Source organism: Cellulomonas sp. NPDC055163 (genome assembly GCF_053607065.1).
Window position 1 is genome coordinate 252,982 of the sequence record NZ_JBSGSU010000006.1, and the last position, 55,751, is coordinate 308,732.

The 55,751-nt window shown below is 74.8% G+C and carries 48 protein-coding genes and 3 tRNA genes (1 of these 51 running past the window's edge); 25 read left to right on the plus strand and 26 right to left on the minus strand.

The window, feature by feature from the left end:
- The first annotated feature begins 83 nt into the window (after positions 1-83).
- From ACWFNE_RS13715 to ACWFNE_RS13725, 3 genes are all read left to right on the plus strand, one after another.
- Positions 84-1,094, plus strand: a complete 1,011-nt coding sequence (locus tag ACWFNE_RS13715) for a carbohydrate ABC transporter permease (RefSeq protein ID WP_452123123.1) — start codon at positions 84-86, stop codon at positions 1,092-1,094.
- Positions 1,091-2,041 carry a carbohydrate ABC transporter permease gene (locus tag ACWFNE_RS13720; protein ID WP_452122989.1) on the plus strand — a complete coding sequence of 317 codons (951 nt, stop codon included), beginning with the start codon at positions 1,091-1,093 and terminating at the stop codon, positions 2,039-2,041. Before ACWFNE_RS13715 ends, ACWFNE_RS13720 begins: the two co-directional genes overlap by 4 nt.
- 202 nt (positions 2,042-2,243) lie before the next feature.
- Positions 2,244-3,137: an EamA family transporter gene (locus tag ACWFNE_RS13725; protein WP_452122990.1), complete on the plus strand. Its 894-nt coding sequence runs from the start codon at positions 2,244-2,246 to the stop codon at positions 3,135-3,137.
- Positions 3,138-3,148: 11 nt separating this feature from the next.
- Here ACWFNE_RS13725 and ACWFNE_RS13730 read toward each other — a convergent pair whose 3' ends face one another.
- Complete coding sequence (locus ACWFNE_RS13730) at positions 3,149-3,853, minus strand: bacterial proteasome activator family protein (RefSeq protein WP_452122991.1); 705 nt, start codon at positions 3,851-3,853, stop codon at positions 3,149-3,151.
- 64 nt (positions 3,854-3,917) lie between these two features.
- On the opposite strand from ACWFNE_RS13730, the gene ACWFNE_RS13735 reads away from it, so the two are divergent.
- Positions 3,918-5,153, plus strand: a complete 1,236-nt coding sequence (locus tag ACWFNE_RS13735; protein WP_452122992.1) for an AGE family epimerase/isomerase — start codon at positions 3,918-3,920, stop codon at positions 5,151-5,153.
- Positions 5,154-5,186: 33 nt separating this feature from the next.
- Here the strand turns inward: ACWFNE_RS13735 and ACWFNE_RS13740 are convergent, their stop codons facing one another.
- The gene (locus ACWFNE_RS13740; protein WP_452122993.1) at positions 5,187-6,179 is read right to left on the minus strand and encodes an NAD(P)H-quinone oxidoreductase; all 993 of its coding nucleotides are present in this window, start codon (positions 6,177-6,179) and stop codon (positions 5,187-5,189) included.
- 181 nt (positions 6,180-6,360) lie between these two features.
- Between ACWFNE_RS13740 and ACWFNE_RS13745 the strand changes: the two genes are divergently transcribed.
- The 6 genes from ACWFNE_RS13745 to ACWFNE_RS13770 all read left to right on the plus strand — a co-directional run bounded on the left by ACWFNE_RS13745 (position 6,361) and on the right by ACWFNE_RS13770 (position 13,217).
- Complete coding sequence (locus ACWFNE_RS13745; protein ID WP_452122994.1) at positions 6,361-10,938, plus strand: nitrate- and nitrite sensing domain-containing protein; 4,578 nt, start codon at positions 6,361-6,363, stop codon at positions 10,936-10,938.
- 46 nt (positions 10,939-10,984) lie between these two features.
- Positions 10,985-11,434 carry a roadblock/LC7 domain-containing protein gene (locus tag ACWFNE_RS13750; RefSeq protein ID WP_034628326.1) on the plus strand — a complete coding sequence of 150 codons (450 nt, stop codon included), beginning with the start codon at positions 10,985-10,987 and terminating at the stop codon, positions 11,432-11,434.
- A 7-nt stretch (positions 11,435-11,441) separates the two neighbouring features.
- Positions 11,442-11,819, plus strand: a complete 378-nt coding sequence (locus ACWFNE_RS13755) for a DUF742 domain-containing protein (protein WP_034628329.1) — start codon at positions 11,442-11,444, stop codon at positions 11,817-11,819.
- A complete protein-coding gene (locus ACWFNE_RS13760; protein WP_034628332.1) occupies positions 11,800-12,411 on the plus strand; it encodes a GTP-binding protein in 612 nt (203 codons plus the stop codon). The genes ACWFNE_RS13755 and ACWFNE_RS13760 overlap by 20 nt, the downstream gene beginning before the upstream one ends.
- Before the next feature lie 217 nt (positions 12,412-12,628).
- On the plus strand, positions 12,629-13,048 hold the full coding sequence (locus ACWFNE_RS13765; RefSeq protein ID WP_183297309.1) for a PIN domain-containing protein: 420 nt from the start codon (positions 12,629-12,631) through the stop codon (positions 13,046-13,048).
- Positions 13,049-13,127: 79 nt separating this feature from the next.
- Positions 13,128-13,217: transfer RNA gene (locus ACWFNE_RS13770), tRNA-Ser, on the plus strand.
- 117 nt (positions 13,218-13,334) lie between these two features.
- Here the strand turns inward: ACWFNE_RS13770 and ACWFNE_RS13775 are convergent.
- The 3 genes from ACWFNE_RS13775 to ACWFNE_RS13785 all read right to left on the minus strand — a co-directional run bounded on the left by ACWFNE_RS13775 (position 13,335) and on the right by ACWFNE_RS13785 (position 16,669).
- Positions 13,335-13,937, minus strand: a complete 603-nt coding sequence (locus ACWFNE_RS13775; RefSeq protein WP_452122995.1) for a YdeI/OmpD-associated family protein — start codon at positions 13,935-13,937, stop codon at positions 13,335-13,337.
- A 129-nt stretch (positions 13,938-14,066) separates the two neighbouring features.
- The gene (locus tag ACWFNE_RS13780) at positions 14,067-14,951 is read right to left on the minus strand and encodes a phytanoyl-CoA dioxygenase family protein (protein WP_452122996.1); all 885 of its coding nucleotides are present in this window, start codon (positions 14,949-14,951) and stop codon (positions 14,067-14,069) included.
- A gap of 80 nt (positions 14,952-15,031) precedes the next feature.
- Positions 15,032-16,669, minus strand: a complete 1,638-nt coding sequence (locus ACWFNE_RS13785) for a diguanylate cyclase (RefSeq protein WP_452122997.1) — start codon at positions 16,667-16,669, stop codon at positions 15,032-15,034.
- A 213-nt stretch (positions 16,670-16,882) separates the two neighbouring features.
- On the opposite strand from ACWFNE_RS13785, the gene sigK reads away from it, so the two are divergent.
- Together sigK and ACWFNE_RS13795 are read left to right on the plus strand one after the other, a co-directional pair.
- Positions 16,883-17,485: an ECF RNA polymerase sigma factor SigK gene (sigK, locus tag ACWFNE_RS13790; RefSeq protein ID WP_452122998.1), complete on the plus strand. Its 603-nt coding sequence runs from the start codon at positions 16,883-16,885 to the stop codon at positions 17,483-17,485.
- Entirely contained in the window at positions 17,482-18,402 is a 921-nt protein-coding gene (locus ACWFNE_RS13795; protein WP_452122999.1) for an anti-sigma factor, read from the plus strand. Before sigK ends, ACWFNE_RS13795 begins: the two co-directional genes overlap by 4 nt.
- Before the next feature lie 15 nt (positions 18,403-18,417).
- Here ACWFNE_RS13795 and ACWFNE_RS13800 read toward each other — a convergent pair whose 3' ends face one another.
- From ACWFNE_RS13800 to ACWFNE_RS13810, 3 genes are all read right to left on the minus strand, one after another.
- Positions 18,418-19,104: a GOLPH3/VPS74 family protein gene (locus ACWFNE_RS13800; protein ID WP_452123000.1), complete on the minus strand. Its 687-nt coding sequence runs from the start codon at positions 19,102-19,104 to the stop codon at positions 18,418-18,420.
- Between the two features lie 209 nt (positions 19,105-19,313).
- A complete protein-coding gene (locus ACWFNE_RS13805) occupies positions 19,314-19,988 on the minus strand; it encodes a fasciclin domain-containing protein (protein WP_452123001.1) in 675 nt (224 codons plus the stop codon).
- A gap of 131 nt (positions 19,989-20,119) precedes the next feature.
- Positions 20,120-21,250: a helix-turn-helix domain-containing protein gene (locus tag ACWFNE_RS13810; RefSeq protein ID WP_452123002.1), complete on the minus strand. Its 1,131-nt coding sequence runs from the start codon at positions 21,248-21,250 to the stop codon at positions 20,120-20,122.
- A gap of 256 nt (positions 21,251-21,506) precedes the next feature.
- Between ACWFNE_RS13810 and ACWFNE_RS13815 the strand changes: the two genes are divergently transcribed.
- Positions 21,507-23,465 carry a cytochrome c biogenesis protein DipZ gene (locus ACWFNE_RS13815; RefSeq protein WP_452123003.1) on the plus strand — a complete coding sequence of 653 codons (1,959 nt, stop codon included), beginning with the start codon at positions 21,507-21,509 and terminating at the stop codon, positions 23,463-23,465.
- A 143-nt stretch (positions 23,466-23,608) separates the two neighbouring features.
- Here ACWFNE_RS13815 and ACWFNE_RS13820 read toward each other — a convergent pair whose 3' ends face one another.
- Positions 23,609-23,890 (minus strand): DUF427 domain-containing protein, encoded by a 282-nt coding sequence (locus ACWFNE_RS13820; protein ID WP_452123004.1) that lies wholly within the window; start codon positions 23,888-23,890, stop codon positions 23,609-23,611.
- A gap of 135 nt (positions 23,891-24,025) precedes the next feature.
- Between ACWFNE_RS13820 and ACWFNE_RS13825 the strand changes: the two genes are divergently transcribed.
- Entirely contained in the window at positions 24,026-25,303 is a 1,278-nt protein-coding gene (locus tag ACWFNE_RS13825; RefSeq protein ID WP_452123005.1) for a threonine/serine ThrE exporter family protein, read from the plus strand.
- A gap of 117 nt (positions 25,304-25,420) precedes the next feature.
- Positions 25,421-25,509, plus strand: a tRNA-Ser gene (locus ACWFNE_RS13830).
- A 122-nt stretch (positions 25,510-25,631) separates the two neighbouring features.
- Here the strand turns inward: ACWFNE_RS13830 and ACWFNE_RS13835 are convergent.
- The gene (locus ACWFNE_RS13835) at positions 25,632-26,000 is read right to left on the minus strand and encodes a winged helix-turn-helix transcriptional regulator (RefSeq protein ID WP_452123006.1); all 369 of its coding nucleotides are present in this window, start codon (positions 25,998-26,000) and stop codon (positions 25,632-25,634) included.
- Positions 26,001-26,089: 89 nt separating this feature from the next.
- On the opposite strand from ACWFNE_RS13835, the gene ACWFNE_RS13840 reads away from it, so the two are divergent.
- Positions 26,090-26,500, plus strand: coding sequence for a RidA family protein (locus ACWFNE_RS13840; protein WP_452123007.1), 411 nt, complete (start codon positions 26,090-26,092; stop codon positions 26,498-26,500).
- Positions 26,501-26,580: 80 nt separating this feature from the next.
- Here ACWFNE_RS13840 and ACWFNE_RS13845 read toward each other — a convergent pair whose 3' ends face one another.
- Entirely contained in the window at positions 26,581-28,020 is a 1,440-nt protein-coding gene (locus tag ACWFNE_RS13845; protein WP_452123008.1) for a PepSY-associated TM helix domain-containing protein, read from the minus strand.
- A 196-nt stretch (positions 28,021-28,216) separates the two neighbouring features.
- Entirely contained in the window at positions 28,217-28,942 is a 726-nt protein-coding gene (locus ACWFNE_RS13850; protein WP_452123009.1) for a hypothetical protein, read from the minus strand.
- A 175-nt stretch (positions 28,943-29,117) separates the two neighbouring features.
- Between ACWFNE_RS13850 and ACWFNE_RS13855 the strand changes: the two genes are divergently transcribed.
- Positions 29,118-29,190 (plus strand) — tRNA-Arg (locus tag ACWFNE_RS13855).
- Positions 29,191-29,274: 84 nt separating this feature from the next.
- On the opposite strand, the gene ACWFNE_RS13860 is transcribed toward ACWFNE_RS13855, so the two are convergent.
- Together ACWFNE_RS13860 and ACWFNE_RS13865 are read right to left on the minus strand one after the other, a co-directional pair.
- Positions 29,275-30,243: an aldo/keto reductase gene (locus ACWFNE_RS13860; RefSeq protein ID WP_452123010.1), complete on the minus strand. Its 969-nt coding sequence runs from the start codon at positions 30,241-30,243 to the stop codon at positions 29,275-29,277.
- 67 nt (positions 30,244-30,310) lie between these two features.
- Positions 30,311-30,574, minus strand: a complete 264-nt coding sequence (locus ACWFNE_RS13865; RefSeq protein WP_452123011.1) for a hypothetical protein — start codon at positions 30,572-30,574, stop codon at positions 30,311-30,313.
- Positions 30,575-30,652: 78 nt separating this feature from the next.
- Between ACWFNE_RS13865 and ACWFNE_RS13870 the strand changes: the two genes are divergently transcribed.
- Positions 30,653-31,216 carry a YqgE/AlgH family protein gene (locus tag ACWFNE_RS13870; RefSeq protein WP_452123012.1) on the plus strand — a complete coding sequence of 188 codons (564 nt, stop codon included), beginning with the start codon at positions 30,653-30,655 and terminating at the stop codon, positions 31,214-31,216.
- A gap of 93 nt (positions 31,217-31,309) precedes the next feature.
- Here the strand turns inward: ACWFNE_RS13870 and ACWFNE_RS13875 are convergent, their stop codons facing one another.
- Positions 31,310-32,431 carry an alkene reductase gene (locus tag ACWFNE_RS13875; protein ID WP_452123013.1) on the minus strand — a complete coding sequence of 374 codons (1,122 nt, stop codon included), beginning with the start codon at positions 32,429-32,431 and terminating at the stop codon, positions 31,310-31,312.
- A 157-nt stretch (positions 32,432-32,588) separates the two neighbouring features.
- On the opposite strand from ACWFNE_RS13875, the gene ACWFNE_RS13880 reads away from it, so the two are divergent.
- Positions 32,589-33,179 (plus strand): MarR family winged helix-turn-helix transcriptional regulator, encoded by a 591-nt coding sequence (locus ACWFNE_RS13880; protein ID WP_452123014.1) that lies wholly within the window; start codon positions 32,589-32,591, stop codon positions 33,177-33,179.
- A gap of 517 nt (positions 33,180-33,696) precedes the next feature.
- Here ACWFNE_RS13880 and ACWFNE_RS13885 read toward each other — a convergent pair.
- Positions 33,697-34,305 (minus strand): TetR/AcrR family transcriptional regulator, encoded by a 609-nt coding sequence (locus ACWFNE_RS13885; protein ID WP_452123015.1) that lies wholly within the window; start codon positions 34,303-34,305, stop codon positions 33,697-33,699.
- A gap of 155 nt (positions 34,306-34,460) precedes the next feature.
- Between ACWFNE_RS13885 and ACWFNE_RS13890 the strand changes: the two genes are divergently transcribed.
- Complete coding sequence (locus tag ACWFNE_RS13890; protein ID WP_452123016.1) at positions 34,461-34,883, plus strand: organic hydroperoxide resistance protein; 423 nt, start codon at positions 34,461-34,463, stop codon at positions 34,881-34,883.
- A gap of 95 nt (positions 34,884-34,978) precedes the next feature.
- Here the strand turns inward: ACWFNE_RS13890 and ACWFNE_RS13895 are convergent, their stop codons facing one another.
- Positions 34,979-35,932 (minus strand): LysR substrate-binding domain-containing protein, encoded by a 954-nt coding sequence (locus tag ACWFNE_RS13895; protein WP_452123017.1) that lies wholly within the window; start codon positions 35,930-35,932, stop codon positions 34,979-34,981.
- A gap of 187 nt (positions 35,933-36,119) precedes the next feature.
- Between ACWFNE_RS13895 and ACWFNE_RS13900 the strand changes: the two genes are divergently transcribed.
- Positions 36,120-36,566, plus strand: a complete 447-nt coding sequence (locus ACWFNE_RS13900) for a DUF5997 family protein (RefSeq protein ID WP_452123018.1) — start codon at positions 36,120-36,122, stop codon at positions 36,564-36,566.
- Between the two features lie 170 nt (positions 36,567-36,736).
- Here the strand turns inward: ACWFNE_RS13900 and ACWFNE_RS13905 are convergent, their stop codons facing one another.
- The 3 genes from ACWFNE_RS13905 to ACWFNE_RS13915 form a co-directional block, all read right to left on the minus strand.
- Positions 36,737-38,950, minus strand: coding sequence for a hypothetical protein (locus ACWFNE_RS13905; RefSeq protein WP_452123019.1), 2,214 nt, complete (start codon positions 38,948-38,950; stop codon positions 36,737-36,739).
- Positions 38,951-39,109: 159 nt separating this feature from the next.
- Complete coding sequence (gene trmB / locus ACWFNE_RS13910) at positions 39,110-39,853, minus strand: tRNA (guanosine(46)-N7)-methyltransferase TrmB (protein ID WP_452123020.1); 744 nt, start codon at positions 39,851-39,853, stop codon at positions 39,110-39,112.
- A gap of 157 nt (positions 39,854-40,010) precedes the next feature.
- On the minus strand, positions 40,011-40,571 hold the full coding sequence (locus ACWFNE_RS13915; protein WP_452123021.1) for a hypothetical protein: 561 nt from the start codon (positions 40,569-40,571) through the stop codon (positions 40,011-40,013).
- A 123-nt stretch (positions 40,572-40,694) separates the two neighbouring features.
- Here ACWFNE_RS13915 and ACWFNE_RS13920 point away from each other — a divergent pair, with 123 nt between their 5' ends.
- The 3 genes from ACWFNE_RS13920 (at position 40,695) to ACWFNE_RS13930 (ending at position 43,335) form a co-directional block, all read left to right on the plus strand.
- Positions 40,695-41,375 carry a response regulator transcription factor gene (locus ACWFNE_RS13920; RefSeq protein ID WP_452123022.1) on the plus strand — a complete coding sequence of 227 codons (681 nt, stop codon included), beginning with the start codon at positions 40,695-40,697 and terminating at the stop codon, positions 41,373-41,375.
- Positions 41,372-42,637: a HAMP domain-containing sensor histidine kinase gene (locus ACWFNE_RS13925; RefSeq protein ID WP_452123023.1), complete on the plus strand. Its 1,266-nt coding sequence runs from the start codon at positions 41,372-41,374 to the stop codon at positions 42,635-42,637. Before ACWFNE_RS13920 ends, ACWFNE_RS13925 begins: the two co-directional genes overlap by 4 nt.
- A 128-nt stretch (positions 42,638-42,765) precedes the next feature.
- Positions 42,766-43,335, plus strand: a complete 570-nt coding sequence (locus ACWFNE_RS13930; RefSeq protein WP_452123024.1) for a hypothetical protein — start codon at positions 42,766-42,768, stop codon at positions 43,333-43,335.
- 69 nt (positions 43,336-43,404) lie between these two features.
- Here ACWFNE_RS13930 and ACWFNE_RS13935 read toward each other — a convergent pair whose 3' ends face one another.
- The 5 genes from ACWFNE_RS13935 to ACWFNE_RS13955 form a co-directional block, all read right to left on the minus strand.
- Positions 43,405-44,196 (minus strand): VOC family protein, encoded by a 792-nt coding sequence (locus ACWFNE_RS13935; protein WP_452123025.1) that lies wholly within the window; start codon positions 44,194-44,196, stop codon positions 43,405-43,407.
- 469 nt (positions 44,197-44,665) lie between these two features.
- The gene (locus tag ACWFNE_RS13940) at positions 44,666-45,985 is read right to left on the minus strand and encodes a UDP-glucose dehydrogenase family protein (RefSeq protein ID WP_452123124.1); all 1,320 of its coding nucleotides are present in this window, start codon (positions 45,983-45,985) and stop codon (positions 44,666-44,668) included.
- A gap of 59 nt (positions 45,986-46,044) precedes the next feature.
- Positions 46,045-47,703, minus strand: coding sequence for a glycosyl hydrolase (locus ACWFNE_RS13945; RefSeq protein WP_452123026.1), 1,659 nt, complete (start codon positions 47,701-47,703; stop codon positions 46,045-46,047).
- Positions 47,696-49,288 carry a glycosyltransferase family 2 protein gene (locus ACWFNE_RS13950; RefSeq protein WP_452123027.1) on the minus strand — a complete coding sequence of 531 codons (1,593 nt, stop codon included), beginning with the start codon at positions 49,286-49,288 and terminating at the stop codon, positions 47,696-47,698. Before ACWFNE_RS13950 ends, ACWFNE_RS13945 begins: the two co-directional genes overlap by 8 nt.
- Before the next feature lie 427 nt (positions 49,289-49,715).
- Complete coding sequence (locus ACWFNE_RS13955; protein ID WP_452123028.1) at positions 49,716-50,798, minus strand: alpha/beta hydrolase; 1,083 nt, start codon at positions 50,796-50,798, stop codon at positions 49,716-49,718.
- Between the two features lie 305 nt (positions 50,799-51,103).
- On the opposite strand from ACWFNE_RS13955, the gene clpB reads away from it, so the two are divergent.
- Positions 51,104-53,749 (plus strand): ATP-dependent chaperone ClpB, encoded by a 2,646-nt coding sequence (clpB, locus tag ACWFNE_RS13960; RefSeq protein ID WP_452123029.1) that lies wholly within the window; start codon positions 51,104-51,106, stop codon positions 53,747-53,749.
- 9 nt (positions 53,750-53,758) lie between these two features.
- Here clpB and ACWFNE_RS13965 read toward each other — a convergent pair whose 3' ends face one another.
- Positions 53,759-55,751, minus strand: partial view of a SpoIIE family protein phosphatase gene (locus tag ACWFNE_RS13965; protein WP_452123030.1) — the 3' portion only. It continues 137 nt past the right edge of the window; the window shows 1,993 of its 2,130 coding nt (coding positions 138-2,130); its start codon lies off the right edge, out of view; its stop codon occupies positions 53,759-53,761.

The window sequence follows — 55,751 nt, forward strand, 5'->3', positions numbered from 1 at the left end:
CCCTCCAGGGGCGCCCGCCGCGGCCCGTCACGTACCCGGTGGCGCCGCCGCCGGTGGTCGGTCAGAAGTCGTGGAGGTGGAGCATGGTGCAGTTCTCGCCCGTCACCGAGTGGTTGACGCAGGCGGACGACGTCGGGCACAAGTTCGCCCTGATGTTCGTCGCGATCGCGCTGTTCGTGATCGTGATGGGGGCGATCCTCCTCGCGGTCGACCGGCCCAAGCGGGTGCCGCCGTGGGTCGTGCCCGTGGCGTTCCTCGGCCCGACGGTCCTCGGGCTCGCGTTCGGTCTCGTGTACCCCGGGATCCGGACCATCTGGGCCTCGCTCTTCGACCGCACGGGCCAGAACTTCGTCGGGCTCGAGAACTACGCGACGGCGTTCGGCGAGGAGGCGTTCCAGAACGTCCTGCGCAACACGCTCATGTGGGTCGTCCTGGTCCCGATCGTCGCGACGTTCGTCGGGCTCGTCTACGCGGTGCTCGTCGACCGCACCCGGTTCGAGTACCTCGCGAAGACCCTCGTGTTCCTGCCCATGGCGATCTCCATGGTCGGCGCGTCGATCATCTGGAAGTTCGTCTACGAGTACCGGCCCGACCAGCCGAACGTGAACCAGATCGGGCTGCTCAACCAGCTCCTCGTGTGGGTCGGGCTCGAGCCGCAGCAGTTCCTGCTCAACCCGCCCGTGAACACGCTGTTCCTCATCGCGGTCATGATCTGGATCCAGGCCGGGTTCGCGATGACCGTCCTGTCGGCCGCGATCAAGGCCATCCCCGACGACATCGTCGAGGCCGCGCGGCTCGACGGCCTGCACGGCATCGGCATGTTCCGGTACATCACCGTCCCGAGCATCCGGCCCGCGCTCGTCGTCGTCGTGACGACGATCGCGATGGGCACGCTCAAGGTCTTCGACATCGTCCGGACGATGACGGGCGGCAACTTCGGCACGTCCGTCGTCGCCAACGAGTTCTACACCCAGAGCTTCCGCATCCGTGAGGTCGGGCTCGGTGCCGCGCTCGCGGTCATCCTCTTCGTGCTCGTCATCCCGCTCGTCGTCTACAACGTCCGCCAGCTCCGACTCTCCGAGGACATCCGATGAGCACAGGGATCCCGAGCATCGAGCTCGTCGACGGCGCACAGCAGGCCGCGAAGGGGCGCCGGGAACCGGGCCGGCTGTCGCGGCTCGAGAAGCGTGCCGCCGCCGCGAAGGGGAAGATCAGCTCGCCGTGGGCGTCGGCCCTCGCCGTCATCATCGCCATCGCGTGGACCATCCCGACGTTCGGGCTGCTGCTCACCTCGTTCCGGCCGCGCCTCGAGATCCGCCGCACCGGCTGGTGGACGTTCCTCTCGAACCCCGGGGTCACGCTCGAGAACTACACGGACGTGCTGTTCGGCAGCTCGACGGCGTTCTCGACGTTCTTCGTGAACTCGCTCGTCATCACCATCCCCGCGGTCATCATCCCGATCTCGCTCGCGCTGCTCGCGGCGTACGCGTTCGCGTGGATCGACTTCAAGGGCCGCAACCTCCTGTTCGTCGCGGTGTTCGCGCTCCAGGTCATCCCGATCCAGGTCACGCTCATCCCGCTGCTCACGCAGTACGTGGACTGGGGCCTCGCGGGCTCGTTCTGGACGATCTGGCTCTCGCACTCGATCTTCGCGCTGCCGCTCGCGATCTTCCTGCTGCACAACTTCATGAAGGACATCCCGCCGTCGCTGGTCGAGGCCGCGCGCGTCGACGGTGCCGGGCACGTGAAGATCTTCTTCCAGGTGCTCATGCCGCTTCTCACCCCGGCGATCGCGTCGTTCGCGATCTTCCAGTTCCTGTGGGTGTGGAACGACCTGCTCGTCGCCCTGACCTTCGCGGGCGGCTCGACCAACGTCGCGCCGCTCACGGTCCGCGTCGCCGAGCTCGCCGGCACGCGCGGCGCGCAGTGGCACATCCTCTCGGCCGGCGCGTTCGTGTCGATGATCGTGCCGCTCGTCGTGTTCCTCGCGCTGCAGCGGTTCTTCGTGCGCGGCCTGCTCGCGGGGTCCGTCAAGGGCTGACCCCACCCGCACCACGCGCCGGCACCGACCGCCCGTCCCGTTCCTCGGGGCGGGCGGTCCGTGCGTCCGGCCTCGTGCCGGGCTCCCGGGCTCCCGGGCTGCCCGGCTGCTCCCCGCTGCGTGCCCCTACGCCGGCTGCTCGTACGCTCGTCGGGGCGCGCGCACCCCGCCGGCTGCCCGTCCGACGACCCGGGGGAGACGCATGACCGCCGACGTGCGCGCCGCCCGCGGCGTCCCGGCGCCGGTGCTGTTCCTCGGTTCCGGGCTCACGCAGTACCTGGGCGCCGCCCTCGCCGTCGGGCTCTTCGCGGTGCTCACCGCCCCGAGCGTCGCCTGGCTGCGCATCGCGGTGTCGGCGCTCGTGCTCCTCGCGTGGCGGCGGCCGTGGCGCTTCCGGTGGACCCGCGCCGACCTGCTCGCGTCCGCGCTGTTCGGCACGGTGCTCGCCGCGATGAACGTCGCCTTCTACGTCGCGATCGAGGTGCTGCCGCTCGGCACCGCCGTCGCGGTCGAGTTCGCCGGGCCCGTGGCCGTCGCCGCCCTGACCGGGCGGACCGTGCGCGAGCGCGTCGCGATCGCCGTCGCCGCCTCCGGCGTGGTGCTGCTCGCCGGGGTCAGCCTCGACGCCGGGCCGGACGCGGCGCGCGGGCTCGTCGCGATCGGCGTCTCGGCGGTGTGCTGGGCGGGCTACATCCTGCTCGGACGGCGCGTCGCGCACGGGCGCACCGAGGGGGACGCGGCCGCCGCGGCCGCACGGCCCGACGGTGTCTCGTCGCTCGCCGTGGCGATGACCGTGGGGGCGCTCGTCTTCGCGCCGTTCCTCGCGTCGCCCGCCGCGCCCGTGCTGCGCGACCCGCACCTGCTCCTGCTCGTCGTCGGCATCGCGGTGTTCTCGTCGGTCGTGCCCTACGCGATCGAGCAGGTCGTGCTGCGCCGCGTGACCGCCGCGACGTTCGCGGTGCTGCTCGCGATGCTCCCCGCGACGGCAGCCGTGACCGGCGTGGTCGTCCTGCGCCAGATGCCGAGCTGGGGCGAGGTCGCCGGGCTCGCGCTCGTCTCCGTCGCGATCGTGCTCACGGCCCGCCGCACCGGCTGACGCGCACCCCTCTACAGGTACTGACCGGGTCGCTGCCGCGGGTCGGCCTGCTCGCCGCCGGGCCCGCCGTGCGCCGGGCCGCCGAGCCCGCCCGGCACCCCGGCCCCGGGCGGCAGCGCGCGGCGCATCTGCGTGAGCTGCGCCTGCGCCGCCATCTGCTGCGCGACGAGCGCCGTCTGGATCCCGTGGAACAGGCCCTCGAGCCACCCGACGAGCTGCGCCTGCGCGATCCGCAGCTCGGCGTCGCTCGGCGCGCGGTCCTCCGAGAACGGCAGCGTGATCCGGTGCAGCTCGTCGAGCAGCTCGGGGGACAGGCCCTCTTCGAGCTCGCGCAGCGACCGCTCGTGCACCTCGGCGAGCCGCGCGCGGGCGGCGTCGTCCAGCGGCGCGCTGCGGACCTCGTCGAGCAGCTGCTTGATCATCGTCCCGATCCGCATGACCTTCGCGGGCTGCCCGACCATCGTCGCCGGGTCCTCGCCGTCCGGGCCGTCCGCGTCCGCACCGTCGGCGGGCGGCTCGGCGTCCGCGCGGTGCTCCGCCGGGGCGACGGGACGGCCGTCCGGCCCGACCACGACGACGCGGGGGCCGTGCCGCCCGTCCACCGGCAGCGCGTGCGCGGTCGGCTCGTCGGCGCCCGGGGTGCCGGCGCCGGGCTCGTCGGGCGTCCGCGCGGCGGGGGAGGCGGGGGCGTGCTCGTCGTCCGTGTGCTCGCTCATCGGGGCATTCTCGTCGCATCGGGCCCGCTCCGCAGGCGGTCGGGGCGTCGATAGGCTGACGCGCATGACGTGGCTCGCGACCCCTGCCCATGCCCGCTGGCTCGAGCAGGAGACGGACCGCCTGCTGGCCTTCGGCGGACCGTCCGCGGTCCCGGGGCACGGGTTCGCGCGGCTCGACGAGCAGGGGGCGCCGGTCGACGGCCCCGCCGAGCTGTGGATCACGTGCCGCATGACCCACGTGTACGCGCTCGGCGCGCTGCTGGGCCGCCCAGGCTCCGGCGCGCTCGTCGACCACGGGCTCGCGGCGCTCGACGGGCTGTTCCGCGACCGGGAGCACGGCGGCTGGTTCGCCGAGGTCGGCCCCGACGGCCCGGTCGACGCGGACAAGGCCGCCTACCCGCACGCGTTCGTGGTGCTCGCGGCCTCGAGCGCGACCGCCGCGGGACGGCCCGGCGCCCGGGCGCTGCTCGACGAGGCGCTCGCCGTCTCGGAGCAGCACTTCTGGGACGACGAGGCGGGCATGGCCGTCGAGAGCTGGGACCGCACGTTCACCGAGCTCGACGCGTACCGCGGCGTCAACGCCAACATGCACACCGTCGAGGCGTACCTCGCCGCGGCCGACGTGACCGGGCACCGGGTGTGGCTCGACCGGGCCGTGCGGGTCGTCGAGCGCGTCGTGCACGGCTACGCGCGCGAGAACCACTGGCGGATCCCCGAGCACTTCGACTCCGCGTGGCAGCCCGACCTCGAGTACAACGCCGACACCCCGGCGCACCCGTTCCGCCCGTACGGCGCGACGATCGGTCACTGGCTCGAGTGGGCGCGCCTCACGCTGCACGCGCGCGCGGCGCTCACGGCCCGCGGCGACGTCGCGCCGGACTGGATGCTCGACGACGCGGTCGCGCTGTTCGACGCGTCGGTCGCCGAGGGCTGGGACGTGGACGGCGCGCCGGGCTTCGTCTACACCGTCGACTGGGCCGGCGCCCCCGTCGTGCGCGAGCGCATGCACTGGGTCGTCGCCGAGGGCATCGCCGCCGCGGCCGCGCTGCACGCCGCGACGGGCGACGAGCGGTTCGACACCTGGTACCGGACCTGGTGGGACTACGCGGCCCTGTTCCTGCTCGACCGCGAGGGCGGGTCGTGGTGGCACGAGCTCGGGACCGACAACCGGGTCTCGCGCACGGTGTGGGAGGGCAAGGCCGACCTCTACCACGCGGTGCAGGCCACGCTGATCCCGCGCCTGCCGCTCACCCCGGTGCTGGCCCCGGCGCTCGCGGCCGGTGCGCTCGACCTGACCTGAGGCGCACCCGCCGGTGGCCGGGCGGTCCGGACCTCAGGTCGTGAGCAGGACCTTCCCGAAGACCTCGCCCGAGTCGAGCAGCCGGTGCGCGTCCGCGGCGCGCTCGAGCGGGAGCCGGGCGTGCACGACCGGCCGGACGCGCCCGTCGGCGAGCATCGGCCACACGTGCTCCCGCACCGCGGCGACGAGCGCCGTCTTCTCGGCCGGCGGGCGCGAGCGCAGCGTCGTCCCGGCGACGCTGAGCCGCTTCGTCAGCAGCATCCCGAGGTCGATCTCGGCCCGCCGGCCGCGCTGCAACCCGATGACGACGAGCCGCCCGTCGGTCGCAAGCACCTCCAGGTTGTCCGCGAGAGCTCCCGCGCCGAGCACGTCGAGCACCAGATCGACCCCTCGACCCGCCGTCGCGCCGTGCACGGCCCGGGTGAAAGAGCCGGCCCGGTGGTCGATCCCGAGGGCGGCACCGAGCTCCTCGCACCGCGCGGCGCGCTCCGGACCCCCGGCGGTCGCCAGGACCCGGGCCCCGAGCGCCGCGGCGAGCTGCACCGCGACGGACCCGACACCGCCGGAGCCGCCCTGCACGAGGACGACCTCACCCGCCCGGAGCCGCCCGACGTCGACGAGGTTGGACCACGCGGTGCACACGGCCTCCGGCAGGCCCGCCGCGTCGACCAGGTCGGTGCCGTCGGGCACCGGAAGCACGTGACCTGCGGGAACGGTCACGCGCGACGCGTAGCCGCCGCCCGGGAGCAGCGCCGCGACGCGGTCACCGACCGCCCAGCCGCCGTCCCGCGGGCCCCCGACGCCGTCCCCGAGCGCCGCCACGACACCCGAGATCTCGAGGCCCGGCCAGTCCGGCGCCCCGGCCGGCGGGGGGTAGCTGCCGGCGCGCTGCAGGAGGTCCGCCCGGTTCACGCCCGCAGCGACGACGTCGACGAGCAGCTCGCCGGGCCCCGGGACGGGATCGGGCATCTCATGACACACCAGGACATCCGGCCCGCCCGCGCGGGCGGCGACGACGGCTCGCATGACCGCCACGTTAGGGGGACACGGGGCGTACCGCTGCGGGTGAGGTCGTGGCAAACTCTGCGCGGGGCTAATGGTCCACTGTCCACTAGCCGATGAGAAGCGTGCGGCAACCTCTCCACAGAGCGGTTCCGTCGGGCGTCGTCGGTGCGACGCCCGCGTCGGGTGAAGGAAAGAGGTCGACATGCTGCGCAGGCTTGGCATCCGCGCCAAGGTTCTGGCTGTCCTCGCCGTGCCCATGATCGTGCTGCTCATCGCTGGTGGATACATCTCGTACGGGGCTTTCCGCTCGGCGAAGACCGCTGCCGCTGCTGCCACCGTCGTGGAGGTCCTGGACGCGTACGCCCCCCTCGGGGCGAACCTCCAGACCGAGCGCGCACTCTCGCTGTCCCTCGTGAGGGACCAGGCCCAGCTGGACGCGGCCCGTGCCGCGACGGACAAGACGCTCTCCGAGCTGAAGCCGCTGACGGCACGCATCGACCGGGACGAGTTCCCGGACAGCGTGCTCGCGGCGTTCGACGAGTCCCAGCTCGCGCACAACGAGATGCTCCCCGCGGTCCGCCGGTCGGTCGACACCGACTCCCAGGCCGCGATCATCAAGCGCAACTACGACCAGATCATCAACGGGCAGATCCAGCTCGTCGGTCAGGTCGCGGAGACGATGGACAACCGCGAGGTCGCGCAGTTCGTCACGGCGTACCACGGTCTCGTGACCCTCGCCGAGAGCCTCGCGAACGAGCTCACGCAGGGTACGGGGCTCATCCTCACGCAGGCGTCGTCGCCCGCGGCGGTCCGGAACTTCGACACGCAGACCACGTCGACGGAGCTGGCCCGTGCCAACGCCCGCGTCGCGCTGTCCGCACTCGGCAACACGGACATCCGCCTCCCGAGCGAGGACCCGACGTCCGACTTCACGCGCAAGCGGAACCTCCTCACGACCGGTAACGCCGGCTCCGTGACGGCGGTCGACCCCGTCGCGTGGACCGAGGACATCCAGAAGCAGCTCGTCAGCATCAACGACGTGCGTATCGAGATGCTCGCCGAGGGCAAGGCCGAGGCCGACGTCGCCGCCCAGGCGGAGCGCACCGCGGCGATCGTCACGATCGTGATCTCGCTGCTCGCCGCCGCCGCGTCCTTCGCCTTCGCGATCGTCGTCGCCCGAGGCATCACCGTCCCGCTGCGACGCCTCACGGCCGCTGCCGGTGACGTCCGCGAGCAGCTCCCGAAGCTCGTCGAGCAGGTCGCCGTCCCCGGTGAGGGGCCCGGTCTCGAGCTCGTGCAGATCCCCGTCGAGTCGTCCGACGAGGTCGGCCAGCTGGCCGCCGCGTTCAACTCCGTCAACGCGACGACCCTCCAGGTCGCGCAGGAGCAGGCCGCCCTGCGTGGCTCGATCGCGGAGATGTTCATCAACGTCGCCCGTCGTGACCAGGTCCTCCTCAACCGCCAGCTGTCGTTCATCGACTCGCTCGAGCGCTCCGAGGAAGACCCGAACACCCTGGCGAACCTGTTCCGCCTCGACCACCTCGCGACGCGAATGCGACGCAACGCGGAGTCGCTCCTCGTCCTGGCCGGCATCGACTCGGGCCGCCGTGTCCGCGACGCCATGCCGCTCTCGGACGTCATCCGCACCGCCTCGTCGGAGATCGAGCAGTACGACCGCGTGGAGCTCGACCTCACGGTCGACCCGCAGATGCTCGGCTTCAACGCCCTGAGCGCGGCCCACCTGCTCGCCGAGCTCCTCGAGAACGCGACGATCTTCTCCGAGCCGGAGACGCCCGTCGAGGTCAAGACGGGTGTCGTGGGCGAGTTCGTGATCGTCCAGGTCCTCGACCACGGCCTCGGGATGTCCGACGCCGAGCTCGAGTCGGCGAACGAGAAGATCCGCTCGACGTCGGCCAGCGACTCCCTCGGCGCCCAGCGCCTGGGCCTGTTCGTCGTCGGCCGCATCGCCCACCGCCTGGGTGCGGAGGTCACGCTCGCGAAGAGCCCGCGCGGCACCGGCACGGTCACGACCGTCCGGTTCCCCGTCACGCTGTTCACGACGAACGAGAGCCCCGTCTTCGGCTCGATGCCCCCGCAGCAGGCCCTGACGCAGGCCCCCGAGCGCCGGATCCCGGTCGCCGAGGAGGCGCCCGTCGTCGAGGCGGTCGACCTGCAGGCGCTGACCGACGGCGAGACGTCGCTCGGTCTGCCCCGCCGGCGCCTGCGCGGCGACGAGGACTCCGCGGAGATCCCCCTCCCGCAGAACCCGGTGCTCCCGCAGCGTTCGCACAAGACGTTCGACGAGAGCAAGATCGTCCTCCCGCAGGCCCAGGCGACGACCCTGTCGCCCGAGCTCTCCGGGGACACCTCCGGCTGGACCCCCGCGGTCCAGGCCGCCCCGGTCAAGTCCGGCCTGCCGACCCGTGCTCGTGCGGCGACATCCGCCTGGGCGCAGCCGGAGGAGGAGGCCACGCCGGCCCCCGCCGCACCTGCCGCTCCCGAGGCGCGCGTCGGACTGTTCTCCGGCTTCCGCACCCGTGGCGACCTGCCCGCGCCGGCTCCGGCCGACCTCCCGGGCGCACCGCAGCGCGACGCGCAGCCGGACGCTCCGCAGCGTCCCGCGCAGGGCTTCGTCGTCCCGGGTCTCGTGCCCGACGAGGACGAGTCCTCCTCCGGCTCGTGGAGCCAGGGATGGGACGAGCAGCCTGCCGCGCCGACGCCGGCGGCACCCGTCGCCGACGAGACCGAGTCGTGGTCCCCCGCGCAGAGCTGGGACGCCCCGGCCGAGCAGCCCGCCGCGCCCGCAACCGAGGAGTGGGCCCCGGCCGCCTCCTGGGAGCAGGCACCCGACCGCACCGAGGAGCCCGCGCCGTGGGCCGCGACGTCCACCTGGGAGCAGGCTCCCGAGCCGGCACCGCAGGAGGAGGCGTGGTCCCCGACCCCCGCGTGGGAGGACTCGGCGCCGCTGTCGGGCTCGCCCCGCGTCGAGGTTGCCCCGGCCGCGCACGCCACGGTCGAGCACGTCGAGCAGTCCACCGCCGCTGAGGCGTGGGAGCCGACGCCGGCCGCCGAGCGCCCGCACGAGCCGCGCCACGAGGTCTCGCCCCCGACGGGCGCCTACCCGGAGTTCACCGCGTACAGCGGCTACTCGGGCTGGGCGACGCCGGTCGAGTCCGACCAGCCGGCCCCGCGCTACACCTCGCCCTACACGGCCTCGTACGTCCGGGACGGCTTCGCGCCGATCCTCGACGAGTCGCGGGCGTGGAACGGCGACACCGCCGCTCACGACGCCCCGGCCCCGGCCGAGGAGAGCTGGCAGCCCGAGGCCGCGCAGCAGTCGTGGGACGCGCAGCCTGCTGCTGAGCAGTCGTGGGACGCGCAGCCTGCTGCTGAGCAGTCGTGGGACGCGCAGCCTGTCGCTGAGCAGTCGTGGGACGCGCAGCCCGTCGCCGAGCAGGCGTGGGAGAGCCCGGAGCCCGCGGCCGCCGACCACGGCTGGACCGCCCCCGCGGCGTACGAGGAGCCCGCAGAGGTCGACTCGCCGTCGTGGGCGCAGCCCGCGTCGCACATCGCCGAGACCGAGCAGTGGACCGTCCCGGCGCTCGAGGAGGACCCGGCCGTCGAGTCGTGGGCCGCCGCCGAGCCCGAGCCCGAGCCGCTCGCCCAGCGCCGCCCGCGTGGGTCGTCCTTCGTGGACGCCCAGGCCCAGACGGAGCTGTTCACCCCGGTCGAGGCGGAGCTCCTCGCGGAGTCGCACGCCCAGGCCGAGGCACCCGTCGCCGCACCGGCGCCGGTCGCAGCTCCCGCTCCCGAGCGCGCCGCGACCCCGTCGTGGGCCGCGACGCGCCCCGCCGAGCAGGCGCCGGCGTTCACGGACCTGGTCAACGGCGACGCCGGCGACGAGTCCAAGAAGGGTCGCCGCTGGGGACTCTTCGGTCGCAAGAAGGACGACGCGCCGACCCCGAGCGCCGGGACCCCGGCCACGCCGTCGCCGTTCGCGGGCGGCTTCCAGCCGACGTCGGAGCCCGCCCCCGCGGCGGGTCTGCGGACCTCGGCCTGGGCCGAGCCCGCCCCGGCGCAGCCTCAGCCGGCCCCGGTCTCGACGTTCACGGCGCCCGCCCCGCAGGCACCGCCGTCGGCGCCGTTCCCGCAGCGCGAGAGCACGCGTCCCACGGAGGGCGGCTGGCAGCCCCCGGCGAGCCCGGCTCCTGAGCCGGCGAACCCGGGCTCCGGCGCCCCGCAGCCGCTGTCGGCCTTCTTCCGGCCGCCGACGGCTGACCGTCCCGCCCAGGCGGCGCCCCCGGCGTCCTGGGCCCCGCCGGAGTGGGCTGCCCGCCCGTCCGGCACCGCGAGCGGCCCCGAGTCCTCGCGCTCCGTTCCCCCGCCGTCAGCGGCACCGCGCATCGGTGCCCTGGACGACGAGGTCGCTGCAATGCTGGCGCTCCGCTCCGACATCCAGGAGCAGGCTCTCTCCGAGCTGAGCCAGCTGTCCGCGTACCGGCCGGCCGCGATGAACGGCTCGACCGGAAGTGCGTCGCTCACCAAGCGCGTACCGAACGCGATCCCGGCTGCTCCGCCTCTCGCGGCGCCGGAGTCCGACCGTGGGAACCCCCGGGATGCCGACCAGCTGCGTTCGCGGCTGTCGAGCTTCCAGCAGGGGACCTCACGCGGTCGCCGTGCCGCGGAGGCGCCGGACGATGCATCGGCCGCCTCCACGAGCTCCGAACCGCTGATCGGCTCCGCCGACCAGCACAGCACCCCGCCGTCGCCGACATGGTGACGACACAGCACGCAGTCAACTCCGGCTGCCACCGCAAGGAGGAAGTGTGACAGCGCTCAGCACCGAGGCAGCCAACTTCGGCTGGCTCCTGGACAACTTCGTCCGGACCGTGCCCGGCACCCGGCACACGCTGGTCGTGTCCGCCGACGGTCTTCTCATGGCCATGTCCGACCAGCTCGACCGCACCAGCGGCGACCAGCTCGGGGCGATCGTCTCGGGCATGTCGAGCCTCACCCGGGGCGCGGCCCGCCAGCTGCGCGCGGGGGAGGTGCGGCAGGCCATCATCGAGATGGACAACATGTTCCTCTTCCTGATGAGCGTCTCCAACGGCTCCGTCCTGTCGGTCGTCGCCGAGGCGAGCTGCGACGTCGGCCTCATCGGCTACGAGATGGCGATGCTCGTCTCGCGGACCGAGGCGACCCTGACCCCGCAGCTCATCAGCGAGATGCGGGGCCAGCTGCCCGTCGACGGCGCCACCCGGACCCCGGTGGCGTGAGGACGCGATGAGCGACCACATCGAGTACGAGGCCAGGACGGTCCGGCCCTACGCCGTGACCGGTGGCCGCGTGCGCTCGGCACGCTCCGACCTGCCTCTCGAGGCCCTGGTCGAGGTCATGCCCGGTGCCGTCACGAGCCAGGGGCTGCCCCCCGAGAAGCGGGCGATCCTGCAGCACGCTGCACACAACTACATCTCGGTCGCCGAGCTGTCGGCCCTCCTGCACCTGCCGCTCGGCGTGGTGCGGGTCCTGGTCTCCGACCTCGCGGACGCGAAGTACATCCGTGTGCACACGTCCCAGCCGGTTGAGGTCCACACCGGTCAGTCCCCCGCCCTGTCCCTGAGCGTGCTGGAGAGTGTTCTCAATGGCATTTCCGCCCTCTGACGCCGCAGTGGCCGCCCCGGCGGGCACTCCAGGCAGCGTCGCGCCCACTGTCGTCAAGATCGTCGTCGCCGGCGGGTTCGCCGTCGGCAAGACGACCTTCATCGGGTCCATCTCCGACATCGAGCCCCTGAACACCGAGGCCGCGATGACGGAGCACTCGGTCGGCGTCGACGACGCCGGCGGGGTCTCCGACCGTAAGACCACCACGACGGTCGCGATGGACTTCGGTCGCATCGCCCTGCCGGGTGCGCTGTGGCTCTACCTGTTCGGCACGCCGGGCCAGGACCGCTTCCTCTTCATGTGGGACGACCTGGTGCGGGGCGCGATCGGCGCGGTCGTCCTCGTGGACACCGACCGCCTCGACCAGTGCTTCCCGGCCGTCGACTACTTCGAGAGCCGGGGCATCCCGTTCGTCGTGGGCGTCAACTGCTTCGACGGCGTCGCCAAGCACCAGCTCGACGACGTCCGCGAGGCGCTCGCCATCCCGGCGCACGTCCCGGTCCTCTACACGGACGCCCGCTCGCGCGCGGCGACCAAGCAGGCGCTCATCGCGCTCGTGCAGCTCGCCATGGAGCGGCTGCGCGGCGCCTGACACCCGCGTTCGACCTCACCACCGGCCGGTCCTCCCTCGTGGGGGCCGGCCGGTGGCGTGTCCGGGGTGCCCGGCGCGCGTGCCGGAGAACCGAGGGCGCGCGCCGGACACGAACCGGCGCGGGTGGCGGCCCGGCCCGGCCCCGGTGCCTGGCCCGAGCTGGCGCGCGGTGTCCGGTTCGTCCGGAAGCGTCCCCGTGGTCGGTAGGCTCGCGCAGATGGGTGTGTATGTCGACGGGTCAGCACTGAGCAGGTACCTCATCGACGCCACGAGCACCGGCGACTGGTGTGCGTGGGCGGCGGTCTGGGAGGCCGAGCTCCTCACCACCACGCTCGGGGTCAACGAGCTGCGGCGTGCGGCGGCGTGGAAGGGCTCGGCGGACCGGGCGGTCGCGCACGGCGTGACCGAGCGGCTGCGGGTCGTGCCGTTCTCCGACCAGGCGTTCGGCGCCGCGGTGACCCGGGCGAAGGGCCTGACGCCGTTCCAGGCGCTGCACCTCGGGGTCGCCCTGACCGAGCCCGACGTCGACCGCATCGCGACGTACGACGGGAAGCTCGCGCGCACCGCGGCCAAGGAGGGCCTCCAGGTCGTCTCGCCCGGGCGGCGGCCCGGGTGGTGGACGCAGAGCGACAGCTGATCCCTGGTGGGTGCGCCCGGGCTGGGGTGGCCGCGCGACTGGCACAATGGGCGCGCGCCGTGCGGTCCCGGCGGCGCGGGGAGGGCTGGCTGAGCGGCCGAAAGCGACGGTCTTGAAAACCGTTAGGGTGATGAACTCATCCTCAAGGGTTCGAATCCCTTGCCCTCCGCACCGCATCGTTCCCGCAGGTCAGCGCGGCTGCCGGTTCCGACGGCGGCCGTCCCGCACGCAGGCGTGCGCAGTCCGCGGAGCTGTGCCGCTCGCCGGCGACGCGCTGGCGCGTGCGTCAGGCGGTCCCCTCCGGGCGGCGCTTCTGCGGGTAGGGGGTCTCGCCGCGGCTCAGGCGGTCGACGGTCTCGGCGATCTTGCGGGCGCGGGTGTCGGCGCGCTTGACGCCGGTGATCCGGAGGATGCACGCGAACCGGTTCGCCGAGGTCAGCACGTCCCACCACGCCTGGGCTGCGGGCTCGGCGGCGAGCGCCTCCGCGAGGTCGTCGGGCACGACCGTGTTCTTGGGGCCCTCGTACGCGGCCTCCCACCGGCCGTCGGCCTGGGCCGCGCGGACCTGCGCCCGCCCGGCCTCCTGCATCTTCCCCTCGGCCTCGAGCCGCGCGACGTGCCCCACGTTGCGGGCCGACCACCGGCTGCGGGCCCGGCGGGGCGTCATCCGCTGGTAGGAGGACTCGGCGTCACGTGAGCGGCCCTGGCCGTCGATCCAGCCGTAGCAGAGGGCCTCGTCGAGCGCGGTCGCGTACGTGATCTCCGTGACCGTGCCGCCCTTCTTGTGCAGCACGAGCCACACACCGTCGGACGTCGCGTGGTTCTCGTGGAGCCACGCCCGCCACGCGTCGGCGTCGGGCAGGAGCAGCTCGGGCAGGTCGGCGGCCATGCGCCCATCGTGCCGTGCCAGTCCCACACGCGGGGCCGGTCCCACACGCGGGCCCGGTCCCGCACGTGGGTCCCGCGCGCGGGTGCCCCACGGTCACGCAGGGACCGCAGCCTGTCCGGCGGGCGGGCGTCAGGACTTGCGCTGGTCCATCTTGAGCCCCTCGAACGAGTGCTCGGTGCGGTACGGCGGGAGCTCGGCGCCGGTGTCGGCGACGATCTCGTGGCTCAGGTGCGCGCGCAGCGCGGGGTCGACGCGCTCGCACGCCTCCGCGGAGAGCCGGATGCGCGGCGGGTGCGGGTCGGCGGGGTCCTTGAGCCGGTCGACGACCGCGCGGTCCTCGGGCGAGACGATGCCGAGGATCATGACCTGACGCATCCGGGAGCCGTTGCCCATGGCCGAGCCCCGGTGCAGCATGAGCCCGGACCGCACCGAGAAGTTGCCGCCCTTCGCGTAGAACGCCTGCAGCCGCGCGTCGAGCTCGGGGGTGCGCTCGTCCGGCGGGAACATCGCGCCCTCGAAGTCCTCGCCGACGTCGAGGTGCGTGCCGAGGACCCCCTGGAAGGGGCCGTCGACCACGTCGACGGCGGAGGCGTTGACGGCGATCGACGTCAGCCGGTGCTCGTCGCGCGTCGCGGCCGGCATCGGGAAGTCGCGGTGCCACGGCTGGTTCTCGGCGCCGGGCAGCGGCACGTCGCAGCCCAGCTCCACGATCTGCCAGTCGGGCCCGAACATGTGCTCGGCGAGCGCCGTGACGACGGGGTGCGCGGCGAGGTCCCAGAAGCCGCGGACCCGCTCCGCGTACGGCTCGAAGTAGAACCGGTTCCAGCCGCGCGGCGCGACGCCGCCCGGGGTGCGCAGGGCCTCCATGAGCTCGCGCGCGAGGTCGACGTCCAGGTCGCGGGCCCACTCCGGCGGGAAGGCGCCCCGGACGACCGTGATGCCCTGCTCGTGCAGCTCACGGCTGAGGTCCTCGGCGCGGTAGCCCGCCGCGCCCTGCTGTGCTGTCGTCGTCATGCCCGACCCCCCGGTCGACCCGTACCCGCGCGCCGGTGCGCGGGCTCCCGGGTCAGCGTAGGCACGGCGGCGCGCGGTCGTCAGTCGGACGGGTCGGTCGAGACCTGGTTGCGGCCCGCGTGCTTCGCGGCGTACAGCAGCGTGTCCGCACGCGCGAGCAGGGTGCGCTGGGTGTCGTCGGGGTGGCTCGCGGCCAGCCCGATGCTCACCGTCACCGGCACGTCCTGCGTCAGCGGGGACCAGTCGTGGTCCGCGACGGCGCGGCGCAGGCCCTCGAGGTACGTCACGACGGAGTCGCCCGTCGCCGACTGCACGACGAGCAGGAACTCCTCGCCGCCGAGCCGGGCGGCGAACGCCGAGCCGGGCATCGGGACGGCGTCCGCGACGTCGTCGAGCAGCCGCGCGACCTGCACGAGGACCTCGTCGCCGACCGCGTGGGAGAACGTGTCGTTGACCCGCTTGAAGTGGTCGAGGTCGATCAGCGCGACCGCGAGGTGCAGGCCCTGCGCGCGGCTGTCGACGAGCAGCCCGGGGAGCGTCTGGTCGACGTGGCGGCGGTTGAGCAGCTGCGTGAGCGGGTCGCGCAGGGACTCGTGCCGGAACCGGGCGGCGGCCTGCCGCGCCTCGGACGTCTCGAACATCGCCTGCTGGAGCCGGGCCTGCGCCTCCCGCTCCTCGGAGACGAGGGCCTTCTCGAGCGCGTGGAACCGCTTGTACGCGTGGAACGCGCGCTCGTGGTCGCCGCGCGCCGCGTGGATCTCGGCCTGCTCCTCCTCGACCTGCGCGGTGCGGTAGCGCAGGCCGTGCGCGTCGCTGAGCGCGCGGCACCGGTCGAGGGTCTCCTGCGCGGCGTCGTGGTCCCCGAGGAGCCGCAGCGCGGTCGCGAGCGTCAGCAGGAACTCGGCGTCGGCCGTGACCTCGCGCGTCGCGAGGTTCCCGTTCTCGTCGAGCGCCCGGCGCGCGCTCGCGACGGCCCCCGCGTGGTCGCCGCGCCCCATCTGCACGCGCGCGAGCGTGTCCCACACGTGCGACTGCAGCCGCATCCCGTGCCGCGCGTAGACGTCGAGCATGCGGTCGATCGTCTCCTGCGCGTCCTCGAAGTCCCCGGCGGCGTACTCCCCGTACGCGCGGTTGTTGAGGCACCGCAGGCGGCGCACGACGTCGTCCGCCTCGACCGCGAGCTGCTCGGCCTGGGTGTAGCGCGCCCGCGCCTCCTCGATCGACCCGGACTCGTCGAGCGCGTCGGCGAGGCGCATCACGTAGTGCGCGCGCACCGACGGCGGCGCGTCGTCGTCGAGCGCGTCGAGGGCCTTGACGGAGTGCTCGAGGTACGAGGCGTGGTCCCCGATGTCGCGGAACGCCCAGGACAGCCCGAGGTGGCTGCGCGCGAGCAGGCGCGCACGGCCGTGGTCCGTCGCGTGGTCGTGCACCTGCCACATGATGCGCGTGGCCTCGGCGAGCCGGCCCTGGCGCTCGAAGACGTCGGCACGGACGAGGCGGGCACGCCACACGAGCTCGACGTCGCCGATCGCGCGGGCTGCCCGCTCGAGCTCCTCGGCGCGCGCGAGCATCGCGACCAGGTCGTTGCCGCGCTGGTCGTCGAGCACGTCGAGGGCGAGGGAGATCTCCGCGGCGCCGGCCGTGCCGGGTGCGGCGGGCACGACGACGAGGGCGCCGGTGTCCCCGGTCACCTCGTCCGCACTCTCGACGCACGTCATGCCACAGGATCGGCACGGACGGGTCCGCGGTGAGCGTTCCGACACTCCTGGACGGCTGTCAGGTTCGTCACGTGCCCGGGACCATCCGCGGGCCGCTCCGCTCCGAACACTGCTCAGAAGACCCCCCGAGGAGGAGCCCACCCGATGTCCCCGACCCGAGCACCGGCAGCGCGGCCGGGCCGTGCACCGCGGCCGTGGGGCACACTGTCGCTCGTGACCACGACTTCCGGCGAGCCCGTGCCGCCGGTCCGCGAGCCCGTGGCCGACGAGCCCGAGGGCACCGACGAGCTGCTCGTCCGCGCCGCCGCCGGTGACGAGGCCGCGTTCGCGCTCGTGTACGACGCGCTCTCGGCGGCGGTGTTCGGGACGTGCCTCGCGGTGCTGCGCGACCGGGACCACGCCGCCGAGGTGCTCCAGGAGGTCATGGTCGAGGTGTGGCGCACCGCCTCCCGGTTCGACCCCGAGCGCGGCTCGGCCCGTGCGTGGGCGCTGACGCTCGCGCACCGCCGGGCCGTCGACCGGGTGCGCGCCGTGCAGGCGCAGCGCAACCGGGACCAGCGCGCGCTCGACGAGCAGGTCGAGCGGCCGTTCGACGTCGTCGCGGAGGAGGTCGAGGAGAGCATGGACCGTGCCCGCGTGCGGCACTGCCTCGAGGGGCTCACGCCCACGCAGCACGAGGCCGTCGTGCTCGCCTACTACGGCGGTCGCACGTACCGCGAGGTCGCCGACGAGCTCGCCGCTCCGCTGGCGACCGTGAAGTCCCGCATCCGCGACGGTCTGCTCCGGCTGCGCGACTGCCTGGGGGTGGCCGCATGAGCACGACCGACGGCCACGGCCGCGACGAGACCCCCGACGTGCGGGACCTGCTGGGCGCGTACGCGCTCGACGCGGTCGACGACGTCGAGCGCCGTGCCGTCGAGCGGCTCGTCGCTCGCGACCCCGACGCGGCGCGCGAGCTCGCCGGGCTGACCGCGACGGCGGCGCTGCTCGGCTCGGCGGTGCAGGCGCCGGCGCCCCCGGACGTGCGGGCCTCGGTGCTCGACGCGATCCGCTCGACCCCGCAGGTCGGCGCGCGGGGTGTGCACGACGACGCAGCGCGGGCCGGCTCCGGTGCCGCCGCGCCGGCGACCACGGTCCGGGACGTCCCGTCGATCGCCGACCGTGCGCCCGCCGCCGACGTCCCGTCGATCGCCGACCGTGCGCCCGCCGCCGACGCGCCGTCCGCCGCCGACGGCTCCGCACCGCGCGTGACCGAGCTCGCCGCTCGCCGGCGCCCGCCTCGCCGCAGCACGACATGGCTCGCCGTCGCCGCGACCGCCCTCGCCGCCGCCGCGGTGCCGAGCGTCGTGGCGTGGCAGCAGCACCAGGACGCGCAGCAGGCCGGCGAGCAGGCGCGCCTCATGGCCGAGATGCTCGCCGAGCCCGGCACCCAGGTGGTCCGCGCCGACGTCGAGGGCGGCGGGACCGCGGTGGGCGTGCTGGGGGACGGCCACGCGATGTTCACCGCGACGGGCCTCGGCGACCCGGGCGACGGCAAGGAGTACCAGCTCTGGGTCATCCGCGACGGCGTCCCGCTGCCGGACGCCGTGATGCCCGACGACGCCGGTGCGCTGCACGCGATGGCCGAGGACTTCGTGCCCGGCGACGCGCTCGCCGTCACGGTCGAGCCGGCCGGTGGGTCCGCGGAGCCGACGACCGACCCGGTCGTGGTGCTGGCCCCGACGCAGGCCTGACGGGCCCTCGCGGGCTCAGCTCCCGGAGGCGCTCGTCGCGGCGACCGTCGCGGCCATGATCCCCGCCATCACGGCGGCGTTCACGGCCTCGACGGCCCCCTTGACGGCGGCGTCGGCGAACCCGCCCTGCGCGACCGCCTTCGCGCGGCTGCGCAGCTCGCGCTTGGGGACCCCGACGTCGCCGAGCACGCGCGGCACCTGGTCGACGGCCTGCAGCATCGAGATCAGCGCGGCCTCGCGGGGCGTCGGGGTGCGGCCGACGACGAGCACGTCGTGCAGGGCGCGGCGGAGGCCGTCCTCGTAGGCGGTCTCGACGGCGGGCCACGCCGACGTCGGGAAGATGCCGAGCACCTTGCCCTCCTGGAGCCGCAGCACGCCGCGCTCGACGAGCCGCGCGAGGAGCTCGGGGCGCAGCTTCTTCGCGAGCTCGGGCACGACCGAGGCCGGCTTCCGGGGACCCTTCGCGGCGATCCGGCGCAGGCCCTCGTCGAGGACGCCGTCGCCGGTCGGCCGGGGGTCGCGCACCACGACGCGGCCCGGCTTGACCGGCTCGCCGGGCCCGCTCACGTCGACGCGTCCGGCGGTCGCGAGGTCGAGCAGCACCGCGCCCGCGAGGGCCAGGTCGAGCCGTGTGGTGTCGACGACGGGCCTGCCGGTGACGTCGTCGGTCAGGAGCAGGAGCACGTCGTCCGCGAGGATCATGCCCTCACGCTAGGACGTGCGCGGGTGCCCGGCCAGGGCGCACGCACGGGCCCCACCTGCGGGGACGGCTCCGCGCCGGTGGTACGTCCGGCGGCGGCGACCGCCTCGGTGCCCAACCCCGGGGCGCACGAGGGCGAGGCCCCCGCTCCGTACCCTGAGCGGGGGCCTCGCCGGTCCGTGGTGCCCGTCGCCGGGCGGTCAGGCAGGTGTCACATGGTGGGCATGAGCACCGAGTCGATGAGGTAGACCGTGGCGTTCGCGGTCTGCACGCCGCCGCAGATGACGTTGGCGCCGTTGACCATGAGCGAGTCGCCCGAGCCGGTCACGTCGACCATGCCGCCCTGCACGGTGGTCTGCTCACCGACGACCATGTCGGGCGAGAGCTGCCCCGGCACGACGTGGTAGGTCAGGATGCTCGAGAGCAGCGCCGTGTCGGTCTTGAGGGTCTCGATCGTCGCGGCGTCGATCTTCGCGAACGCCTCGTCGACCGGCGCGAACACGGTGAACTCGTCGCCGTTGAGCGTGTCGACCAGGTCGACCCCGGGGTTGAGCTGGCCGGACACCGCCGAGACGAGGGTCGTCAGGAGCGGGTTGTTCGACGCGGCGACCGCGACCGGGTCCTGCGACATGCCGACGACCGAGCCGGGGCCGTCGGGCACCGTCTCCGCGTAGCCCGCACAGCCGGGGCCGACGAGGTTCGCGGCCGGGTCGGCCATCATCGCGTCCTCGGTCTCCATGGGCTCGGGGCTCATGGTCTCCTCGGACGTCATCGCCGGGTCGGCCGTGCTCTCGGCGCCGGAGTCGGAGCTGCAGGCCGACAGGCCGAGCGTGGCGACCGCCAGGAAACCGAGGGCGGCGAACTGGGTGCGCTTGGTGCTGATCATCGGACTCTCCCTCTCGAGGTCCGGTGCGGGTGCCCCCACCGGATGCTTCTTCCGTCCCGCCGGGAGCGGGACCTTCGAGGGGGATTCGGAGCGGGCGGGGGAGCGGATGGGTCGGACGTGCAGAAGTTTTTCTACCGGTCGGCGCCCGCGGGGACGCGGTGTGCCAGCAGCGGGAGCGCGCCGGTCTCCTGCGACACCTCGACCGCGGCGCCGAGCACGCGCGCGACCGTCGACTTCGACACCCCGACGCGCGCGGCGATGCTGCGCTGGGACAGCCCCGACGCGGCGAGCTGGCGGATCGCCGCCTCGCGGATGGCGCCCTCGGCTGCGCGGACGACCGGTCGCTGCGCGGTGTGGGTGTCGGTGAAGCCGCCCGTCCCCACGGCGGTGCCGGACCCTGCGGCGAACGCCCCGAGGGGCCGCGGGTCGGCGCCGTCCGTGCCGTCGTCGACGAAGGCGGTCTCGGCTGCCGCCGCCCGCCACGTCGCGGGAGCGGCCGCCTCGACGGGCAGCGCGTGCGCACCGGCGCCGGGGAACCGCCCGAGCCCGGTGGCGGTGGGCAGCAGGTCGACGGCGCCGACGGCCGCGAGCACCGTCGGCAGGTCGGCGCCGGGCGGCACGGCCCGCAGCGCCGCGACGTGCGCGCGGTCGAGCCGGCGGCGCGCCCAGCGGATGCGGCGCCCCTGCGCGTGCCCGGACTCCTCGAGCCGGCGCACGACGAGCGCCGCGCGGGCCACGGCGAGCAGGCGACGGTCGCGGCGGACCTCGGCGAGCGTCCGGTCGGCGTGCTCCCGCCGCGCGGCCGTCAGCACCCGCTCCCACAGCCACGCCGCGACGAGCGGTGCCACGACGCGCACCCCGGCGGCCAGCAGCGTGCTCGGGTCGCTCTCCCACGACCGCACGCCGTCGACCTCGGGACCGACGAACTCGTGCGTGCCCGCGAGCAGCCCGGAGACCGCGGAGACCGCCCACACCGCGGCCGCGTCGGCGCCGCCCGGTCGGCCGGCCAGCGCGGACGCGCGCGCGAGCAGCGCCGAGCTCACGAGCGCGAGCTCGAGGAACCCCGCGAGCGCGACGGCCGCGACGAGCGTGAACCCGAGCACGTCCATCGCGACGCTCGCCATGCCCTGCGCGGCGAGGAGCGTCGGGACGACGGCGGCGAGCGACGCGACGACGGTCGCGTGCTGGCGGGCGCGCCGGGCGGCCTGCTCGGTGCCCGTCGGTGGTGCGGGGACGGCTTCGGTCGTGACGGTGGTGCTCATCGGCTCTCCCTCGACGGCGGTGGGGCCCGGCCGCTCGCCGGACGCCTCAGGTGACCCGCGCGTCGTGGTCCGTCGTCGTGCGCGCCGCCGCGACGTGGCACGGCGTGGTGGGCACGGGACGAGGGTACGGACGTGGGACGAATCCGTACAGACCGGGCAGCGGCGGCGAGACGGCGAGGGGGGAGGGAGCCCGCGGCGGCGCGTCCGCCGGCTCGGCCGGACCCATCCGGACCGCCCGCCGCGCCGAACGGCGGTCATGGACCTCCTCACGCTCGCGCTGATCGGACTGGTCGGCGGCCTCATCACCGGCATCTCGCCGTGCATCCTCCCGGTGCTGCCCGTCATCTTCTTCTCGGGCGGCGTGCAGAGCGCCCGCGGCGGCGGGGGGACCGGCCCGGCCGTGGTGCGGACCCCCGCGCTCGCCGGGCTGCAGGTCGGGGCGATGGCGCAGCCGTCGTTCGGCGCCGGTGCCGGGGCGGCGGTGGCCGGCCGGGCCGCGGGTGCGACGGCGGCGTCCGGGCTCGCGGACGCCGGCGCCGGGGCGTCGGGTGCGACGCGCGGGGGCCGGTCCGACGCCGCTGCGGACGGTGCGGGGAGGCGTGGTGCGCGCGGGCTCACGAGCGAGGCGTGGCGCCCGTACCTCGTGATCGCGGGGCTCGTCACGAGCTTCACGCTGTTCACGCTGCTCGGGTCGTTCCTGCTCGCGCTGCTCGACCTGCCGCAGGACCTGCTCCGCTGGGCGGGCATCGTCGTGCTCGCGCTGCTCGGCGTCGGGCTGCTCGTCCCGCGCTTCGAGGAGGTCCTCGAGCGGCCGTTCCAGCGGTTCGCCCCGAAGCGGAACCGCACCGCGAACCGCAGCGGCTTCCTGCTCGGTCTCGGCCTCGGCGCGGTCTACGTGCCGTGCGCCGGCCCGGTCCTCGCGGCGATCACGGTGGCCGGCGCGACCGGGGAGATCGGCGTCGGCACGGTCGTGCTGACGGTGTCCTTCGCGCTCGGCGCCGCGCTGCCGCTGCTCGTCTTCGCGCTCGCGGGCCGCCGCGTCGCCGAGCGGGTCAAGGCGTTCCGCGAGCACCAGCGCGGCATCCGCGCCACGGGCGGGGTGCTCATGCTCGCGCTGGCCCTCGCGCTGACGTTCAACGTGACGGACGCGCTCCAGCGCGCGCTCCCGGGGTACACCGAGGCCCTCCAGGACCGGGTCGCCGCGAACGAGACGGTGCAGCAGCAGCTCGACCTCGGCGGCCTCGTGACGGCGGAGAACGAGCAGCTCGCGAACTGCACCGACGGCGCGACGGAGCTCGAGGAGTGCGGCCCCGCACCCGCGCTGCGCGGCATCGACACGTGGCTGGGCACCGAGGGCGGTGCGCCGCTCGACCTCGCCGACCTCAAGGGTCAGGTCGTGCTGCTCGACTTCTGGGCGTACTCCTGCATCAACTGCCAGCGCTCGATCCCGCACGTCGTCGCGTGGGACGAGGCGTACCGCGACACGGGTCTCCAGGTCATCGGGGTGCACACGCCCGAGTACGCGTTCGAGCGCGAGACCCGCAACGTGGCCGACGGCGCCGAGCGGCTCGGCATCGAGTACCCGGTCGCGCAGGACAACTCGTACGGCACGTGGACCGCGTACCGGAACCGCTACTGGCCCGCGCACTACCTGATCGACGCGGACGGCGTCGTCCGGCACATCTCGCAGGGCGAGGGCAACTACGAGGCGACCGAGGCGATGATCCGCGAGCTGCTCGAGGACGCTGACCCGGGCGTCGAGCTCCCGGCGCCCACCGACGTCGCCGACACGACCCCGCAGGGCGAGGGCATCACGCCGGAGACGTTCCTCAGCGTGGGCAAGCGGTTCAACTTCGGTGGCGGCGAGTACCAGGAGGGCGCCGCGACCTACGCGTTCCCGGACCGCCAGCCGGACGACTCGTTCGCGTTCGACGGCGGGTGGACCACCGACTACCAGGCGGCCACCGCCGGCGCCGACGCACGGCTGCGGCTGCGGTTCACCGCGAACGACGTGTTCCTCGTGCTCGGCGGCCAGGGCACGGTGCACGCCACGGTGCGCGACGAGCAGGGCCGCGTCGTCGAGGAGCGGGACGTCGAGGTGGCGGGTGCGCCGACGCTCTACCCGCTGCTCGAGTCCGACGACGGTCCGGTGACGGGGACGGTCGAGGTCGAGGTGCCCGCGGGGCTCGCGGCGTACTCGTTCACCTTCGGGTGACGGGGGCGCCGGGGCCTGCCCGGCCGGCCGGGGTGCACGGCCGGGCGTGACGCCGGGCGGTCACCGGCACGACCTGGTGGCGGGTGGACGACGGTGAGCGGGCCGGCGTGGTCGTGGACCGCGCCGGCCCGCTCGTGGTCCGTCTACGGCTCGACGACGACGCCGCGCCAGAACGCGACGTGGTTGGTGATCTCCTTCGCTGCGTCCTTGGGGTCCGGGTACGCCCACGCGACGTCCTTGGCCTCGGCGCCTGCGTCGGCGACGGACCAGTAGCTCGCGACGCCCTTCCAGGGGCACGTCGTGTGCGTGTCGGTCGCCTCGAGCAGCTCCCAGTCGACCGACTCCGGCGGGAAGTAGTGGTTGCCCTCGACGACGACGGTGGCGTCGCTCTCGGCGAGGGTCTGTCCGTTGAAGGTTGCGCGCATGGGGCCAGCATGCGCCCGGCCGCGCCGTCCGACAACGGGGGTGGCCGGGGTGACCGGAACGGGTGTGGCCGAGGTCGCACGGCACCCGGGATCGACGTCCCGCCCGCGCGCGCCGCGGCCCGGGATGATGGTCGGGTGCCGACCCAGCCCGCCGACGACGAGCTCGAGCTCATCCGCCAGTCCGGCGCCGCGCTGCGCGTCGGGCGCCTGAGCCTGTCCGCGGGCACCGGCTCCTACCGCGTCAAGGCGTCGATGGCGCGTGTCGCACGGGCGCTCGGCGTCGAGCGGCACGAGGCGCACGTGACGCTCACCGAGATCACGACGACGTCGCACCGCGGCCGGAGCTTCCGCACCGAGGTCGCCGAGGTCCGCACGATCGGCATCAACGCCGACCGGCTGTCGCGGCTCGAGGTCCTCGCGTCGCGGCTCGAGGCGGACGCCGAGAACGGTCGCCTCGCGACGGTCGACGAGGTCAACGCCGCGCTCGACGACATCGCGTCGCGCCCCCCGCTGTACCCGGCGCTGCTGAACGCGCTGTGGTCGGCCGTCGCGTGCGCGGCGTTCGCGTTCCTCAACGACGCCGGCCCGGTCGAGATCGTCGCCGTGGCGTTCGGCGCCGGTCTGGGCCAGCTCGTCCGGCGCGCGCTGCTGCACCGCGGGTTCAACCAGTTCGGTGTGACGATGCTCGCCGCCGCGACGGCGTGCGTCGGCTACGTCGCCTTCGTCGAGGCGCTGTTCGGGCTCGGCGCGACCGCGGCCCACCACCAGGCGGGCTACGTCTCGGCGGTGCTGTTCCTCGTCCCGGGCTTCGCGCTCGTGACGGGCGCCCTCGACCTCGCCCGGCTCGACTTCTCCGCGGGCACGGCCCGGCTCGTGCACGCGCTCATGCTGCTCACGTCGGCCGCGCTCGCGCTGTGGGGCGTCTCGGAGGTCGTCGGGCTCTCGCCCGACCCGGTCGCGCCGATGGGACTCGACCCCGGCGTGCTGCTCGCGCTGCGGTCCGCCGCGAGCTTCCTCGGCGTGCTCGGCTTCGCGCTCATGTTCAACAGCCCGTGGCGCATGGCGCTCGGTGCGGCGACGGTGGGCATGGTCGCGAACGTGCTGCGGCTCTTCCTGGTCGACGCCGGGGTCGTCCCCCAGGCGTCGGCCGCTGCGGCGTGCCTCGTCGTCGGGCTGCTCGCGGCCGTCGTCGCACCCCGGCTGCACGTCCCGCGCATCACGGTCTCCGTGCCGGCGGTCGTCATCATGGTCCCGGGCGTGGCCGCGTACCGGGCCGTGTTCCACCTCTCGAACGGCGAGACGGCCGACGCGCTCGTGTACGCCGTGCAGGCCGGGCTCGTCGTGGTCTCGATCTCGATCGGGCTCGCGGTCGCCCGGATGCTGACCGACCGCACGTGGGCCTACGAGCGCTGACGGGAACGGCTCAGCCGGGCGACGGACGGGTCGCCGGCAGGTGCGGAACGCCGCCCGGGGAGCGCCCACAGGCCGCTTTGCCGCGCACCGAGGCGGGCAGGTACCCTGTGCGAGCCTGGAGACGTCGCATAGCCAGGTCTAGTGCGCGACCCTGCTAAGGTCGTGAAGGGGCAACCCTTCCGTGGGTTCAAATCCCACCGTCTCCGCTTCTGATCGGCCCCGGACCACGCGGTCCGGGGCCGATCTGCGTCTCCGGCGAGGGCTGCGCTCCGGCGGCTCCGCGTCACCGGCGCGGCCGCGCCTCGGCGGCACCGGCGGCCCGCGCCCCTCACCCGTCGAAGCGCTCGCGGGCGGCCTCGACCTCGGCCAGGTGCGTCGCCGTCCAGCGCAGCAGGGCGTCGACGGGCTCGCGCATCGTCTTGCCGAGCGGTGTGATCCGGTACTCGACGGCGACCGGCCGCGTGGCGACGACCCGGCGCTCGACGATCCCGTTGCGCTCGAGGCGGCGCAGCGTCGCGGTGAGGGACTTGCCCGTGACGGCGGGGATCGCGCGCCGGAGCTCGTTGAAGCGGGACGGGCGCTCGCAGAGCTCCTCGAGCACCTGGAGCGACCACGTGTCGAGCACCTGCGCGAGGAGCTCCCGGTGCGGGGAGTCGAGCTCGAGGCGGTCGTGCACGGCGGGGCCGGTATCCGTCATGCCACCTAGTCTCGTTGAAGTGTCCTCGGGGCACCAGGTATCAATGCGATACCGACTGATCGGGTCGGTCCCCCGTACGAAGGAGTCCCGTGCCCGTGCAGCTCAGCAGCCCCGACGGCCTCATGCAGCCCGTCCCGTACCACCACGTCGCCGTCGCGACCGGAAGCCGGCAGGTCCACGTCGCCGGCCAGGTCGCGCGTGACGGCGACGGGCGGCCCGTCGCACCCGGCGACCTCGCCGGCCAAGTCGCGCACGTCCTGCGGAGCACGGCGACGGCGCTGCGCTCGGTCGGCGCCGACCTGCACGACGTCGTCCGGCTCACGTTCTACGTCACCGGCTGGGATCCCGAGAGCATCGGGCCGTTCATGGCGGGTGTCGAGAGCGTCGCCGACGAGCTGCGCCTGCCCCGGCCGCTGCCGCCGTCCTCCGTGATCGGCGTCACGATGCTGTTCGAGCCCGACGTGCTCGTCGAGCTCGAGGCCGTGGCCGTGCTCGACTGACCCGGACGCCCACGGCCGGGCGCCCCTCGAGCCGCCCGCCCGCGGGACCGCGCCCGTCAGCCGGGCGCAGTGCCGCGCCGTCAGGCGACGTCGAAGAACTGCCGGGTCGCGGGCAGGCGCCGGAGCACGAACTGGTCGAGCAGCAGGATCACGACCAGCGACGCCCCGAACAGCGGCAGCGTCACGCCGAGCACCACCAGCCCGACGGCGAGGAGCGGCGTCGTCCGGACGGGCAGCCGGCCCCGCGGCGCACCGACCCGGCCCTGACCCCGCGGCCGGCGCCGCCACCACATGACCGGCCCCGTCACGCACATGACGACGACCGCGAGGCAGAACGTCGCGGTCAGCACCAGGTTGAGCGTGCCGAAGCGCCGGCCCTCGTGCAGCGCGATGCCCTGCGCGACGGTCTTGGCGAGGGCGGGGTAGTCGTCGTACCCGTACTGCGAGACCACCGTGCCGCCGAAGCGGTCGACGTGCACCGAGCGCTCCTTGCCCGGGTCGTCGAACGCGTACCCGATCACGGTCAGCACGCCCGTCTCCTCGCGTGGCAGAGCGACGGTCATGGGGTGCGCGAGGCCCTCCTGTGCGGCGAGCAGGAGCGCCGTGTCGATGGTCGCGACCGAGCGGGTCTGCGCGTCCGGGTCGCTCGTCGGGACGGGGCTCTTGCCCTGCGCCCACGGCACCTCGTGGCTGTGCGGCAGGGACTCGTCGAGCGTCGACACCGGGTCGGAGAGCGCGCCGTGGTCCTGGCTCCACAGCGAGGTCCCGGACCGCGTCGCGAGCGCCTGCACGTTCTCGCCCCAGACACCCGTCCACGGCAGCCCGCTGGCCACGAGCAGCAGCAGGCCCGCGCCGACGAACGCGCCCGTCCACGCGTGCGTCGTGCGCAGGCGCGCCTGCCCGGTGCCGGACCGGCGCTTGCGGGCCCGCGCCTGCCGCCCGCGCCAGAACAGGTAGTACCCCGACAGTGCCATGACGATCGCCCAGCACGCCCCGAGCTCGAGGACCGCGTCGCCGACGTCCCCGGCCATGAGGTCCGCGTGCAGGCGCACCGCGGTGCCGCTCAGCGTCGTGTCGGGGTTGAGGTCGCCGAGGATCTTGCCCGTCCACGGGTCGACGAAGACGTCGAGCGGCGTGCCCTCGGCGGTCTCGAGCGAGAAGCGCAGCGGGTCCGTCGCGGTGGCGGGCTCGGTCATCGAGATCACGGTCGCGTCCGGGTACGTCGCCGCGACGCCGATCCGGTACGGGTCGAACCCCGCGAGCTGCGCGCCCTCCGGCGGCGCGTCGACGCGCATGAGCTCGGGGTGCAGCGCGGGCTCGAGCTGGAAGCGGAACAGGTAGATCAGGCCGGTGACGGCCAGCACGAGCACGACGGGGATCACGAGGAACGACGCGTAGAAGTGCCAGCGCCAGAACGCGCGGAACAGGCCGCCGCGGGGTCGCGGGGCGGCCGGCGCCGTGGCGCTCGGGGTCGCGGGTTGCTCGGGTGGCGCGAGGGTCGGGTCGTCGACAGCGGGCATGCGGGGTCTCCGGGGGAGCGAGGGAGCCGCCGGGTGGCGGAGGGCAGGGCGGGGCCGCGTCGGTCGGCTGCGCGGGCGCGCCCGCGCGGCGTGGTGACGGCCGGGAGCAGGACGCGTGACGCCGCGCCGTCCAGGCGGACGACGAGCGACGCCGGGTCGTCCGGGAGGGCGACGCGCGGCGCGACGACGGAGGCCGTCAGCCCTGCGGGGGGCCGCGCCGGCACACGCCTCCCGCGGCGACGAGCGGGGACAGGGCGGCGCGGGGCCGCCACCCCGGCGGCGAGGCGACGCCGAGCGCGAGCGTCGCCGGCTCGGCGCGGGGAAGGTCGCGCAGGGTGGCCCACGCCCACAGCCGGGCGAGCAGGGCGTCGCCGTGCGCCAGCAGGAGCGCGGTCAGCACGGTGGCGACGACGTGCCCGAGCAGCATCAGGAGACCGGCGTCGTGATCGGGGCCGGTGACGTAGGCGACGTCGGCGGCCGACGCGTGCGACGTCGCGGGGTGCATCCCGGCGTGGGTGCCGTGCGAGGCGTCGTGCATCCCGGCGTAGGTGCCGTGCGACGCGTCGTTCATCCCGGCGTCGGCGCCGAGCGGCGCCATGGCGCCGCGGTGGCCCGTGGGGTGGCCCGTGCCCCTGCTCGTGCGCGTCCCCGCCGACGGTCCGCCCGCCGGGCCGAGGCTCAGCGCCTGGTGCAGCCCGAGCTCCAGCAGGCCGAGCGCGACGGTCAGCGCTCCCGGACCCCACGTGCGGCGGGCCAGGACCACGGCGACGGGCAGCACGGTCAGCCAGAGCAGCGCGACGGTGCCGGGCGTCGGCACGTGCCCGCCGCCGGCCGCGTGGGCCCCGGCCGCGAGGAGCACGGCGAGCAGCGCGAACACCGCCGCGCGGGCCACGCGCGCGCTGCCTCGCCACGGGCTGCTCATCTGGCGAACGGTAGACCGCCGCGTGCCCGCAGCAGCACGAGCCGAAACGTTACGCAGACGGTCCCGGGCGGGAGGCGGCCTCCGGCGCGGCCCGGTGCCCGAGGGGGCGGCCCGATACTCGGTTTGGGTCACGGCCGTCGGGCGGGTATCCTCCTACACGGCCCGCAAAGGCCACGCGCCCGTAGCTCAATGGATAGAGCATCTGACTACGGATCAGAAGGTTGGGGGTTCGAGTCCCTTCGGGCGCACCGCACACCACGAAGGCCGGCACCGTCACGGTGCCGGCCTTCGTCGATCCCGGGCCCGGTCGCCCGGCGTCGCCCGCCGGGTGCTCAGAACCCCGTCGGCTCCCGCGGCGTGTACGGGGCCTCGAGGGCGGCGACCTCGTCGTCGGTGAGCTCGACGTCGAGCGCCGCGACCGCGTCCGCGAGGTGGTGGGGCTTCGTCGGCCCGACGATCGGCGCGTCGACCACCGGGTTGCGCAGCACCCACGCGAGCGCGACCTGTGCCATGGGGATCCCGCGGGCGTCGGCGACCTGCTGCACCGCGTCGACGAGGGCCCGGTCGCCGTCCCCGTAGAACCGCTGCCCGACGGGGTCGTGCGCGAACCGCGTCGTGCTCTCCCCGTACGGCCGCGCGAGCCGGCCCTTGGCGAGCGGGCTCCACGGCAGCGACCCGACGCCCTGCTGCGCGAGGAGCCCGAACATCTCGCGCTCCTCCTCGCGCTGCATGAGGTTGTACTGGTCCTGCATGGACACGAACCGCGTCCAGCCGCCCAGGTCGGCGGCGTGCTGCATCGTCGCGAGCTGCCACGCGTACATCGACGACGCCCCGATGTACCGCACCTTGCCGGCCTTGACGACGTCGTGCAGCGCCTCCATCGTCTCCTCGACCGGGGTCTCGGGGTCGAACCGGTGGATCTGGTAGAGGTCGACGTAGTCGGTCCCGAGGCGGGTCAGCGACGCGTCGACCTGTTCCAGGACCGCCTTGCGCGACAGGCCCTGGCCGCCCGGTCCGTCGTGCATCCGGAAGAACACCTTGGTCGCCAGGACGACGTCCTCGCGCCGCGTGTACCGCCGGATCGCGCGCCCGACGATCTCCTCGGAGCTGCCGTCGCTGTACACGTTCGCGGTGTCCCAGAACGTGATGTCGAGGTCGAGCGCCTGCCGGAAGACGGGCTCGGCCGCGCCGTCGTCGAGCGTCCAGGCGTTGGTGCCGCGGGACGGCTCCCCGAAGCTCATGCAGCCGAGCGCGATGCGGCTGACCTTCAGTCCCGAGGTGCCGAGGCGGGTGTGCTCCACGTGCTGCTCCGTCCGTCGTCGGTGCACGGACGCGTCGGTGTCCCGTCGCGCCGGCTGTGCACCCGTCCTACCGGACGCCGCCGTCGCGGCGCGAGCGGTACGCCGTCCAGACCGAGTACAGGCCCAGCCCGACGACGACGGCGCCGAGCCCGCCGATGACCCAGTTCCACACGCTCGCGTCGCCCGAGGTGAACGAGTCCCACTGGAAGCCGACGACGACGGCGCCCAGGACCGCGCGGTAGGTGCCCGTCCACCACCAGCGCTCCTGCGTCGGCGGCTGCGGCTCGTCCGGCTCGGGGGTCGTCTCGGGGGAGGGCTGCACGGAGGACATGCGTCCAGGGTCCCACGGGGTGGACGGTCGCCCGCCGCGGGACCTGCGGACCCGGGACCTCTCGCTGATGATGGAGGGATGACGGACGCACCGGCGCTCAGCGGGCAGCTCCTCGTCGCCCGCTCGCGCCTCGCCGACCCGAGCTTCCACCGGACGGTCGTGCTGCTGCTCGACCACGGTGACGACGGCGCGTTCGGCGTCGTGCTCAACCGGCCCGTGCCCGTCGACGTCGACGTGGTGCTGCCCGCGTGGCAGGACGCCGTCGCGGAGCCCGCGGTCCTGTTCCAGGGCGGTCCGGTGGGGCTCGACGGCGCGATCGGCGTGGCCGTGGCTCCCGTCGGTGCGGCCCTGCCCTCGACGGTCGACCGGATGGTCGGGCCCTTCGGCCTCGTCGACCTCGACTCCGACCCGGCCGACCTCGCCGGCCACGTCACGGGCGTCCGGGTGTTCGCGGGCCACTCGGGCTGGGGCGCGGGGCAGCTCGAGGAGGAGATCGAGGAGGGCGCCTGGTTCGTGGTGCCCGCCGAGGCGGACGACGCGATGACCTCCGAGCCCGACGACCTGTGGCGCCGCGTGCTCCGCCGGCAGGGCGGCGACCTCGCGATCGTGTCGACCTTCGCGGAGGACGCGAGCCTCAACTGACCGGCTGTGCGGGCGCGCGACGGCGCCCGCCGACCGGTGGTCGACGGGCGCCGTCGGGCACGCCGGCTGTGCGGGCGGGCGGTGGCCCCGGGGTCAGGACAGCGAGGCGTCCGACGACGCGAGCACCGGGTAGTCGACGTAGCCGTTCTCGCCGCCGCCGTAGAACGTCGCGAGGTCCGGCTCGTTGAGCTCGGCGCCCGTCCGGAGCCGGTCGACGAGGTCGGGGTTCGCGAGCGCCCACGTGCCGACCGTCACGACGTCCGCGATCCCCGTCTCGAGGTCCGCGGCGCGGGTTGCGAGGTCGGCGCCGCCGCGGTTGACCAGGAGCGTCCCGGGCCACGCGGCGCGGATCGAGGCGAGCAGGTCCTCGTCGCCCGCGTGCCCGACGTGCAGGTACAGCAGGCCGAGCGGTGCGAGGGCGTCGACCAGGGCCCCGTAGACCTCGTGGGTCTGCGTCTCGACGATGTCGTTGAACGTGTTGCCGGGGGAGATCCGGATGCCGGTGCGCTGCGCGCCGATCTCCTCGGCGACGGCCGTGGCGACCTCGACGACGAACCGGATGCGGTTCTCGACGCTGCCGCCGTACTGGTCCGTGCGGTGGTTGGTGTTGTCCGCGAGGAACTGGTGCAGCAGGTAGCCGTTGGCGGAGTGCAGCTCGACGCCGTGGGCCCCGGCGGCGATCGCCCGAGCGGCGGCGGCACGGAAGTCCTGCACGGTCGCGGCGACCTCGTCGGTCGTGAGCTCGCGGGGCTCGGGCAGCGGCTGCGGGCCGGTCGCGGTGAACATGACGCCGTCGGCCGCGACCGCGGACGGGGCGACGGGCTGGCGGTGGTGCGGGGTGTTGTCGGGGTGCGCGATGCGCCCGGCGTGCATGAGCTGCACGACGAGGTGACCGCCTGCGGCGTGCACGGCGTCGGTCACGAGCCGCCAGCCGGCGACCTGCTCGTCGGTGTGCAGCCCGGGGGTCAGCAGGTAGCCCTGACCGTCCTCGGACGGCTGCGTGCCCTCGGTGATGAGCAGGCCCAGCGACGCGCGCTGTGCGTAGTACGTCGCGTTGAGCTCGGTCGGCACACCCTCGGGCGTCGAGCGGTCGCGCGTCATCGGCGCCATCGCGAGGCGGTGGGTCAGCGTGAGGTCACCCACGGTCACGGGCTGCCACAGCGGGCTGTCCGCGGAGGTCGCGTCGTGCACGGCGGTCGAGGTCGTGGTGGTCATGCGTGCTCCCAGGTCGGTCGTCCAGATCCCTGTTCGGACAGGTATCTGGCTCCAACCAGACGTTGCACCCCGACATTCCCGACAGCACGAGGTTACCGAGCGGTAGGCTGCTGTCCGAGCAGGGACGCCCCTGCGTCGACGCCGAGGAGGGGTCGAGATGGGGAGCTCGCACACCGAGCCGGTCGCGCTGCGCTCCGGCGCGAAGGGTCCCGCGGGCGGAGCGCCGCCGGAGGGGACCGCGCGGCCCGGTGCGCGCCCCGCGGCCGCCGGGATGCCGAGCGCCGCGGCGACCGGTCCGGCGAGCCACGCCGTGTTCCGCGTCGCACGCCTGCACCGCATGCTCGCGGGGGCGCTGCTGCGCGAGATCGGGCTGCACCCCGGCCAGGAGCTCGTCATGATGCAGCTCTGGGACGCCGGCCCGCAGCGTCCGGCGGACCTCGTCCAGGCGCTCGACTCCGACACCGCGACGATGACGCGCACCGTCCAGCGGCTCGAACGCGCGGGCTTCGTGCGGCGGACGCCGTCACCGACGGACCGCCGCGCGGTCATCATCGAGGCGACGCCGGCGAGCCAGGGGCTGCGGCAGAAGGTCGAGCAGCTCTGGGGCCGGCTCGAGGAGTACACGCTCGACGGCCTCGGCGACGGTGAGCGCGCGCAGGTGCTCGACGCGCTCGCGGTGCTCGAGCGCAACCTCGACGTCGCGACGTCGGAGCGGTGCGCGTGCCGCGCGGTGGCGCCGCGGTCGTGACCTGCGCGGGTGCCGGGTGCCGGGTGCCGGGTGCGCGGGCGCTCGTGTGCGCGAAAGCGCGGGTGCGCGGGCGCCCGAGTGTGCGGGTGCGCGGGCGCTCGGGTCGTGCGGGGTGACGCGGGTTCGCGCGGGGTGACGCGTCCGTGCGGGTAGGTCAGTCCCAGAACGGGGGCAGGTCGTCCTCGTCGAGGTAGCGGGTGGGCGGGGCGTCGGTCATCTGGCTCATACCCTCACTCTCGGCAGGGGATCGCCGCCTCTGAGGGGACCAAAGGCCCGCACCGGGGGTGAGACCTGGCGGGGGAGCGGGCCCGGGGTGCGCGAGGGCGCGACGGCGGATCGGCCGGTGTCCGGACGGCGGCTCGGCCGGTGGCCGGATGGCGGGTCAGCCGGTGGCCGGACGGCGGCTCGGCCGGTGGCCCGACGGCGCTCAGCCGGTGGCCGGACGCGGCCCAGCCGACGGCCCGACGGCGGCTCAGCCGGTGGCCGATGGCGGCTCACCCGGTGGTGCGACGGCGGCTCAGTCGGTGGCGTCCGTCGCGGGGGCGCCCGGGGCGACGAGCGTCTCGACGGCGGCCCGGAGGCCCTCGCTCGCGCGCCGGGGGTCGTCCAGGTAGCCGGCGACCATCGCGCCGTCGCGCAGCATCATGAACGTGCGTGCGGCAGCCGCCGCGTCGGGGTGGCCGGTGCGTTCGAGCGCCCGGCGGGCGACCCCCTCGAGCCAGGCCCGGTGCTCGACGACGGCTGCGTGCACCGGGTGTGCCGGGTCCGGGTACTCCGCGGCGGCGTTGATGAACGGGCAGCCGCGGAAGCCGGTGCGGCAGATCTCGCCGCCCATGCCCTCGACCATCGCGCGCAGCAGGGCCGCCGCGTCGTGCGGGCTCTGCGGCTCGGCGTCGAGGCGGGCGCGGACGCCGGAGTCCTGCGCGCGCAGGTAGGCGACGACGAGCTCCTCCTTGCCGGGGAAGTGCCGGTAGAACGTCGCACGCGTGACCTGCGCCTCCGCGACGATCCGCTCGACCCCGACCGCGTGGATGCCCTCGGTGTAGAAGAGGCGCGACGCGGTGTGCAGCAGGCGCTCGCGGGCCGCCGAGGTGCGCTCGGCGGCGGGGGCGGTCGCGCTCGTCATGGCGTCACAGTAGGCGTGCGCCGTGCGTGTGCCAAGCGCGAAAGAGGCAGAACGTTCGGTCTTGCTATGCGCGGGGATCGGTGCGAACCTGACCACACAGGAGAACGATCGTTCTCCCACGATGGTCCGCCGTCGCTCCCGCAGAAGGGCACTCCATGAACGCCGTCTACACCGCCGTCGCCACCGCCACCGGGGACGGCCGCAACGGCCACACCCGCTCGTCGGACGGGTTCGTCGACCACGACCTCGCGACCCCGAAGGAGATGGGCGGCGCAGGCGGCGCGACCAACCCCGAGCAGCTGTTCGCCGCCGGGTACGCCGCGTGCTTCCACTCGGCGCTGAAGATGGTGGCCCGCACCCGCAAGATCGAGATCACCGACTCCGCGGTCACCGCCGAGGTCGGCATCGGCCCGATCGAGCCCGTCGGCTTCGGCCTCACCGTCGCCCTGCACGTCGAGCTCGGCGGTGTCGACCAGGCCACCGCGGAGGAGATCGTCGCCGCGGCCCACACGGTCTGCCCCTACTCGAACGCGACGCGCGGCAACATCGACGTGACGCTGGACGTCACTGTCGCCTGAGGCGGGAGGCCTGCGCGGAGGTGTCCATGCGAGGGCCCACGCGCGGGTCGCCCGGAGGTAGCGCCGCCGCGGCGCTCGGGCGCCGGACGCCGCCGTCAGCGCGGGCGGCCCCCGCGGCCCTTGCGCGTGCCGCCGTCCGCCGCTCCGGCGCGCCGGCGCGCTGCTGCGGCGGCGCGGTCGGCGGTGCCGCTCCTCGGGGTGCCGCTCTTGCTCGCACCGCTCTTGGTGGAGCCGCTCTTGCCGGTACCGCTCTTGCCGGCACCGCTCGTGCCGGCACCGCTCTTGCCGGCGGCGTTCTTGCCGGTCCCGCTCTTGCTGGCGGCGTTCTTGCCGGTCCCGCTCTTGCCGGCACCGCTGCCGCTCTGGCCGGCACCGCTCGTGCCGGCACGGCCGCTGCTCGGGCTGCCCGCGATCGTCTCGGTCGCCCCCGCCGTGCCGCGTGAGCTGTGGGCGGTGCGCCCTCGCACGATGCCGATCATCTCCTCGACGCGGTCGTCGTGCCGGTCGGTGACCCAGGCCAGCGCGACGGTCGAGGTCGGGGCGTCGGTCACCGGGCGGTACGTCACGTCGCGGCGGTGGTGCAGGCGCGCGAGCGACTGCGGCACGACGAGCACGCCGACCCCCGCGGCGACGAGCTCGACCGCAGCGGCAGTCGTCGCGGGCTGCCCAGCGAGCGGCGGCGTGCCCGGCAGCGCGTCCCAGGCCAGCACGTCGTCGACGGGGACGAGCAGGGTCTCGTCGGCCAGGTCCGCGGTCGTGACCTCGTCCGCCGCGGTGACGACGTGGTCCCGGGGGACGACGACCACGCTGGTCTCGGTGTAGAGCGGGATCGCGCTCAGGACGTCGCGGTCGACCGGGAGCCGCACGAGCCCCGCGTCGGCGTCGGCCGCGAGGAGCGCGGCGCCCTGCGCGCCGACCTCGGACTGCACGAGGACGAGCGGGACACCGGGCAGCCGCTCGGACCAGACGCGCAGCCACTTGGCCGGGTTGGCGCCGGGGACGACGAGCAGCCGGAACGGGGCGACGGCGGGAGCGGGGTCGTCGGGCACGGGTACCTCCGGTGCGTCGTCCGGCCGGAGCCGGAGGGGCGGCCGGCGCCGGGCGGCACGGACCCGGTCAGGCTACCCGCGGGGGCCCTCGCGCCGGCAGCACGAGCGCGCCGCGGTGGCCGCGTGACGCGCCCTGTCCGGCGGACGGAGCCTCGGGCGGGGTGCGCGCGCGACTACCCTGAGCCCTGTGAGCGCCGCGAAGAAGTCCCAGACGATGAAGCCCTCGACAGCGGCGCAGAAGCTCGACGTGTACCTGCCGGCCACGCCGCCGGAGTTCCGCGAGCGCGCCGAGATCTCCCGCGAGGAGCTCACCGAGCTCCAGAAGAACCCGCCGCAGTGGCTCGTCGACCTGCACCGCGACGGCCCGCACCCGCGCAACGTCGTCGCCGCGCGCCTGCGCGTGTCGATCAGCGGGCTCGCCCGCGGCGGTGTCACCGAGGCGCTGACCAGCGCGCAGATCACCGAGCTCATCGAGAACCCGCCGTCGTGGCTCCCGCGCGAGCGCGCGATCCAGGCGGAGGTGCGCCGCGAGGAGCAGCGGCTGCGCGAGCGCCAGCAGGGCATCGGCGAGCGCCCGGAAGGCGCCCGCACGGAGCTCGACGCGGACGCGGACACGGAGGACGACCCCGCCTGACGGGGGTCGCTCAGCCGGCGCGGGCACCTGCCCGACGCCGGCCACGCGGTCCGACGCGCACGGGAACGGCGCCCGCCGACGCAGGCCGCTCCACTCGTCCCCCGGGTGCACGGTGCGAACGGAGCGGTCGCTGACCCGGGTGCGTGCGCACCCGGGTCAGCGCGGGCCGGTCAGTAGAAGAACCCCAGGTGGTCGATGATCACGTGGGCGTTGCTCGACTCCGCCCCCACCGCGAGCTGACCCTGAAGGCCCGTCTCGACGGTCGCGAGGTTGGGCGAGTCCTCGTTGCGCGCGAAGTTCAGGGCCGAGGTCTCGGGCCACGCATCGCCCTCGCCACCCCAGACGACCAGGTGCCCCGCGGCGGGCGCCTGCGTCGCCGTCAGGTTGACGACCTGCGCGACGGCGGCGGGCAGCCGGTCGCCGAGCACCACGAGCGGTCGGACGCCGTTGGCCGGACGGCCGGTCGTGCGGGTGTCGGCCACGCGTGTGGTCGTGGACGGCGCAAACCTGAGCCCGCCGTCCCGTTCCGCGGTGCCGTACCAGCCCAGGACGTCGACGACGGCGTGGGTCCTGCCGGCGCTGTTGCTCAGCCAGAAGCCCCACGTGCCGTCGTCCGCGGCGCTCACCGGGACGACCGCGTGGTTGGCGACCGTCTGGCCGGGCACGAAGTTCGCGTTCGAGACGCCAGGGGCCTGTGCGCCGCCGGGCCACGCCGTGAGGTGACCGTGTGCGGTCGGCTGGGTGACCGTCAGGTTGATGTCGACGGCCGTGACCGGCTCGGTCGCCCCCGCCACCTCGACCGGCACCCAGACCTTCGCGCCCGCGCCGATCGGTTCGCCCTTCGTGCGGGTGTCGAGCGCGCGCTCGGGCTCGGTGGGATGGAAGCCGCCGCCGCGCGGGCCGTCGGCGGTCGAGTAGTAGCCCTGCACGTCGACGAGAAGGTGCGTGTACCCGGCGTCGTTGTAGAGCGCGACCTCGCCGTCCGCACCGAGCGGGACGACGACCTGGTTGGGCCGGCTCTGCCCTGCGGTGAGGTTGAGCGACGACGTGTCGGGCAGCGGCGTCCCGGAGGGCCACACGCGCACGTGCGTCGGCGCGGTCGGATCGGTCCCGGTGACGTTGAGCAGGACGGCGGAGACCCCTGACGAGGGGATGGCGCCGCCGGCTGCGGGGTCGAACCGGATCGTTCCGCCCGGGCCGACCGGACCCTGCCGGACGCCGGTGCCCTCACGCGTGTCGACGACGCGCACCGGGCCGGCAGTGGTGAACGTCCCCTCCTCGCCGGTCGGCACCGGCAGCGGGCGCCCGACGACCTGCGTGCCGGCGACGTTCGGGTCCTGACCCGTCGGGACGACGCGGTACGTGGAGGTGGTGCCGACCGCGACGTCGCTGTCGGTCCACGGCAGCGCGACGGCCTGCGCGACCGTGGTCTCCGGCCCCGCTCCGGTGGCGCGCAGTACGTCGTAGGTCGTGGCGTCCCAGGTCGGGTAGAGGAGCTGGACCGCGCCGCGACGGGGTACGGCCACGAGCGCGTCGACCCGGGTCGAGACGAACGGGAAGAACACCACGAAGTCGTTCGTGCTCCCGCGCGGAGTCCCGTCGGGCACGCGGAGCACCCCCAGGAGGTCGTTCCTCCCGTCGGAGAGGACGGCGACCTCGACCGTGCAGCTCTCGCCCGGCGCGAGCGTGCGACCCACGCAGTGGTCCCGCTCGACGACCGGCACGCTCATCTTCGGGACGCCGAGCGCGGACGACCACTCGGCGGCGCCGTACGTCTGCGGTGCCGTGCCCGCGTTCGTGACCGTGGAGGTCCCGCGGGACCAGATGCCTCCCCGCGTCGAGTACAGGTGCGGCGGCTCGACCTGGGTCAGCACGTACGGCACGTCGCTGTTCCAGCGGAGCGACCCGCCGCTGGGCAGCTCGCCGTCACGGCACGTGGCGCTGTAGTCGAGGGCGAGGCGGGTCAGCCGGCCGTTCGCGTCGTGCTCGACGTCCAGGACGTCGAACGAGCCGTGCCACGTCGAGCACCCTCCGAGGCTCGGCAGGGTCAGGGCGGCCTGCTCCTGCGTCGCCGAGGCGACGGTGTCGTAGTGCCCCGGCTCGAGGCGCGGCCGCCCGGACGGCGCCCGCACGACGAGATCGGTGCCCTTGCCGCGCTCGCCGGCGGTCAGGGCGTCCGGCCGCGAGCCGCCGGTCACGCCCTGGACGTACGGCTCGAACGTCCGCACCGAGGACCTCGCGACCTCGGGGGTGGCGCCACGGAGCTGGGTCAGGACGTCGGTCGACCCGTCCGGCGCGGCAGCGGCGGGGGTCAACCACCCACCGACGAGGACGGCGGCGAGGGCAGCGAGCGCGACGGAACGGCGACGAGCGAGCGGTGGCATGGCGAGGAGTCTAGGGACGATCTGTCCCGTTGTGTCCCCGGTCCGCGCGTGTCGCCGCGAGCGCTGGACACGCCCCGCTCGGGCACGTGACCTGCGCGTTCGTCCAGTTCCCCGGCCGCGGACCGGGGGCGTCCGGCGGTGGCGCGGTCGTCCGCGGGGTCAGCGGCGCCGGACCACCACGACGTCGCGCACGGTGTGACCCAGGTCGAGCCCGCGCCGCTCGAACTTCGTGACCGGCCGGTGCGCGGGCCGCGGCGCGAAGCCGCCGGCGGGGTTCTCGAGCCCGGGGTCGGCCGAGAGCACGTCGAGCATCGCGTGCGCGTACTCCTCCCAGTCCGTCGCGCAGTGCAGCGTGCCGCCCGGGCGCAGGCGTGAGCGCAGCAGCGCGACGTGCTCCGGCTGGATGATGCGCCGCTTGTGGTGCCGGGCCTTGGGCCACGGGTCGGGGAAGAAGACGTGCACCGCGTCGAGCGAGTCCGGCCCGATGCGGTGGCGCACGAGCTCGAGCGCGTCGCCGTGCGCGACCCGGACGTTCGTGAGCCCGGCCTGCTCGACGAGACCCAGCAGGTTCGCGAGCCCGGGCAGGTGCGCCTCGACGGCGAGGTAGTCGCGGTCCGGGTCGGCGGCGGCCATCGCGGCGGTGGTCTCGCCCATCCCGGAGCCGATCTCGAGGACCATCGGGGCTGACCGGCCGAACAGGGTGGCGGTGTCGAGCAGACCGTCCGCGTCGAGGGGCATGGGGCCGTGCGCGTCGTCGTGCACCGAGAAGCCCAGCACGGGCCAGAGCCGCGCGAGCGCGTCCTCGCGTGCGACGCCCAGCGGGGCCCGGCGCGGGTGGAAGGTGCGCACGGGGGAGTGCGGGGTGGCGGCGACGTGCCGGAAGCCCTGCGACGGTTGACCCACCGGGCCAGGGTACGAGCCGCGGGGCACGGGACCGGATTCGCGCGGGTGTCCGGGTGCCGGTGACCGCGTCGGCGGGGACCGCGTCACCGGGCTCGCGCGGGGTGTCCGGGCGCCGGTGACCGCGTCGGCACGGACGCGTCACCCGCCAGCCGGCGGCTCAGTCGTCGTCGGAGCCCGAACCGGAGCCCGAGCCGTCGTCCCCGTCGTCGTGCCGCTGCGGGGTCCCGTCCGCCGCGCAGGCCGCGCGCACGGACGTGCGGTCGTCGCCGCTGCGGAGCTCGACCTCGACCTCCTCGGGGCCCGCGCGCTTCACCTCGACGGCCCAGCCGTCCGCGGGGGTCGCGTACTGGAGCTCGATGACGGTGCCGCGGCAGGCCGCTCCCACGCTCCCGCCCTCGACGTCCCAGGCACGCGCGACGACGGCCGCCTCGGTCACCGGGGGAGCGGCGGTCGGCGTCGCGGGCGGCGTCGGCGTCGGGGTCGCCGTGGCGGGCGGCGAGGGCGTCGGGAGGGCGGCGATCCGGCGGGCGACCTCCGCCTCGCTGAGCACCGAGCCGCTCCCCGAGCCGCTCCCCGGGCCGCCGACGGCGCTGACCGCCCAGCCCGTCACCGACCCGGCGACGAGCACTGCGGCGAGCCACGCGGCGGCGACGGCGAGCCTGCGTCGGGCCGTCGTCCCGGCGGTCCGCGCCGCCGGGGTGCCGCCGCTCTCGTCCATGCCTGCATGGTGCCCCACCGCCGGGCGGCGCCAGGACAAGGCGTGGTTAAGGGGAGCGCAAGGCTCGGCCGCCCGGGCGACGCGAGGCTCCCCGAGCGCCGGTCATGGCCTACCGTCCCTGGTGTGGCTGACGTGCTGATCGTCGAGGACGACGCGACGATCCGGACCGCGCTCGTCCGGGCGCTCGGCGCGCGCGAGCACTCGACGATGACCGCGCCGACCGCGCTCGCGGGGCTGCAGAGCATCGTCAGCCACCGCCCCGACGTCGTGCTGCTCGACCTCGGGCTGCCCGACCTCGACGGTGCGACGCTGCTCCCGATGATCCGCTCGGTGAGCGACGTCCCCGTCATCGTCGTGAGCGCGCGCGACGACGGCCGCGACATCGTGGCGCTGCTCGACGCGGGTGCCGACGACTACCTCGTCAAGCCGTTCGCCGTCGAGCAGCTCGACGCGCGCATCCGCGCGGTGCTGCGGCGCGCGGAGCCCGAGCGACCACCCGCGGCCGTCGCCGTCGGGGGGCTCGTGATCGACGCCCGGGCGCGCACCGCGGTGCTCGACGGGATCACGCTCGAGCTGAGCCCCAAGGAGTTCGACCTGCTGCTGTACCTCGCGGAGCGCGCCGGCGAGGTCGTGAGCAAGCGGGAGCTGCTCGCGAAGGTGTGGAACCAGCCGTACGGCGGCGCCGACAAGACCGTCGACGTGCACCTGCACTGGCTGCGCAAGAAGCTCGGCGAGACCGCGGAGCACCCCCGGTACGTGCACCGGGTGCGCGGGGTGGGCGTCAAGGTCGCCCCGCCGCCGTGAGGCCACTCCTCGTCCGGTACGGGCTCGCGATGACGTCGGTCGTGCTCGTCGCGTTCCTCGTCCCGCTCGCCGTCCTCGCGCGCGGGCTCGCGGAGCAGCGGGCGCTCGAGCAGGGCCGGGCCGACGCGCAGCGCGTCGCGGTCTTCGCGGCCGGCGCGACGCAGGACGACGCCCGGCTCGAAGCGGCGGTGCTCGCGAACGACACCGGCGCGCACCCGACCACGGTGTTCCGCCCCGACGGCACGTCGCTGGGCGACCCGAGGCCCCGCACCGCGGCCGTCGACCTCGCCGCGTCCGGGCAGGCGTTCACGGCCCGGGTCGGCGGCGGCGTCGACGTGCTGCTCCCCGTCGCGGGGGCGGATGGGACGACGGTCGTGCGGACCCACGTGCCCGAGGAGGAGCTCCGGGCCGGCGTCACGGAGGCGTGGCTCGTGCTCGCCGGGGTCGGGGTCGTGCTCCTCGGCGGGACGGCGCTCGCGGGCGACCGGCTCGCCCGGCGCGTCTCGCGCTCGGTGCACGAGCTCTCCGGCGTGGCCCAGCGGCTCGGCGGCGGGGACCTCGAGGCCCGCGTCGAGCCGTCCGGGCCGCCCGAGGTGGCCGCCGTCGGGCGCGTGCTCAACGGGCTCGGAGCCCGGGTCGCGGACCTGCTCGCGGCCGAGCGGGAGCTCGTCGCGGACCTCTCGCACCGGCTCCGGACCCCCGTCACGGCGCTCCGGCTCGACGTCGACCTGCTGCCCGACCCACGCGAGCGCGCACGCCTGACCGCGCACGTCGACCACCTCGTGGAGGCGGTCGACGACCTGGTCCGCACCGCACGCGAGCCCGTCGCCCCCCGGTCCGGGGCGCGCTGCGACGCCGCCCACGTGGTGCGCGAGCGCGCCCGGTTCTGGGCGGTGCTCGCAGAGGCCCAGAGCCGACCCCTCACGGTCGACGTGCCCGACGCGGTGCTCGACGTCGGCGTGGCCGCGACGGACCTCGGCGCCGCGCTCGACGTGCTCGTCGACAACGTCCTGACGCACACCCCGGAGCGGACCCCGCTCGCGCTCGCCGTGCAGCCGGGGGCCCTCGTGCGGGTCGTCGTCGAGGACGCCGGGCCGGGCCTGGGCCCGGGGGACGTCGAGCGCGGGCGCAGCGGCGCCGGGTCGACGGGCCTCGGGCTCGACGTCGCGCGGCGCACCGCGGAGCAGGCGGGCGGCCGCCTCGTCGTCGACCGCGGGGCGCTCGGCGGGGCCCGCGTGACGCTCGAGCTGCCCCCGGCCTGACGCGCGCCGGGCCGGCGGTCGCCGCCTTAACCGCACCTTGTCCTGGCCTTGCCGCCGCACTCACCGGCACGGCGCGACCGTGAGGTCGACGCGGAGGCACCGCGTCGACCGACCCCCGGAGGACCGACATGCGCTGGACCCGACGCTCGACCCTGACCCTCACCGCTGCTGCCGCCCTCGTCGGCGTGGGCGCCGTCGCGTTCGCGCAGGCGTCCGCCCCCGCCGACGGCGTGACGTCCGTGCCGCGCACCGTCGACGTCTCCCCCTCGCCGACGAGCAGCCCCGACGACCGCGGGGGCGACGACCGCCGCGGGGGCGACGACCGCGGGGACGACGACCGGCGCGGGAGTGACGACGACGCGACCCCCGGTCCGACCGCGACGCCGACGGTCTCGCCGTCCGCGGTGCCGAGCGCCAGCCCGTCCCCGAGCTCGAGCCCGTCCTCGACGCCGGGCGCGTCCTCGACCCCGGGCGCCGACGACAGCGACGGCCGGGTCGGTGGGGGGCACGGCTCGGACGACCTCGGCTGGGACGACAGCGACGGCCGGGTCGGTGGCGGGCACGGCTCCGACGACCGCGGGAGCGACTCGGGCGACGACCGCCGGGACGACCGCGGCTCGGACGACGACCACGACGACGACTCGCGCGGGCGCGGCTCCGACGACCGAGGCTCCGACGACCGCGGCTCGGACGACTGACCGGGCCGAGGGCACGGCTGCGGTGGGTGGCCGGTTGGTGCGACCGAGCGGCCACCCACGCCTGGGACGTCAGGGCGCCGCGGGGATCTCCGCGAGCAGCGCGAACGTCTCGCCGAACGGGCCCCGCACCACGGCGATGCGCCCGTAGGGGCTGTCCTCGGGTGCGCTGAGCACCGTCCCGCCGAGGCTCGTCGCGAGCGTCGCGGCGGCGTCGCAGTCGCGCACCCCGAAGTACGTGGTCCAGGTCGGGCGCACGTCGCCCGTCGGGCTCGGCATGCTCTCGCCGTACTCGCCGACGCCCGCGACCTCGCGGTCGCCGAGCTTGAGGCTCGCGTACACGAAGCCGGGCCCGCTCATGTCGACGAGCTGGTAGTCGAACAGCGCGGTGTAGAAGCCGCGGGCCGTCGCGGCGTCGGTGCCCATGTGCTCGCTCCACACGACCGAGCCCGGGTCCCCGACCACGTCGAAGCCGGTGTGCGACCCCGCCTGCCACAGCCCGACGACCGCGCCGGTCGGGTCGGCCAGCACCGCCATCGAGCCGAAGCCCATGACCGTCATCGGCGGCATCAGCAGCGTCCCGCCGGCGTCGGCCGCGCGCGCCGCGGCGCCCTCGATGTCGGAGGTCGCGAGGTACGTCGTCCAGGCCGGCGGCGGTGCCTCGCTGCCCGGCATGGGTGTGCCGATCCCCGCGGCGGCGTGCCCGTCGAGCGTCGCGGTCGTGTAGTAGCCGGTCTCGGGGGAGCCCTCGTCGAACTCCCACCCGAGCAGCGGGCCGTAGAACGCCCGTGCGGCGTGCCGGTCGGGCACCATCAGGTCCGCCCAGCCGGGCGTGCCGTCGGGCCAGGGCTCCTCGTGGATCATCGCGTGCTCCTCGGTCGGGTGGGCGGCTGCTCGTCGCCATCCCACACCCGCGCACCCACGCGCCACAGGGCCGCCGGTGCGTCCGGCACGATCGGGCGCCCTCCCGGGGCCGGGCCACGCGGTCGACCGCGACCGGCCGCGTCGGGTGGCGGCGGCCCGGAACGTGCTCGCCCCCGCCACATCGGTCGTGCCCGCCCCCCGGGTACGACGGAGGGCGAGCACGACCGACGTGCCCGCCCTTCGCCCCGCTGCACGCCCCCGACGTGCTCGGCCGCCGCCGGGCGACCCCCCCGGCTCACCCGGCGGCAACCGGCGGTACCCCTGGTCCTCGTGCGGTGCGGGCGGTGGGCCCGGTGCGCGGTCGAGAGGCCGCACGGCCCCGGGACGCCGTTGTCCCAGGGCCTGCAGCCGGCCCCCAGGGCAGGGCCGGTACGTGTCCGGTTGGATGGGCCGGACACGGCACGGGAGCTCAGGCGGCAGTGCGCCCGAGACCCCGGAACTCCCAGCCGGCGGCACGCCACTCGGCGGGGTCGAGCTTGCCGCGCGCGTCGATGATGCGCGGGGACGTCGCGACCTTGGCCAGCGCGGCCGGGTCGAGGGTCGTGAACTGCTTCCACTCCGTGAGCATGAGCACCACGTCGGTGCCCTCGACGGCCTCCTCGGCCGACGTCGCGTAGGAGAGGGTCGGGAAGCTCGCACGCGCCGTGTCGCCCGCCTCGGGGTCGAACACGGTGACCTGCGCGCCGCGCAGGTGCAGCGCGGCGGCCACGTTGAGCGCCGGCGAGTCGCGCACGTCGTCGGTCAGCGGCTTGAAGGCCGCGCCGAGGACGCAGATGCGCCGGTTGAGCACGGAGCCGCCGAGCGCCTCCATCGCCATGTCGATGACGCGCTCGCGCTGGCCCATGTTGATCTCGTCGACCTGCTGGAGCAGCGCCGCGGCACGGTAGGCACCGAGCTCGTTCGAGCGGTGCATGAGCGCACGGATGTCCTTGGGCAGGCAGCCGCCACCGAAGCCGAGACCGGCGTCGAGGAACTGGCGGCCGATGCGGACGTCGTGGCCCAGCGCGTCGGCGAGGACCGTCACGTCGGCGCCCGCGGCCTCGCACACACCGGCGATCGCGTTGATGAACGAGATCTTCGTCGCGAGGAACGCGTTCGCGGAGACCTTGACGAGCTCGGCCGTCGGGAGGTCCGTCACGACGACGGGCGTGCCCTCGGCGATCGGGCCCGCGTAGACCTCACGCATGATCGCCTCGGTGCGGGCGTTCGTGCCGCCGAGGACGATGCGGTCGGGGTGCAGCGTGTCGTCGACGGCCTTGCCCTCGCGCAGGAACTCGGGGTTCCAGAGGAGGTCGACCTCGACGCCCTCGGGCGCCAGGCCGGCGACGAGCTCACGGAGCCGCGCCGCGGTGCCGACCGGGACGGTCGACTTGCCGACGATGACGGCGTTCTTCGTGAGGTTCTTCGCGACGGTCGACGTGGCGGACTCGACGTAGCCGAGGTTCGCCGCGTGGCTCGTCTTCATCTGGGGCGTGCCGACGCAGATGAAGTGCACGTCGCCCCAGCGCGCGGCCTCCTCGAGGTCCGTCGAGAACGTCAGGCGGCCGGTCGCGAGCTGCTTCTCGAGCAGCTCGGGCAGTCCGGGCTCGAAGAACGGGACCTTGCCCGCGGCGAGCGCGGCGACCTTGGACGCGTCGGTGTCGACGCCCATGACCTCGAAGCCGAGCTCGGCCATCGAGACGGCGTGCGTCGCGCCGAGGTAGCCGGTGCCGTAGACCGAGATCTTCAGGCCTGCGGGGACGGTGGTGTCGGCCGCGACGGCGGCGACGGTGGTGGCGGTGGTCTTGCTCACGGGTTCTCCTCGGGTGCGGTGCTGGCGGTGGCCGACGGGGCCGGTGACGCGCTGGGCGTCGAGACGGGTGCTGCGGGTCGTGCTGCCGCCCGGGCGGCGTCGAGCGGCGTGGAGCCCTCGACGAACCGGGCCAACGGGTTCGTGGTGCCGGCGGTGAACGCCTCGGTCGAGGCGCGGCGGGAGTCGATCCGCCAGTCGTTCGTGACGAGCTCGCCCCGGACCGTCGAGGTCACCGTGAGGTTGAACCACGCGAGGCCGACCACGTCGTCGTTCTCCGGCAGCGTGAGCGCCTGGAACAGCGAGGCGATCCACTGCGGCTTGGTGCCGCCGACCTCCGACGCGCCGATCTCGGCGAGCAGGATCGGCTTGTCGGCGATCGCGCGGAGCCGGTCGAGCGAGCGACCGAACGTGTAGGCGAACGTCGAGTCGTTGCCCGCGCGGTACGGCGGGCGGTTGTAGCCGGACAGCCCGACCCAGTCGACGTACTCGTCGCCCGGGTACAGGCCCTCGAGCACGCCGGGCGCCTGGAGCGACGCGGGCAGGTTGTTGACGATGTTGGGCGCCCAGATCCAGACGACGAGGTCGCCGGCGCCCTCCTGCTCGAAGATGTCGTGCACGTGGCGCCACATGGCTGCGTAGTCCCCGACCCGGTTGCCGTTGATCGGCTCCCCCGTCTGGGTCCGCTCGGACCACGGGTACCAGTCGCCGTTCATCTCGTGGTCGAGCCGGATGCCGAGCGGCAGGCCGAGCGCGGCCACGTCCCGGGCGTACTGGCGCAGGTAGGCGTCGTACGCGCCGGGGACACCGGCCCCGGGGTCACCGAGGACGACCGGCAGCGAGTACGCGGGCTGGTCGAGCTCGTCGTTCGGGGCGTCGCTCGGGTGCGACTCCCACGTGAGCAGCGGCATGAGCCCCCGGTCCCACGCCTTGGTGACGGCGTCGCCACGGAACGGCTTGTCCCACCCGCTGAACCACCCGACCGTCGTCGGCGTGATGCCGGCCTTCGCCGCGACGTCGTCGAACGTCGCGAAGCTGAACGGCGCCTGCGCGGTGTACAGGCCGAGCTGCCGCCTCGTCGGGTTGACGAGCGCGGCCTTGCTCGGCGCGGTCGGCCGCGTGGTGACCGGCGCCGCCGGACCGGCGGGCTGCGTCGGGTTCTTCGCGTTCGCGGGCCCGGTGCCGGGCCCGCGGGACGACGCCGTCGTGCTCGACGAGCCCCCGGCCGAGCCGGAGCGGGCGGCGGACCCACCGGTGGACGACCCCGTGCCGGCGGCCGCCCTCCGCTCGGTGTCCGCCCCCTGCGCGGCCGCCGACTCCTGCTCGCCCTTGAGGCGGGCCGCCTGCTCCTTGCCGAGCGTCTCGCGCAGTCCCTGGGACTGCGCGCGGCTCTCCGCGAGGTCCTCGCGTGCCGCCGCGAGCTCCCGGGCCAGGGGACGCTCCTCCGCGGAGGGCGTCGCCATGGCCGCGGCCTCGACGGGACGGCCGGTGGCCGACACGTCGGGGGAGTTCCACACCGTCAGCGTGACCACGGCGAGCGCGGCGACCACGGCGACGGTCAGGAACCGCCCCCGGACGGTCAGGCGACCCATCGTGGGAGCCCACCAGGCGCGGCCGAGGGCCGCGGCGGACTCGCTGAGGGAGCGGCGGTCAGACATAGAGGAGCGACTCCAGGGCGAGGATCCCGACCGCGATGACGTAGGGGATGCCGGCCTTCGGGTTGAGGTGACGACGGCGCGAGCGCTGCGCCGGGGCGGCCGACGCGGTGCGCACGGTCCGCTCGCGGACGGCGACGGCGGCACCCGTGCGGGTGTCGACGACGTCGGCGGGCGCGGAGCCGTACAGCGCGTCGAGCTCACGCATGAGCTCGTCGGACATCGGCTCGATCGGCTCGGTCGTGCCCTGCGGCGCGAGGCGGCGGGCCGCCGGTGCCGGGGCCGCGGCGGGCGCTGCGGTGCCGCTCGTCAGGTTCTCCGCGGAGTCGACCTCGCTCTCGCCGCCGGCGTAGGCACCGGCACGCGTGCCCCACCCCGAGGCGTGCGCCATGCGCAGGAAGCCCAGGAGGCGGATCGGCATGAGGAAGAACGTCGAGACGATGATGAAGACGGGCAGGCGGAAGAAGTCCCCGGGGACCTCCTGCAGGTGGCGGATCTGGCGGATCGCCATCGACAGGACCGACGAGACGATCATGAGGCTCACGACCCAGGCCCAGCCCGCGGTCTGCCCGTACGTCTCGAGGATCGCCTGGTAGAGGTTCACGCCGGTGCCGGTGAGCGAGCGGTAGAGCCAGCCGCCGAGCGTCCCGAGGAGCAGGAACGGCAGGATGATGTCGGCGAGGAAGAACATCGCGAGGACCGGGGCGTGCCCGAGCATCCAGGGCAGCATGCGCAGGGTGTTGTACTGGCTGCCGCGGGCCCAGCGGAGCTGCTGCTTGAAGAGCTTCTTCACCTGCAGCGGGGCGTCGGTGTAGACGAGGCTCGTGTGCTGGTACACGGTGCGGTAGCCGGCCTTGAGCGTGAGGTTCGTGAGCGTCCGGTCGTCGGAGACCTCGAGGAACACGCCCATGAACTTCTGGGTCATGAAGTCGTCCATGACCTTCATCAGGATGTCGCGGCGGAACGCGATCGTGCGGCCCGGGAGGCAGCCGACCTGGCCGAGCACCGACTGCGCGGGCATCGAGTACAGCGAGCGCGAGTTCTCGAGCCAGTCCGCCCAGCGGGTGATCCAGGAGCGCTCGGGCTCGAGGATGCGCTGGCGCGTGGTGACGCCGCCGACGCGCAGGTCGGCGAACGGCTTGACGAGCTCGCCGAGCGCGCCGGGCGTCCAGATCGTGTCGGAGTCGAGCAGCACGGTGATCTCGTACCGCGACATCTCGGTGCCGATCTTGACGGCGTTGCGCTTGCCGGGGATCGGGGTGTGCACCCAGCGCACGAGCGGCGCGAACTCGTCGCACACGGCCTGCAGGTCGGGGTTCGGCTTGCCGTTGATGACGACGATGACCTCGTCGGGGTTCTGCTCCGTGACGCGGGTCAGCACGTCCCGGAAGAGGTCGAGCGGCTCGTCGACGACGGGCACGATGACGCTCGTGCGGGCGTGGTGCTCCGCGGTGAACGGGCGGTAGCGCCGCGAGAGCACCACCTTGGCGACCCAGAGGAGCCACACGAGGGCGGAGAACACCGAGAACAGGTAGATCTCGGCGTGGTCCACCCACATGTGACGCAGCTGGAGAAGGAAGATGAACATCGAGGTCCTCAGGTGTCGGCGATGTGCGGGCGCGGCGGCGCCCGCCCGCGAGGGGCGATCAGCGGTGGACGGCGCAGCCGTCGAGGAGACACGCGAGGGTGTGGGTGGGCGCGCTCGCCCCGGCGCCGACCGGGGGCTCCCGGACTGCGACCAGCCCCCTGTGGCTTCGGCACTCGCCGCTCGGTCCCCCGAACGGCTGAAACCAACGGTCACCCGGACGGAGGTGAAAAAGCAACCCTGTGGAAGGTGATTCTCAGGGCTCTGTGACGGAAGCCACTAAAACATTGCGAGGGTCCTCCGACAATGTCCGATTGACACGATTCCACGAATGCCCGAATTGCGCGTCGGGAGTCATCCGCGAGCGTGTCGTGGAGTCATTGCTGGACGCTCGTCCGGGTTTCACCCGGGCGCTGGGGCCGGCTTCGTGCTAGAGCGTGCGCGCCGGCCCGAGGCGCGCGTCGAGGAACGCCAGGACCTCGGTGAGGTAGCGCCCGCGCGCCGGCTCGGGGGACAGTGCGAGGTCGTGCGCGCCGCCCGGCACCGCGACGTACGCGACGTCCGGTCCGAGCCGCGACGCGAGGCCTGCGATGTGCGCGACGTCGAGCACGCTGTCGGTCGTGAGGAGCTGCTCGTGCCAGCGGTCCTTCGGCCCCGTGGCGTCGGACGACAGGACGAGCACGGGGCAGGGGACCTCGAGCCCCTGCGCGACCCGCCGGTGCGCCCGCCGCACCGTGCGCACCCACCCCGCGCGCGCCGGGAACCCGCGGTGCGGCTTCCAGGTCAGGTCGAACTCCCACTCGCCGCCGGTCGCGGTGTGCAGCGCGGTCCCGTAGTGCTCGCCGATCCGCCCGACGACGAGCCGGGGGGCGGGGCGGCCGACGACGTCGATCGCGCGCGTGAGCACCGTGCGCTCGAACCGCGTCCCGCGCAGGTCGAGGTACGGGCTGTTGAGCACGAGCGCGTCCACCGGGCAGGCCGCGCGGCGCGCGTGCGCCCACAGGGACGCGATCAGCCCGCCCGTCGAGTGCCCGAGGAGCACGACCTGGTCGTGGTCCTGGCGCAGCACCGTGACCGCCGCGTCGAGCTCCTCCGCGTACGTCGCGAGCTCGGTCACGTAGTTGGGCTCCTGCCACGGCCGCAGCGACCGGCCGTAACCGCGCAGGTCGAGCGCGTAGAAGTCCTCGCCGTGCGCCGCGAAGGCGTCCCCGACGTGCGCCTGGAAGAAGTAGTCGACGAACCCGTGGACGTACAGGACCGCGCGGCTCGACGTCGGCGCCGGGCCGTCGCCGACGGGGTCGACCTCGCGGTGCACGAGCGTCGCGACGGCCTCGCCCTGCGCGTCGGGGCGCAGGTGGATCGTGCGCGCGGTCCAGCCGGCGCCGAGCACGTCCGGGACGGGATCGCCGATCGCGACCGGGGGTCGGCCGTGGCCGGGCACCCCGGAGCGCTCGGCAGGGCCGGCGGTGACGGGCGCGGGTGTGGCGGCGGTGGTCTGCGCGTCGTCGGGCATGCGCCGATCGTCGCACGCGAGCCCGCGCGCGTCCGGCCACCGGAGGGTGACTGCGGCGCGACGGGCCTCGGGGGCGGGTCGCCGCGGCCGGGCACGCCGCGGGCGACGAGGTCCCCGGGCGCTTCGCCGCCGTCGCGACGGCATCCACCGGGTCGGCCGCGGTGGAGGTCGCGGGTCAGACTTGAGCGGAATAGGCTCAACTCTGGACGGGTTGCGTGTCGCAGAAGCCCTGCGCGGCAGCGGCCCGGCCGCACCGACGAGCCCAGACCCGCCGCAGCACCGCAGCACGACCCCGGAGGCACCACGTGGACGCCAAGCTCACGACCAAGTCCCAGGAGGCCCTCGGCGACGCCATCCAGCAGGCGTCCGCCGCCGGCAACCCCCAGCTCGAGCCCGCGCACCTGCTGAACGCGCTGCTCGCCCAGCAGGGCGGAGTCGCGAACGCCCTGCTCGACGCGGTCGGCGCCGACCGGGGTGCGCTCGGCCGCTCGGTGCGCGCGACGCTCGTCGGCCTGCCCGCCGCGAGCGGCTCGGCCGTCGCGCAGCCCACCGCCTCGCGCGCGACCGCCGCCGCGATCGACGCCGCGTCCTCGGAGGCCCGCGCGCTCGGGGACGACTACGTCTCGACCGAGCACCTCCTGCTCGGCCTCGCCGCCGGCCGGTCCGGCGTCGCCGACGCGCTGCGCGCCCAGGGGGCCTCGCGTGACGCCCTGGCGGCCGCGCTGCCGACCGTGCGGGGCACCGGGCGCGTGACCAGCCCCAACCCCGAGGGCACCTTCAAGTCGCTCGAGCAGTACGGCGTCGACCTCACCGCCGCCGCCCGCGACGGCAAGCTCGACCCCGTGATCGGCCGCGACTCCGAGATCCGGCGCGTCGTGCAGGTGCTCTCGCGCCGCACCAAGAACAACCCCGTGCTGATCGGCGAGCCCGGCGTCGGCAAGACCGCCGTCGTCGAGGGTCTCGCGCAGCGCATCGTCGCGGGTGACGTCCCCGAGTCCCTGCGCGGCAAGCGCCTCGTCTCGCTCGACCTCGCGGCGATGGTCGCGGGCGCGAAGTACCGCGGCGAGTTCGAGGAGCGGCTCAAGGCCGTCCTGGAGGAGATCAAGTCCTCCGAGGGCGAGGTCGTCACGTTCATCGACGAGCTGCACACCGTCGTCGGCGCCGGTGCGTCCGAGGGCAGCATGGACGCCGGCAACATGCTCAAGCCCATGCTCGCGCGCGGCGAGCTGCGGCTCGTGGGCGCGACGACGCTCGACGAGTACCGCGAGCGCATCGAGAAGGACCCGGCGCTCGAGCGGCGGTTCCAGCAGGTGTTCGTCGGCGAGCCCACCGTCGAGGACTCGATCGCGATCCTGCGCGGCCTCAAGGAGCGCTACGAGGCGCACCACAAGGTCACGATCTCGGACGCCGCGCTCGTCGCCGCCGCGACGCTCTCCGACCGCTACATCGCGGGCCGCCAGCTCCCCGACAAGGCCATCGACCTCGTCGACGAGGCCGCGAGCCGCCTGCGCATGGAGCTCGACTCCTCACCCGTCGAGATCGACGTGCTCCAGCGCGCGGTCGACCGGCTCACGATGGAGGAGCTGACGCTGACCGGGGCGGGAGGCGCCCCCGAGGACGCCGCGAGCGTCGAGCGGCTCGAGAAGATCCGCGCCGACCTCGCCGACCGCCGTGAGGAGCTCGCGTCGCTCACCGCGCGCTGGGAGAAGGAGAAGGCCGGGCACAACCTCGTCGGCGACCTCAAGGCGAGGCTCGACGAGCTGCGCAGCGCCGCCGACAAGGCCCAGCGCGAGGGCGACCTCGCGACGGCCGGCCGCCTCCTCTACGGCGAGATCCCCACCGTCGAGAAGGAGATCGCGGCGGCCGAGGAGCGCGAGCAGCAGGCCACGCTCGGCGCCGACGGGGACGGGCTCGCCGGACCTGCGCCGGCCCCGATGATCGCCGACAAGGTCGGCCCGGACGAGGTCGCCGAGGTGGTCTCGGCGTGGACGGGCATCCCCGCCGGGCGGCTGCTCGAGGGCGAGAGCGCCAAGCTCCTGCGCATGGAGGACGTCATCGGCGAGCGGCTCATCGGGCAGCGCCCCGCCGTCGCCGCCGTGTCCGACGCCGTGCGCCGCGCCCGCGCCGGGATCTCCGACCCGGACCGCCCGACGGGCTCGTTCCTGTTCCTCGGACCCACGGGCGTCGGCAAGACCGAGCTCGCGAAGGCGCTCGCGGACTTCCTGTTCGACGACGAGCGCGCGATCGTGCGCATCGACATGTCGGAGTACTCGGAGAAGCACGCGGTCGCGCGGCTCGTCGGCGCCCCGCCCGGGTACGTCGGCTACGAGGAGGGCGGCCAGCTCACCGAGGCGGTGCGGCGTCGGCCCTACTCGGTCGTGCTGCTCGACGAGGTCGAGAAGGCGCACCCCGAGGCGTTCGACATCCTGCTCCAGGTGCTCGACGACGGCCGCCTCACCGACGGTCAGGGGCGCACGGTCGACTTCCGCAACGTCATCCTCGTGCTCACGTCGAACCTCGGCTCGCAGTTCCTCGTCGACCCGCTGCTCGACCCGGACGCCAAGCGCGACGCCGTGATGAGCGCCGTGCGGTCCGCGTTCAAGCCGGAGTTCCTCAACCGGCTCGACGACGTCGTGCTGTTCGACCCGCTGACCATCGGCGAGATCGGGCGCATCGTCGAGATCCAGGTCGCCGCGCTGGCCGCCCGGCTCGCCGACCGCCGGCTCGCGCTGGACGTGACGCCCGCGGCGCGCGAGTGGCTCGCGATCGAGGGGTTCGACCCCGCGTACGGCGCCCGGCCGCTGCGGCGGCTCGTGCAGAAGGAGATCGGCGACCGGCTCGCGCGGATGCTGCTCGGCGGCGAGGTGCACGACGGCGACACCGTGGTGGTCGACCGGGCGGGCGACGGCGGGCTCGTCCTGTCCTCGGGCCGGGCGGTGCCGGTCGTCTGACCGGGCCGCTCAGCGCAGCAGGTCGCGGACGTCGTCGCGCCGGACCGCCACGACCGTGAGGTCGTCGAGCTGCTCGCCGGCCTCCGCGACCAGCGTGAGCACGGCCTGCGCGGCGGCGTCGGCCGAGAAGGCCCCGCGCACCGCGGCCTCGACGCGCCCGAGGTCGGCCACGGTCCCGCCGATCGCGTCGAGCACCGCGTCGCTGAACATGAGCAGCAGGTCGCCCGACCCGAGGTGCGCCGTCCCGCTGCGGCGCGGCGCACCCGGGTCGACGCCCAGCGGCAGCCCGAGCGCGGGCAGCCGCTCGCTGCCGCCGTCGGCCCGCACGACGAGGGTGAGCCCGTGCCCGGCGTCGGCGTACGTGACGGCGCCCGTGACGATGTCGACGCGCGCGTGGAAGACGGTGACGAACGCGCCCGCCCCGGCGAGGTCGGCCTCCATCGCCTCCTCCGCGGCGACGAGCGCGGCGGCGACGTCCCGCTCCGGGCCGAACGAGCGCAGCACGGACCGGGACGTCGCCGCGAGGATCGCCGCGCCGGTGCCCTTGCCCATGACGTCCGCGAGCGTCACGACGAGACCGCCGAACGCGGGCTGCCAGTCGTAGAAGTCCCCGCCGACGGAGCCCGCGGGCGAGAACCGCGCCGCGACGGCGTACCCCGGGACGTCCGGGAGGCTCGCGGGCAGCAGGCTCGCCTGCACCTGCGCGGCCCGGGTCAGCTCCTCGCGCTGGGTCGTGACGTCGCGCATCACGGTCACGACGCCGCTGCCCGCGTCCGCCGGCAGCCGCGCCGAGCTGAAGCTGAGGATGCGCCCACGCGGTACGCCCACGTTGCGCACGAGCAGGTCGACGTCGCGCGCGGTGCCGTCCGCGAACGCGCGGCGGTGGGGGAGCTCGTCGTCGGGCAGCGGGGAGCCGTCGGGCCGGAAGAGCCCGTAGTAGGCGCTCGTGGCCACGGTTCCGGTTGGGCTGGTCACGCCCCCCATGAGCTCGCTCGCGCGGCTGTTGCGCAGGACGACGCGCCCGGTCGCGTCGGTGACGGTCACGCCCTCGTCGAGCGTGTCGACGATCGTCGCGAGCAGCTCGGCCTGCGTGTGCGCCTCGTCGCTCGCGCCGCGCAGGTCCCGGACGAGCCGGTCGCGCTCGTCCCTCGACAGCGCGAGGGACAGCCCGATGACGGTCACGAGCCCCACGTACAGGTGGGCGATCAGCACCTGGGTGACCTGGTCGCCGACCGCCGCGAACGGGCCGATGCCGGCGAGCGTGAAGACGATCGCGGTCACGCCCATCGCGGTGTCGTGCGCGACGACGAACCGCGTGCGGAGCCGGCTCCCGGTCCACACGGTGAGCGCGATGAGCGGGAACGCGAGCGGCAGGCTCTCGAGCGCGACGAACCACACCGCGTACATCGCGGGCGGCAGGAACACGGCCGCGACGTGCTCCGCCAGGCGTGCCGGCGCGAGCCTGCGCGCACCGGGTGGCCGGGCGGGCGCCCGTCGACGCTCGCGCACGAACGAGCCGACGGTGAGCCCGAGGGTGCCCACCACGAGGATGCCGACGGCGTTCCGGACGACCCACACCAGCACGAGCGGCCACGACAGGGCCTCGCCCTCGAGCCACAGCACCGCGGGCACGGCGGGTGCGGACGCGACCGAGCAGGCGATCGCGACGAGCAGGAACCACCACAGCTCCTCGACCCGGAGGAAACCCGCCCGGGCGCGGCCCCCCCACAGCCGCGGGCACCAGCGCCGGAGCAGCACGCAGAAGGTGGCGGCCTGGACGGCGGACGCGACGCCCAGCACGACCGCGTCGGGCACCGCGGTGCCGGTCAGGGCCGTCACGAGGAACGACACGAGGGCGAGCGCGGCGACGTCGAGCCACGGCAGCCCGCCCCCGGACCGGGCCAGGAGCCACAGCACCCCGACGCCCGCCGCGGGCCACACGAGGCTGATGTCGCCCCCGTCGATCACCGTGAGGCGACCCAGGAGCGCCGCGCCGCCGTAG

What these genes read in the sequence shown, in the direction of transcription:
- ACWFNE_RS13715 (WP_452123123.1), top strand. Translation starts at nt 84, where the DNA reads ATGGTGCAGTTCTCGCCCGTCACCGAGTGGTTGACGCAGGCGGACGAC.
- ACWFNE_RS13720 (WP_452122989.1), top strand. Translation starts at nt 1,091, where the DNA reads ATGAGCACAGGGATCCCGAGCATCGAGCTCGTCGACGGCGCACAGCAG.
- ACWFNE_RS13725 (WP_452122990.1), top strand. Translation starts at nt 2,244, where the DNA reads ATGACCGCCGACGTGCGCGCCGCCCGCGGCGTCCCGGCGCCGGTGCTG.
- ACWFNE_RS13730 (WP_452122991.1), bottom strand. Translation starts at nt 3,853, where the DNA reads ATGAGCGAGCACACGGACGACGAGCACGCCCCCGCCTCCCCCGCCGCG.
- ACWFNE_RS13735 (WP_452122992.1), top strand. Translation starts at nt 3,918, where the DNA reads ATGACGTGGCTCGCGACCCCTGCCCATGCCCGCTGGCTCGAGCAGGAG.
- ACWFNE_RS13740 (WP_452122993.1), bottom strand. Translation starts at nt 6,179, where the DNA reads ATGCGAGCCGTCGTCGCCGCCCGCGCGGGCGGGCCGGATGTCCTGGTG.
- ACWFNE_RS13745 (WP_452122994.1), top strand. Translation starts at nt 6,361, where the DNA reads ATGCTGCGCAGGCTTGGCATCCGCGCCAAGGTTCTGGCTGTCCTCGCC.
- ACWFNE_RS13755 (WP_034628329.1), top strand. Translation starts at nt 11,442, where the DNA reads ATGAGCGACCACATCGAGTACGAGGCCAGGACGGTCCGGCCCTACGCC.
- ACWFNE_RS13760 (WP_034628332.1), top strand. Translation starts at nt 11,800, where the DNA reads ATGGCATTTCCGCCCTCTGACGCCGCAGTGGCCGCCCCGGCGGGCACT.
- ACWFNE_RS13765 (WP_183297309.1), top strand. Translation starts at nt 12,629, where the DNA reads ATGGGTGTGTATGTCGACGGGTCAGCACTGAGCAGGTACCTCATCGAC.
- ACWFNE_RS13775 (WP_452122995.1), bottom strand. Translation starts at nt 13,937, where the DNA reads ATGGCCGCCGACCTGCCCGAGCTGCTCCTGCCCGACGCCGACGCGTGG.
- ACWFNE_RS13780 (WP_452122996.1), bottom strand. Translation starts at nt 14,951, where the DNA reads ATGACGACGACAGCACAGCAGGGCGCGGCGGGCTACCGCGCCGAGGAC.
- ACWFNE_RS13785 (WP_452122997.1), bottom strand. Translation starts at nt 16,669, where the DNA reads ATGACGTGCGTCGAGAGTGCGGACGAGGTGACCGGGGACACCGGCGCC.
- ACWFNE_RS13795 (WP_452122999.1), top strand. Translation starts at nt 17,482, where the DNA reads ATGAGCACGACCGACGGCCACGGCCGCGACGAGACCCCCGACGTGCGG.
- ACWFNE_RS13800 (WP_452123000.1), bottom strand. Translation starts at nt 19,104, where the DNA reads ATGATCCTCGCGGACGACGTGCTCCTGCTCCTGACCGACGACGTCACC.
- ACWFNE_RS13805 (WP_452123001.1), bottom strand. Translation starts at nt 19,988, where the DNA reads ATGATCAGCACCAAGCGCACCCAGTTCGCCGCCCTCGGTTTCCTGGCG.
- ACWFNE_RS13810 (WP_452123002.1), bottom strand. Translation starts at nt 21,250, where the DNA reads ATGAGCACCACCGTCACGACCGAAGCCGTCCCCGCACCACCGACGGGC.
- ACWFNE_RS13815 (WP_452123003.1), top strand. Translation starts at nt 21,507, where the DNA reads ATGGACCTCCTCACGCTCGCGCTGATCGGACTGGTCGGCGGCCTCATC.
- ACWFNE_RS13820 (WP_452123004.1), bottom strand. Translation starts at nt 23,890, where the DNA reads ATGCGCGCAACCTTCAACGGACAGACCCTCGCCGAGAGCGACGCCACC.
- ACWFNE_RS13835 (WP_452123006.1), bottom strand. Translation starts at nt 26,000, where the DNA reads ATGACGGATACCGGCCCCGCCGTGCACGACCGCCTCGAGCTCGACTCC.
- ACWFNE_RS13845 (WP_452123008.1), bottom strand. Translation starts at nt 28,020, where the DNA reads ATGCCCGCTGTCGACGACCCGACCCTCGCGCCACCCGAGCAACCCGCG.
- ACWFNE_RS13850 (WP_452123009.1), bottom strand. Translation starts at nt 28,942, where the DNA reads ATGAGCAGCCCGTGGCGAGGCAGCGCGCGCGTGGCCCGCGCGGCGGTG.
- ACWFNE_RS13865 (WP_452123011.1), bottom strand. Translation starts at nt 30,574, where the DNA reads ATGTCCTCCGTGCAGCCCTCCCCCGAGACGACCCCCGAGCCGGACGAG.
- ACWFNE_RS13870 (WP_452123012.1), top strand. Translation starts at nt 30,653, where the DNA reads ATGACGGACGCACCGGCGCTCAGCGGGCAGCTCCTCGTCGCCCGCTCG.
- ACWFNE_RS13875 (WP_452123013.1), bottom strand. Translation starts at nt 32,431, where the DNA reads ATGACCACCACGACCTCGACCGCCGTGCACGACGCGACCTCCGCGGAC.
- ACWFNE_RS13880 (WP_452123014.1), top strand. Translation starts at nt 32,589, where the DNA reads ATGGGGAGCTCGCACACCGAGCCGGTCGCGCTGCGCTCCGGCGCGAAG.
- ACWFNE_RS13885 (WP_452123015.1), bottom strand. Translation starts at nt 34,305, where the DNA reads ATGACGAGCGCGACCGCCCCCGCCGCCGAGCGCACCTCGGCGGCCCGC.
- ACWFNE_RS13890 (WP_452123016.1), top strand. Translation starts at nt 34,461, where the DNA reads ATGAACGCCGTCTACACCGCCGTCGCCACCGCCACCGGGGACGGCCGC.
- ACWFNE_RS13905 (WP_452123019.1), bottom strand. Translation starts at nt 38,950, where the DNA reads ATGCCACCGCTCGCTCGTCGCCGTTCCGTCGCGCTCGCTGCCCTCGCC.
- ACWFNE_RS13915 (WP_452123021.1), bottom strand. Translation starts at nt 40,571, where the DNA reads ATGGACGAGAGCGGCGGCACCCCGGCGGCGCGGACCGCCGGGACGACG.
- ACWFNE_RS13930 (WP_452123024.1), top strand. Translation starts at nt 42,766, where the DNA reads ATGCGCTGGACCCGACGCTCGACCCTGACCCTCACCGCTGCTGCCGCC.
- ACWFNE_RS13935 (WP_452123025.1), bottom strand. Translation starts at nt 44,196, where the DNA reads ATGATCCACGAGGAGCCCTGGCCCGACGGCACGCCCGGCTGGGCGGAC.
- ACWFNE_RS13945 (WP_452123026.1), bottom strand. Translation starts at nt 47,703, where the DNA reads ATGTCTGACCGCCGCTCCCTCAGCGAGTCCGCCGCGGCCCTCGGCCGC.
- ACWFNE_RS13950 (WP_452123027.1), bottom strand. Translation starts at nt 49,288, where the DNA reads ATGTTCATCTTCCTTCTCCAGCTGCGTCACATGTGGGTGGACCACGCC.
- ACWFNE_RS13955 (WP_452123028.1), bottom strand. Translation starts at nt 50,798, where the DNA reads ATGCCCGACGACGCGCAGACCACCGCCGCCACACCCGCGCCCGTCACC.